The organism is Actinomadura harenae (assembly GCF_003696215.1).
Lineage (GTDB): Bacteria > Actinomycetota > Actinomycetes > Streptosporangiales > Streptosporangiaceae > Spirillospora > Spirillospora harenae.
Genome location: NZ_RFFG01000070.1, coordinates 1 through 41,254, shown reverse-complemented (window position 1 = coordinate 41,254; position 41,254 = coordinate 1). Strand labels below are relative to the sequence as shown.

Genomic DNA, 41,254 nt, shown 5'->3' with positions numbered 1-41,254 from the left:
TGGCGGCGGTGGCCGCCGAGGTGCTGGCGAACGCGGGCATCCCCGACGAGGCGGCGCGCCGGGCGTGGTCGGCGATGACGGCGTTCCAGGCGCTCGGGGACGGGCCGCGCGCGGAGAAGGCGGGCGTGCACGCGGGGCGGCTGATCCTGCGGGACGCGGGCCGCGACGCGACGGGCCCGCTGCGCGACCTGCTGGGGCAGCTCGCCCCGGGCGGGGAGGGGCACCGGCGGGTGGCGGAGATGCTGGCCGAGGCGGAGAACCGCCCGGACCGGGACCACGACGTCCTGATCACCGATCCGGAGGCGCCCGCGTGGGGGAAGCTCGCGCACGCGCTGGCGGTGGGCGCGCACCTGGCGGTCGGGAACGGCACGCCGTGGAACAGCCTCGCCGACCCGGACGGCCCGGAGGAGAACCGCGAGCTGCTCGCCCGCGACTGGAGCGTGACCGATCCGGACAGCTGGCGGGAGCAGATCGACAAGCTGCTGGACGCCGAGAACAGCGACCCGGCGATCCAGGTCGTCCTGGACTGCCGGCAGCCGTCGCCGGAGGCGTGGTCGCGGGAGATCCACCGCTGGTGCGGGGAGCGGGACATCTCCCGCGAGACGACCGAGGCGCTGGACGAGCTGTCCGGGCAGGTCCGGCGGTACGAGGAGCGGTTCCGCGCGGACGGCCTGCTGCGTCCGCACGGCCAGGTGACCAGCGTGTACGGGTACGACTTCGGCCGGGCGGTGAACATGGCCCGGTGGGGTCTCAACGCCGGGTTCTGCGACGTCGAGACCGCCCGGGACTGCGCGCTGACCGCCGGGTACCGCGCGTACCGCACCTACGACTCCTGGGAGGAGTTCTCGGCCGCCTACGTCCTCGGCCGGATGCTGCGGTTCGACGACGGCGAGTTCGGCGACTGGTACCTGCGGTCCCTGGAGGGGCACCGCATCCTGACGACCGACCCGGCCAGCCCGTGGCGGCGGATGGCCTGGGGCTAGCCGCCACCCGCCTTCCCGCCGCCCGCGGCAAACGCCGCCCGGGGCCGCTAGGACGTGTGGGACGCCGTGACGGCGTCGATCTCGTCCAGGATCGCCTTCTGGTCGACGGCGTCCAGGCAGGACGCCGTGACGCCGTTGCGGGCGAGCCCGGCGAGCTCGGCCGGGCCGAGGCCGAACACGTCGGCGGCGACGCGGTACTCGCCGGTGAGGGTGGTGTCGAACATGGGCGGGTCGTCGCTGTTGAGGGTGACGAACAGGCCCTCCTCCAGCAGCCGCGGCAGCGGGTGGGACGCGAGGTCGGGGACCTGGCCGGTGCGGACGTTGGAGGTCGGGCAGACCTCCAGGGGGATCTGCCGCTCGCGCAGGACCTCGACCAGCCTCGGGTCGGCGAGGCAGTTGATGCCGTGCCCGATGCGCTCGGCGCCGTAGTGGTCCAGGCACTCCCAGATCGTCTCGGGGCCGGTCATCTCGCCGCCGTGCGGGAGGCTGCGCAGCCCGGCGGCGCGGGCGCGGGCGAACGCGTCACGGAAGGCGTCCCGGTTCGGGGGGCGGAACTCCTCCCCGCCGCCGATGCCGAACCCGACCAGCGCGTCCGGCGCGTACCGGACGGCGTGCTCGACGGTGCCGAGGGCGCCCTCGGCGCCGTTCTCGGCGGGGATGTCGAAGATGTAGGCGAGCCGGACGCCGTGCTCGCTCTGGGCGCGGCGGGCGGCGTCGTTGAGGGCCTCGGTGATCGCGGGCATCGGCATGCCGACGCGCTGGTGGCTGAACGGCGTGACGGTCAGCTCGAAGTAGCGGACGTTCTGCGCGGACAGGTCCCGGGCCGCGCCGAGGACGAGCGTCGCGACGTCCTCGGGGGTGCGGACGAGGTCGGACACCGCCAGGTAGACGTTGGCGAAGTCGGTGAAGTTGCGGAAGGTGTAGAAGGCGTCGAGCTCGGCCTCGGTCGTCGGGACGGAGCCGTCCGGGTGCCGGTTGGCCAGTTCCAGGACGGTCGGCACCGACGCCGAGCCGACGAGGTGGACGTGCAGCTCCACCTTCGGCAGCGCGTCGATGAACGCGTGAACGGGGGTGTTCTCGGTCAGCATGTCGGCGAACGTAACAGCGCCTCGGGGGCCGGGACCATGATCTACACCGCTATCTGCCACGAACTTGTCAGAATGGTGGATGTGCGCGCTTCCCGGCTGATCTCCCTGGTCCTGCTCCTCCAGTCGCGCGGCGAGATGACCGCCGCGGACCTGGCCGCCGAGCTGGAGGTGTCCGAGCGGACCGTGTACCGCGACGTCGAGGCGCTGTCGGCCGCCGGGGTGCCGGTGTACGCGGACCGGGGCCCTGGCGGCGGGTACCGGCTCGTCGGCGGCTACCGGACGCGGCTGACCGGCCTGACCCGCGAGGAGGCGGAGGCGCTGTTCCTGGCGGGCCTGCGTGGCCCGGCCGGGGACATGGGCCTGGCGGACGCGGTCGCCACGGCCGAGCTGAAGGTCCGGGCGGCGCTCCCGCCGGTGCTCCAGGACGCGCCGCTGCGCGCGGGCCAGCGGTTCCACCTGGACGCGCCTGGCTGGTTCGGCGACCCGTCGCCGCCCGCCCCGCTGCGCGACCTGGCCCGCGCGGTCTGGACGGACGAGCGGGTCGAGATCCGGTACCGCCGCGGGCGGGAGGTCGTCCGGGAGGTCGAGCCGTACGGGCTGGTGCTGAAGAACGGCGGCTGGTACCTGGTGGCGCGGGTCGGGGACGGCCACCGCACCTACCGGGTGGACCGGATCACCGGCGTCCGGCCGCTGGGCGGGCACTTCGCCCGGGACGAGGGGTTCGACCTGGCCGGGTTCTGGCGGGAGAGCACGGCGGCGTTCCTGCGCGGGATGCTGCGGGACGAGGTGACCGTCCGGCTCAGCCCCGGCGGGCTGCGCTCCCTGAGGTTCCATCTGGGCGAGGAGGCCGCCGCGCACGCCCGCGAGGCGTCCGCGCCACCGGGCGAGGACGGCTGGGTCACGGTCGTGCTGCCCGTCGAGTCGGCGGACGTGGCGTTCTCCCAGCTGCTCGGCCTCGGCCCCGACGTCGAGGTGCTCGCGCCGGCGGGGCTGCGCGCCCGGATGGCCGAGGCCACCGGGCGCGCGGCGGACCTCTACCGGTAGTCCTCGGGGTTCCCCGGGTCCTCACCGTCACGCAGCTTGCGGATGTAGGGCCACACGTCCGGACGGCTGCCGTCCACGTCGGTGAAGCCGTACTCCTTGGCCAGGAAGCCGCTGTCGAGCGACCGGCCGTTCCAGCGCGCCCGGTCCGGGTCGGCCGCCAGGGACGCGACGCCCCGCCCGACGTAGGCCGGGGTCTCCGACACTCCGAAGGCCGGGTCCTTCTCGGCCTGGACGCGCCAGTTCTCCTCGGTCACGCCGAAGTGGTCCAGCATCGCCTCGGACCGCAGGAATCCGGGCGAGACCGAGACCGCCGTCCCGCCGAGCGGGCCGATCTCGTGCGCCTGCGCGGTCGCGAGCCGGATCACCGACCACTTCGCCAGGTCGAAGAACGGGCCGCACTCGGCCCGGTAGACCGCGTTGAAGTCGGCCGTGCCGTCGGTGAGCTCGACGACCAGGCCGCCGGGGTTGCGGGTGAGCAGCGGCAGCGCCGCGTGGCTGGTGATCAGGTGGGTGTCGACCGCGAGCCGCAGCAGGCGCAGCCCGTCGTCGAGGTTCTGCTCCCACAGCCGCTTGCCGAACTCGAAGAGGTGGTCGCCGCCCCACACGTCGTTGACCAGGACGTCCAGGCGTCCGCGTTCGGCGTCGATCCGCCGCACCAGGGCCTGGACCCGCGCGGGGTCGAGGTGGTCGACCTTGACCGCGATGCCCTCGCCGCCCGCGGCGGTGACGCGCTCGGCGGTCTCCTCGATCGTCTCCGGACGGTCCATCTCGGACCGCCCGGCGCGGGTCGACCGGCCCGTCACGTACACGGTCGCGCCCAGCGCGCCGAGCTCGGTCGCGATGCCGCGGCCCGCGCCGCGCGTCCCGCCCGCCACCAAAGCGATCTTTCCTGCCAGTGATTTCGTCGTCATGACCTCCACGCTGGCAGGAAAGACTGACAGCCTTCGTCAGGAATTGCGGGCGAGTCGCAGGGCGTTCGCCACGATCCGGTGCCCGGCCCGGCCCTGCGCGGTCAGGATCGACTCCGGGTGGAACTGGACGGCCCAGCGCCGCCGCTCCGGGTCCTCGACGGCCATGACCACGTCGCCGAGCAGCGCCGTCACCTGGAAGCCGCCCTTCACCCGGTCCGGCGTGGCGTGCAGGGAGTGGTAGCGGGCGGCGGTGAACGTGCCGGGCAGACCGTCGAACAGCTTCCCGCCGGTCACCTCCACGCCGCCGGGCTTGCCGTGCGCGGGCTCGGGCAGGAGCGCCAGCTCGCCGCCCGCGTGCTCGACCATCGCCTGGAGGCCGAGGCACACGCCGAACGCGGGCAGGCGGCGCGCGTCCAGCTCGTCCAGCAGCGCCGACATCGCGAAGTCCGCCGGACGGCCCGGACCGGGCGACAGCACCACTAGGTCGGGAGCGTGCTCGTCCAGCAGGCTCGGGGGGAAGCCGTGCCGCAGCGTCACCACGTCCGCGCCCTGCTGCCGGAAGTAGTCGGCGAGGGTGTTGACGAACGAGTCCTCGTGGTCGACGAGCAGCACCTTCATGCCCTCACCCGCCCCCTCCGGCGCGTCCCCGGCGACGTCCCCGCCAATGGGCTCGCCGGAGGGCCCGGCCTGCGCGCCCGCGCCCTCGGACGCGGCGAGCGCCCGCAGCAGCGCGCTCGCCTTGAGGTGCGTCTCGCGCTCCTCCTCGTCCGGGTCCGAGTCGTAGAGAAGGGTCGCGCCCGCCCGGACGGTCGCGACGCCGTCGCGGATCTGCGCGGTGCGCAGCGTCAGGCCGGTGTTCATCGACCCGTCGAAGCCGACGAACCCGACCGCGCCGCCGTACCAGCGGCGCGGCGCGTCCTCATGGTCCTCGATGAACTGCATCGCCCACGTCTTCGGCGCGCCCGTGACCGTCACCGCCCACATGTGGGTGAGGAACGCGTCGAGGGCGTCGAAGCCGGGGCGCAGCCGCCCCTCGATGTGGTCGACGGTGTGGATCAGCCGCGAGTACAGCTCGATCTGCCGCCGCCCGAGCACCTTCACGCTGCCCGGGACGCAGATCCGCGACTTGTCGTTGCGGTCCACGTCGGTGCACATCGTCAGCTCCGACTCGTCCTTGGCGGACGCCAGGATCGTGCGGATCTGCTCGGCGTCCTCCAGGGCGTCCCCGCCGCGCCGGATCGTCCCGGCGATCGGGCAGGTCTCGACCCGGTCGCCGCCCACCCGGACGAACATCTCCGGGGACGCGCCGACCAGGAACTCGCCGTCCCCGAGGTTGAACATGAACTCGTACGGCGCGGGGTTGGTCTCGCGGAGCCGCTCGAAGAACGCCGCCGGGTCGGTGCACCGCCCGTGCATGGCGTGGCCGGGCGTGACCTCGAACAGGTCACCGCGGACGAACTTGTCCTTGGCGTCCCGCACCATCTGCGCGTACACGCCGGGGACGGGCTGCGGCGGGAGCTCGGCGGCGCCCCGCGCCGGGGCCGGCCCCGTCAGGCGCGGAAGGCCGTCGGTGGACGCGCCGTCCACGGTGAACTCGTACGACAGCCGGTGGGACGTCTCGCGCTTGCGGTCGACGACGACCATCTCGTCGGCGAGGTGCAGGACCAGGTCGCGCTGGTCGGCCGGGCGCTCGAGGCGGGTGCGCAGCGGCTCGAACTGGAGCGACAGGTCGTAGCCGAACGCCCCGTACAGGCCGAGGTGCGGGTCGTCGCAGCGGAACAGGTCGACCACCGCGCGCAGGGCCGAGAACACGGTCGGCTGGCGGCTGCGCTGCTCCTCGGTGAAGAACGCGCCGGTCGGCGGGACGAACACCTCGACCAGGTCGCCGGTCCGCGCGCGGGTCTCGCCCGTCCCGGCCACGGCGGACGCGACGGCGGGCAGCAGCACCCGCCCGCGGTCGTTCAGGGCGCGGGCGGTGACCGTCCGGCCGCGCGCGACGAGCTCCAGACAGGGGTCGACGTAGGCCATGTGCCAGCGGCTGTAGCGGCCGGGATACTCCATGCCGGAGCTGAGCACGCCGCCGCGCCGCTCCCCCACGGCGGCGACGAGCGTGTTGAGCACGCCGGACTTGCGCGCGGAGTCGACCGGCGCGGCCACGCGGCGCACCCGTATTCCCCCGGCGGTCTCGAACTCGCTGGTCAGAGGCTTCTGCTGGACGGTCTCCACCGCGGTGGCCCCTCGTCTGATCAAGGCCCCGCACCGCCGGCACGCGAAAGGCGACCGCCGGTGAGGGGCGATCGCCTGGTCGTCGAACGTGCGAATACCGGCGCCGCCTCAGCGGCGCCACCACCACTGGCGGTGGGTGTCGGTTCGCATGCGCCGAGCGTACCCGCTGCCGCGCCGCCCCCGCCACGCCCTGCCCGATTCACCCCGGAACGCCCCGCGGGTCGGCCGCCCGGCCGGGAGTCCGGCCCGGATCCGCGCGGATCATGAACCGAACGGGGTTCTGCCCGGCCGCCGTTCCTGGCAGGATGAGCAGAAAGGGGTCACTTACCGACACTGCGCGGGAGGACCGCATGACCTCCACCGGAACCGGCCGCACCAACACCGAGTTCGAGCTGCGCGGGGTGAACCACCTGGCGCTGGTGTGCCGCGACATGAAGCGGACCGTGGACTTCTACCAGGGCGTCCTCGGCATGCCGCTGATCAAGACGATCGACCTGCCCATGGGCTGGGGCCAGCACTTCTTCTTCGACTGCGGCGGCGGGAACGCGCTGGCGTTCTTCTGGTTCCCCGACGCGCCCGAGGCGGTGCCCGGCGTGACGGCGCCCAAGGGCCTGCCCGACCGGGGCGAGCTGCTGTCGGCGGTCGGCTCGATGAATCACATCGCCTTCGACGTCCCGCCGGAGCGGATCGAGGAGTACCGGGACCGGCTGATCGCCAAGGGCGTCGACGTCGGCGTCCTGCTGAACCACGACGACAGCGAGTTCGGCGTCGCCAAGGACGTCCACGACGGCGTGTTCGTCCGCTCGATCTACTTCAAGGACCCCGACGGCGTCCTGGTCGAGTTCGCCTGCTGGCTGCGTGAGCTGGACCGCCCCGAGGACGTCCGGCACGAGCCGAGGACCGCCGCCGACCGCACCGTCTGACCCATCCCGTCCCCGCCGCCGCCCCGTCCGTCGCCGCCGCCGCCGCCCGAAGGAGAACGCCGATGCCCCGACTCCGCCAGGTCCCCCGCGCCGAACTCGAGGCCAGGGACGACAGGCTCGCCCTCTTCTTCTACGACCGGCTCTTCGGCGAGGACTCCGACCCGACCGAGGGCCGGGGGACGGCGACCGGGTCGCCCGGGGACTGGTGGACGACGTTCGCGCTCGACCAGGCGATCTTCAAGCACTGCGTCAAGGGCTTCGAGGTCTACCGGGGCGTCCGGCTGGACCCCGTCCTGCGCGAGCTGGGGCAGACGCGGGCCGGGTGGGCGCGCGGCAGCCAGTTCGTGTTCTCGCAGCACTGCAAGCAGATGCGGGCGCTCGGCGTCCCGGACGAGAAGGTCCGGGCTGTCGCCTGCTGGGAGGTCTCGGACCTGTTCGACGAGCTGGAGCGGGCGGTCCTCGCCTACGCCGACGCCCTCGTCCTCAACGGCGGCCGCGTCCACGACGAGGTGTTCGCGACCCTCAAGAAGCACCTCCCGGACGAGCAGATCCTCGAACTCACCTACGTGACCTGCCTGTACGAGATGCACGCGACGATGGCGCGGGCGCTGCGCGTCGAGTACGACGACCGGGACGACCCGATCGTCGAGGTGCCCGCGCCGGACGGCTACGGCACCCGCGACATCGCCGACGACTTCACCGGCGCCTGATCCCCGCCCCCTCCCCGAGGCACGGGCCCGCGCCCGGCCCTCGCGCATGACCGGCCGTTTCACATGCTGGAACGCTCCACGCACTCGTGCCGCGCCCGAGACCGGACCGTAATCGGACAACCAGTAGTCTTCCGGGCACCCACCCCAGGCCAGGGACCGTCTCACATAGTGGACGTCCTGGTCGGCCGCGAACGCGTCACGTGCGCGAGGAGGATCCCCTTGTCCCCGCAGGACCCACCCCCCGAACCCCCCAAGGCGAGCGCCCCCGTCCCCCGGCGCCGCTCGGACCACCACCCCCTCAACTGGCTGCTCGTCGTCCCGGTCGTCGTCCCCCTGCTGACCGTGCTGTTCAACCACGACGGGCCCCGGATCGGCGGGTTCCCGGCGTTCTACTGGATGCAGTTCGCGTTCATCCCGCTCGGCGTGCTCTGCACGGCGATCGTCTACCAGGCGGCCAAGCGCCGGAAGGGGGATGACCGGTGAAGGACCACATGACCGAGTTCGTCGTCTTCGCGGTGCTGTTCGTGCTGGTCAGCGGCATGGGCTTCGTCGCGGCGCGGTGGCGGCGGCCGCAGACCATGGACAGCCTGGACGAGTGGGGCCTCGGCGGCCGCTCGTTCGGCAGCTGGATCACCTGGTTCCTGATCGGCGGCGACCTGTACACCGCCTACACCTTCGTCGCCGTCCCGGCGCTGGTGTTCGGCGCGGGCGCGGCCGGCTTCTACGCCGTCCCGTACACGATCGTGGTGTACCCGCTGGTGTTCCTGGTCCTGATCCGGCTCTGGTCGGTGTCGCACCGGCACGGGTTCGTCACCCCGGCGGACTTCGTCCGGGCCCGGTTCGGCTCCCCCACCCTCGCGGCCGTCATCGCGGTCACCGGCATCGTCGCGACGATGCCGTACATCGCGCTGCAGCTGGTCGGCATCGAGTCGGTGCTGAAGGCGATGGGCGTGAACGGGCACTGGCCGATCCTCATCGCGTTCGCGATCCTGGCGGCCTACACCTACCAGTCGGGGCTGCGCGCCCCGGCGCTGATCGCCTTCGTCAAGGACGCGCTGATCTACATCGTGATCATCGTGGCCGTGCTGTACATCCCGTCGAAGGTCGGCGGCTGGGGCAACATCTTCGACACGGCGCAGGCCAAGTTCGCCAAGACGCCCGCGCCGAGCGACGGCGTCCTGCTGGACGGCACGAACCAGCTGAACTACGCGATGCTCGCGCTGGGCTCGGCGCTGGCGCTGTTCCTCTACCCGCACAGCATCACCGGCGTCCTGGCCAGCAAGAACCGGGACGTCATCAAGCGGAACATGGCGGCGCTGCCGGCCTACAGCTTCGTCCTCGGCCTGATCGCGCTGCTCGGCTACATGGCGATCGCGGCCGGCGTGAAGCCGCTGTCGTCCGGCGGCAAGCCGGACACCAACACGGTCGTCCCGGTGCTGTTCGACAAGATGTTCCCGGACTGGTTCGCGGGCGTGGCGTTCGCGGCGGTCGGGATCGGCGCGCTGGTCCCGGCGGCGATCATGTCGATCGCGGCGGCGAACCTGTTCACCCGCAACATCTACAAGGAGTTCTGGCGCAAGGACGCGACCGACAAGGAGGAGGCGGTCGTCTCCAAGCTGGTCTCGCTGGTCGTCAAGGTCGGCGCGGTCGTCTGCATCCTGGCGCTGGACCCGGAGTTCTCCATCGACCTCCAGCTGATCGGCGGCGTCATCATCCTGCAGACGCTCCCGTCGGTGGGCCTCGGCCTGGTGACCGGCTGGTTCCACCGGGGCGGGCTGATCGCGGGCTGGCTGGCGGGCATGGCGGCCGGCCTGTGGATGCTGTACGAGATCCCGAACGTGGCCAAGGGCAAGGCGCACTTCGGGGGCTCGGCCTACAAGCTGAGCGACCTCGGCCTGGACACCAGGATGACGGTGTACGTCGGCATCCTGGCGCTGCTGGTGAACCTCGTCGTGGCCGTCGCGGTCTCGCTGGTCCTGAAGGCCACGGGCCTGAAGGACGGCGAGGACGTCACCACGCCGGAGGACTACACCGCCGACGAGGACGACCCGAAGGTGCACGAGCCGGCGGTCGCCTCCAGCACGTGATCCCGCCGTCCCGGTCCGTCGCGTGACCGCGGAACCCGGCCCGGCCCTCGCTCCCGGGGGCCGGGCCGTCCGCGTTCCCGGGGCCGGCCGCCCTGTCCGGGATCGCCCTTCCGGGATCGGCCGTCTTCCGGGGGCGATCGTCTTCGGGGTTCAGTCGTCGAGGTGGCGGGGGTCGGCGACGGCGAGTTTGTCGCGGACCATCGCGGTCAGCGCGTCCTTGAGCTCGGCGTGGCGGTCGTCGAGCGCGCCGTCGCGGATCGCGGCGGCGAGGGCGGCGTCGTCGGGGAAGCCCAGGTCGCGGAGCCGGGCGCGGTGGCGTTCGGCCTGGCCGGGGCCGAGGTCCAGTTCACGTTCGACGATGCCGAGGACGTTGATCGCGACGAGGGCGTGGAAGCGGGTCCGGCCGGAGAGGGCGCCGAGGACGTCGCGTTCGAGGAACTCGCGGACGGCCGCGACGAGTTCGCCGGGTCCGGGGGCGTCGTGCGGCGGGGGCATCGCGTGTCTCCTCCTCCTGGGACAGAATGCGATTCTAGGAGGTGGTCGGATGAGCTTCGAGGTTCCCGCGTCGGTGCGTCCCGTCCGTGACGCCGTGCACGCCTTCATGACCGAACGGGTCGAGCCCGCCGAACCCGCGCTGGGACGCGGCGGCGACGAGGCCCGCGAGACGATGGCCCGGTTGCAGGGGGAGGCCAAGGCCGAGGGCCTGTGGGCGCTCGGGCACCCCCGGGAGCTGGGCGGGGGCGGGCTGCCGTTCCTCGACTACGTGTACGTCAACGAGGTGCAGGGACGCAGCGAGTACGGGCAGGTCGCGCTCGGCACGCTCACGCTCCAGGACTCCCTGATGCTGCACCGGCACGCCAGCGGGGCGCAGCGCGAGCGGTTCCTGAAGCCGCTGGTGCAGGGCGAGATCTGGCCGAGCTTCGCGATGACCGAGCCGGGCGTGTCCAGCTCCGACCCGACGCAGATCACCACGGCCGCGACACTGGAGGACGGCGCGTGGGTGATCCGCGGCCGCAAGTGGTTCACCACCTACGCCGACCGCGCCGCCTACACGACCGTGATGTGCCGCACCGAGCCGGACGCGCCGCCGCACCGCGCGTTCAGCATGATCCTCGTCCCGACGGACACGCCGGGGTACACGATCGTCCGCGACACCCCCGTCCTCGGCCTCGACGGCGGGCACTGCGAGGTGCTGTACGACGAGGTCCGGGTGCCGCGCGAGAACCTGCTCGGCGAGCGCGGGCACGGGTTCGTCATCGCGCAGGAGCGGCTCGGGCCGGGCCGGATCTTCCACTGCATGCGCTTCCTCGGGCAGGCGCAGCGCGCGTTCGACCTGATGTGCGAGCGGCTGAACTCCCGGACGGCGTTCGGCGGCCCCCTGGCGGACAAGCAGCTGATGCAGCAGCACGTCTTCGACTCCTACGCCGAGATCCAGTCGGCGCGGATGCTGACCCTGCACGCCGCGCACCGGATCGACCAGGGCGACCAGGCGCGGGTCGAGATCGGCGTGGTCAAGGTGGTCGCGGCGCGGATGCTGAACGCGGTCGTCGACCGCGCGATCCAGGTGCACGGGGCGCAGGGCCTCACCCCCGACACCCCGCTGGACGCGATGTACCGGCACGCCCGCGCGGGCCGCGTCTTCGACGGCCCGGACGAGGTGCACGTCACGACCACGGCGCGGCGGCTGCTGCGCGAGTACGGCGAGGGCCGCGGCTGGGAGTTCGCGCTCCGCTGACCCGGGGACGGCCTCGCCGCGGGACCGCCGGGGCGGGGTCAACCTCGTGGTGCTGTCCGGTAGCGGACGGAGGGCCGGGCCTGCGGGTTCCGGGCTGGCCGGATCAGGGCGCCCGGAGGCCGCCGGGAGACGGCAAATAGACAGGTTACTTTCCTGTTCATGTCGCAGCCAGCCCTGAGAAGACCGCCCAAGACGGCGGTGCTCGTCCCGGTCGCCGCGTTGACGGCCGCCGGGGCGGCGGTGCTCGCGCCCGCGCCCGCGTCCGCCGCCTGCCACCCGGACCCGCGCGCACTCCAGATGACGTTCCAGCCGGTCGACCACACGGTCACCGACGCCGTCTACTTCCGCGCCCGGCTCACCCTGGACGACCGCGACCGCCGGTGCGGTCTCGGGTCGTCCGGGTGGGCCATGTACTTCACCTCCGTCCGGCAGCCCGCGGCCGTGCTGTCCGGGACGCCCGGCGACATCGGCCGCAGGCAGCTCGCCGACCAGGGGCTCAGCGTCGCGCGCGCCGACAGGGCGCAGAGCGGCGACTTCTACGTCCTGAAGCCGACCGCGGCGTTCACGCCCGTCAAGCCCGGCGAGCGCCGCCAGATCGATTTCAATATGGAGCTGTGGGCCGTCCAGAAGACCGACGCCCCGGCCGGATGGAGCATCTCCTACGACGGCGGCACGCCGCACTGGATGCCCGCCAAGGCCCTGCTCGACCCGACCGACCCGAAGCAGACCAAGGCGTTCAGCGGCGACGCCCGCCCGGTGCAGGACGCCGCGCGCCGGTACGCCGACAACACCGAGACGAAGGTGCCGCTGACGCTCCAGCAGAGCATCCTGCCGCAGCCGCTGTCGGCGAAGGCGTCCGGCGGGACGGTCGCCGTCGGCGGCGGCTCGGACGTCCGCGCGCCGGGGAACCTGCGGGGCGAGGCCGCGTACCTGCGGTCCGCGCTCGGCGACGTCACCCGCGCCCAGGGCGCGCCGATCACGCTGCGCACCGACCCGAGGCTGGACGTCGACCACGACGGCAAGCCGGACGCCGAGGGCTACACGCTCACGTCCACGGCGTCCGGCGTGGAGATCGTCGGGACGGACGCGGCCGGGGTGCTGCACGGCGTCCAGACGCTGCGGCAGCTCGTCCCGGCCAAGGCGTACCGGGACGCCGCCGCCGGGCACGGGGGCGGCGCGGTCCAGGTGCCCCGCGCGGCGATCGCGGACGCGCCGCTGTTCCCGTACCGCGGCATGGCCATCGACGTCTCCCGCCACTTCGAGAGCGGGCCGACGATCGAGAAGTTCCTGGACCTGATGTCGTTCACGAAGCTGAACAAGCTGCACCTGCGCCTCACCGACGACGAGGGCTGGCGGATCCAGATCCCGGGGCTGCCGGAGCTGACCGGCTTCGGCGCGCACCGCGCGTTCGACCCGGCCGAGACCGGCGCCCTGCACGAGGGCATGGGCTCGGTGAACGACCTCGGCGGCGGCGACGGCATCGCGGGCAAGGCCCGGAACCAGACGGAGGCGAACCTCGGCCGTCCCCCGGCGTACCAGGGGTACGAGCCGGACGTGCTGAACTTCGTCGGCAAGGGCAGCGGCTCCTACTCGGTGGCCGACTTCCAGGCGATCCTGCGGTACGCCAAGGCCCGGCACATCGAGGTGATCCCCGAGTTCGACTTCCCCGCGCACGCGCGGGCGGCCGTCCAGGCGATGGAACGCCGCTACAAGGACACGGGCGACGCCACGTACCGGATGCTCGACCCGAACGACACGTCCCACCACGTCAGCGTGCAGGGCTACACCGACAACATGGCGAACCCGTGCGTGCCGGGCACCTACCGGTTCCTGACCAAGGTCGTCGGAGAGGTCAAGAAGATCTACGCGGGGGCGGGCGCGCCGCTCGGCCGCATCAGCCTCGGCGGGGACGAGCCGCCCGGCGCGCCCGACACCTGGTGGTCCGGCTCGCCCGCGTGCAAGAGCAACCCCGAGACCGCGGGCAAGGACGGCAACGCGCTCAAGAACCTGTTCTTCGGCAAGTGGAACGACATCGCGCGGACGGCCGCTCCCGAGACGTCCGGCTGGGAGGACATCACCGACCCGACCACCTCCTTCCGCCTCAAGGGCTTCACGCCGCTGCCGTGGCAGAACGTGTGGGGCTGGGGACGCGAGGACTGGGCCTACCGGTTCGCGAACGAGGGCACGCCGGTGATCCTGGCGCACGCCACGAACCTGTACATGGACCTCGCCTACAACAAGGACCCGGACGAGCCCGGCTACTACTGGGCCGAGTACGTCGACGAGAAGTCCACGTTCACCTACCAGCCGTTCGACGTGTACGCGAACGCCACCGAGGACCGCTGGGGCAACCCGATCACGCCGAATCCGGCCTGGACGAGGCTGACCCCTGAGGGACGCAGGAACATCCTCGGCATGGAGGCGCAGCTGTTCGGCGAGAACGGCATGACGCCGCAGCTGCGCGAGTACCAGGCGTTCCCGAAGCTGCTCGGCGTGGCCGAGCGGGCGTGGAACCGCGCCACCCCGACGTCCGCGCAGATGCCCGCCGCGTGGAACGTCTTCAGCAACACGCTCGGGCAGGTCACCTTCCCGCTGCTGTCGTCGTACCGTCCGGTCGGGCTGCCGGGCGCCGGGGTGAACTACCGGATCCCGCTGCCCGGCGGGAAGATCGACGGCGGGACGCTCAGCGCCAACGTCCGGGACCCGGGCCTGGCGGTCGAGTACTCCACGGACGGTGTCCGGTGGCAGGGGTACCCGGGGCCCGTCCATGTCGGCCCGTCCGCGCTCACCCGCACGCGCGCGGTGGACGGCCGGACGAGCCGGATCTCCCCCGTCGGCGTCCCGAACTGGAAGCCGGGCGACTCCTACGGGCGGGGCGCGCTGGTGTCCTACCAGGGTGAGCTGTTCCGGGCGCTGCGTCCGGGCACCGGCCAGGCGCCGGACGTCTCCCCCGCCTCCTGGCGGCTGATCCAGTAGGCCCTTCGGCCCTCGGTGGGCAAGGGCGGGTGCCCCGGCCGGTCATGGCGGCCGGGGCACTCGGTAAAGAAATCACCGGTCCCCCCTTGTGACGGGCACGTGCCGGGAAGACCGGACGTGAGCGGAGAATCACTCCATGTCACCGCATGTTTCGGGGGGAACCGTGCACATCGTGACCGCCCGCCACACCGTCGCCCGTGTTGTGATCGCCTGTTCGGCGCTCGGCGGGACGGCCCTGACCTGCGGCCCAGCCCTGGCCGACGACCTGGACGTGTCGCCGGCCGTCGCCAGGCCGGGCCAGTCGATCACCGTGTCCGGCGGCTGCCGGACCAGCGACCGGTACGTGAACATCACCGGCGCGGCGCACGGCCGGGGGGTGGTCAACGACGGCTGGTTCAGCGTCTCGGCCACGCCGACCAGGGACCGCGCGGGCCGCTACTCGATCACCGCGAAGTGCATCACGTCCAACTACTCGCAGGAGGGCGCGTTCCGGATCGGCACGCGCCACCCGGAACGGGAACGGCGGGAGGACCACCGGCCGCACGGCGGGGCGATGACCGGCGGGGGCGGGACACAGGGGCCGGACGTCCCGTGGACCGGCCTCGGCCTGACGCTGCTCGTCGGGGCGACCGGGATCGGCGCGGTCTCGCTGCTGCGGACGCGCGTCACGCGCGACCGGATCTGACCGGCCCGCGGGACGCCGCCGCATGACCGGGCGCGCCTACCTCGTCGCCGGGGGCCTGGCCGTCCTCGGCGCCGTCGCGATCGGCCACGGCGTCCGCGCGCGGCCCGAGCCCGCGCACTACCGCGATCTCGGCGGGCCGCGGGCGCTCTGGAGCATCCCGGACGGCGCCGACCTGCCCGCCGCGGCGCCCGAGCGCGTCGAGATCCCGGACGCGGGCGTCCGGGCGCCGGTGATGCCCGTCGGCCAGAACCGCGACGGGACCGTCCAGGTGCCGCCCTTCCGGGCCGCCGGGCGCGTCGGCTGGTACCGGGGCGGGCCGGTGCCGGGCGAGCGCGGCCCGGCGGTGCTGCTCGGCCACTACGACGACCGGAGCGGCCCGGCCGCCTTCTACCGGCTGCACAGGGTGCGGCCGGGCGCGGTCGTGAGGGTCCGGCGCTCCGACGGCCGGACGGCCCTGTTCACCGTGGACGCCACCGAACAAGTGCCCAAATGGGACTTTCCGGGCAGCCGGGTCTACGGGGACGTCCACTACGCCGGACTCCGCCTGGTCACCTGCGGCGGCCCCTACGACCGCGACGAGCACTCCTACCGCGACAACCTCATCGTCTACGCCCACCTCACCGGCTCCACCTGACCCGCTCCGCCTAGCCCGTTCGCCCCGGTCGGGGCTCATGCGCCGGGCAGCATCCGGAGCAGGTCCCTTTCGTTCTCCGCGACGCGGCGGCCGAGCGCGGCCAATTCCACGGAGCGCTCGGCGCCGCTCCGGTGCCGCTCGGCCTGGACGGCGCACAGGATCCCCCAGCGGGCCGTCCCGAACATCTCCCACCAGCGCAGCGCGTCCCGGTCCACGGGCCCGCCGCCCGCGCGCTCGTAGCCGGACACCAGGTCGTCGTACCCGCCGAACCCGCCGACCGGGGCCTCCGAGCCGAACCGCCACGCCCGCACGCACAGCCACCCGAGGTCCTCCAGTGGGTCGCCCAGATGCGCCAGCTCCCAGTCCAGGACGGCACGGACCCCGTCCGGCCCGACGATCAGGTTCCCGTTCCGGAAGTCGCCGTGCACCACGACCGGCGGACGCGCCGGAGGCCGGTTCCGCCCGAGCCACCGCAGCGCGAACTCCAGCGCCGGATACGGCTCGGGCAGCGCCGCGAGGATCCCCTGCCACGCGTCGAGCTGGTCGCCGCCGTCCAGGCCGGGCACGTCCCCCGCCGGGACGCGCTGGACCGCCGCGAGGATCTCCCCGCACCTGGCCGCGAGCCGGGGAAGGACGTCCGCGAGCGCCGGGTCGCGCAGGATCCGGCGCGGGATCGTCTCCCCCACGATCCGCTCCATCACGACGAACTCGACACCGAGCGGGCCGTCCGCGCCGTCCGCCGCGAGCACCTCGGGACCGGGCACGCCGGCCCGCGCCCCGGCCCGCATCAGCGCCGCCTCCCGCACGAGCGGGATGCTCGCGGACGCGCCGGGCGTCCCCAGCCGCAGGATCAGCGGGGCCACCGCCCCGTCGGCCGCGACGGCCTCGAACCCGCAGGTCACCCGGGACGCCCCGCCCCCGCCGCGGCTCAGCCCCCGCACCCGGACACCGGGCCCGAACCGTTCTTCCAGCACCTCGCCCAGGGGAACGGCCAGCCGCTCAAGGTCCATGCCGCCCATCCTGACAGAGGCCCCCGCGCGAGCAGAGGCCCCGAGATGCCCGACGGTCAGTCCTCCAGGACGCGGCCGCCGGACGCGGCGGGCAGCCCGCCGAGGATGAGGTCGGCGAGGCTGTCGACGACGACCTGCCGGGGCACCTCGTCGGTGTGGTCGAGCCACCAGTCGCCCGCCGTCTGCACCATCCCGACGACCGCGTGCCCCCACACGTAGGCGCGGACCGGGTCGTCCAGCTCGCCGTCGGCGACCATCACCTCGGCCAGCGCCCGGCCCAGCTCGCGGATCATCGTGCTCATCGCGCTGTGCGTCGCGGCGTCCTCGGCGCTGGCGCGGTGCATCAGGAACCGGTAGAGGTTCAGGTTCGCCGAGACCATCGTCAGGTACGTGTCGATCGTGGTGCGGGTGCGGTCGCGCACCGGGACGGCGCGGGAGAACTCGGCGCGGACGCCCTCGATGAGCTTGCGCGCGTGCCGTTCGGCGAGCGCCTGGTACAGGCCGCTCTTGTCGCCGAAGTGGCGGTACAGGATGGGCTTGCTGATCCCGGCCTCGGCGGCGATGGCGGCCATCGACGCCTCCGGTCCCTCGCGCTGGATCACCCGGTCGGCGGCCTCCAGCAGCGCGCGCCGCCGCCCGGGGTCGCGCCCCGTCCCCCGCCCCGAAATCCCGTCAACCCTGGTCATCGTGCGGCCACCCTACGGCACGTAGGCAACCCCCGCCCGCCCGGCGAGCCGGGAACGTGTACCCATGTCCGCGACACACGAAACATCAGGTGATCGACTCCTTGCTCTGCGTGCACCACGGCCATAGTTTCGGGGCGATCCCTCCACCGTCTGCCGAAAATCAAGAGGTGAACCGCAATGCCGGCGGAACCGTCCAGCGTCAGCGTGCTCCAGCGCGTCGAACTGTGCGACACCGACGTCACCGGGCACTACCACCACTCGACGGTGATCCGGTGGGTCGAGTCGGCCGAGCAGACGCTGCTGCACCGGCTCGGCCTGGACCACCTTCCCGTCATGCCGCGGGTCAACTACACCGCCAGCTACCGCCGCCGCCTGTGGCGGCACGAGGTGGTCGAGACCCTCCTCCGGGTCGAGCGGCTGGGCCGCACCTCCCTCAGCTACGAGTTCGAGGTGCGCAGCGGCGACGACGGCCCCTGCGTCGACGGCTCGCTCACCGTCGTCAAGGTCGCCCCCTTCACCGGCGAACCGCTGGTGTGGGAGCACGAGGAGCGCGAGCTGCTCCTCCGGTCGGGCAACCAGGAAGGCGACTTCCTGCGCCCGGGCGGCCAGCTCGTCCCCGCCGACGGCGACCCGAGCACCCTCCCGATGCCCCGTCCCGCCGGAGACCACTGGGGCATCGGCTTCGGCTGATCCCCCGCCCCCGGCGAACCCCGAGAAAGGAGCCACCCCGCAACGGCCGGTGCCCCACCAGGGAGCACCGGCCGTCCCATGTCCCGGGCCGCCGCCGGCCGGGCGTTCTCCGTTCTCAGGACTCGGGGTGGATGTGGAAGTACTCGTTGTCCTGCCACTGGAACCAGTACTGCCCGACCTGGGCGCCGGCGGAATGGCTGTTGCCGAGGATGTTCAGGTACATGCCGGTGGAGTGGTCCTCGATCCGGTAGCGGTCCGGCTCGCCGCGGTACGGGTGGCTGAGGTTGAAGTTCTGCGTGTCCTGGTACCAGTGCTCCGTCTCGGGTTCCCCGTTGGTGGCGTGGCACTGCCAGACGTTGTTGTAGCTGCCCACGGTCGAGTTCAGGCCGTTGTCCACGTCCAGGCACCAGTCGCCGAGATCGCTCAGCAGGCGGTAGTTGCGCGGGCCGGGCTCCGGTCCGAGGAAGCGGAGCTGCCAGCGCTGGTTGGTGCCGCCGTGGTCGGGGTAGACGCCCACGTGCGCGCCGTTGGACGCCGTCCCGCCGAGGACGTCCAGCACCCCGCCGTTGCTGTCGCTGCTGATCGACACGCTCGGGTAGACGTTGGACGCGGCCTGGAAGGACGAGAACCCGACCGGCCAGTGGTCGCTGCCCTGGTTCCGCAGCACCGACGCCTGCCAGTTCTCGGTGTAGACGTTGGAGACCATGTAGTCCAGCTCGCCGCCGGACTGCTGGGTCGCCTGCCCGGCGTTGTAGAGGTAGGACCCGCCGGGCCGGGCGAACGTCCCGGGCGCGCGGTTGAAGTCGCCCATCACGGCCCACTGGTAGCCGCGCGAGTTCGCCCAGTCCGCGGCGCGCCGCACGAGGGTCGCCGCGTCCCCGCCGCCGCTGGCGGACGCGTGCGCCGAGGCGAACATCGTGTTGGTGGTGTGGTTGACGACCGCGAGCATCGGCCGGTAGACGCTGTTGACGACCGCGATGTCATCGGCCCGCCAGGTCGTCGCCATGCCGAGGTTCCGCGACCCGGTGGTCAGGATGTACAGGTAGACCACGCGGCCCCGGCCGCCCTCCTGCCAGCGGTACTCGCTCAGCGCCCCCAGCCTGCGCCCGGTGAACACGGCGGCCGTGGGCGGGATGTTCGGCACCTCCTGCAACGCGACCACGTCGTGCAGGTTCATCAGGTTGTACACCCCGGCCCAGCGGTCCCGTCCGACCTGGATGTTCCAGGTCGCGGGCCGGTGCGTGTCGCCGGGGTTCTGCTGCGCGCGCGCCTTCTCCGCGACCGCGGACGCCAGGCCCAGCGCCAGGAGCACGGCGGCGAGCAGCGCGACGATCCGGCGCGGCCCCACGAGAGCTCTCACCTTCACCTCCAGTGAAACGGACACTCGAGCGGACGGGGGTCATGGTCACCGCCGAACAGGTGACCCGCCGACACCGGATTGTGGTGATTCTTCCGAGGCACGCCGGATGACTCCCGGTCTGCTCGTTGTCCGCGCGCGCCGCCTCGCCGATAGTGGAGGTCGCCGCCGGACCCCGGTGAGCCGTCCGGCGGCGGGAGGAAGCGCATGCTGATCGACCGCCACGATCTCGTCGCCCTGCTCGACCGCGCCACCGGGAAGCGGGTGACGGTCGTCTCGGCGCCCGCCGGGAGCGGGAAGACGTCCCTGCTGCGCGCGTGGGCCGGACGGCCGGGACAGGACCGCGCCATCGCCTTCGTGACGGTGCCGCCGGACCAGCACGACGCCCAGATGTTCTGGCTGGCGGTGCTCGCCGCGGTCCGCGAGGCCCTCAGTGAGGGCCACGGTAAGGGGCGAGGTGAGGGCCTCAGTGCGGGCCTCGGTGCGGGCCTCGATGCGGATCCGCCGCCGGCGGCGCCCGGCTCCGGTGGCTCCGTCCTGGTGGACGCGGTGCTGTCCGAACTCCGCGCGGGAGGGCGCCGGTTCGTCCTGGTCATCGACGACCTGCACGAGCTGAACTCCGCCGAGGCCGTCGACGGCCTCCGGTCGCTGCTGTCCCGCCTGCCCCCGGACGCGCACGTGGTCGTGGCCGGCCGCCGCGATCCGCCGCTGCGCCTGCACCGGACGCGGCTGGACGGGGAGCTGGCCGAGATCCGGCTGGCCCAGCTGCGCTTCACCGAGGCGGAGTCGCGGGAACTGGTCGCCGCCGCCGGGCTCAGCCTGCCGGACCGTGTCGTCGCCGTGCTCCACGAGCGGACCGAGGGCTGGGCGGCGGGGCTGCGGCTGGCGGTCCTGTCGCTGGCCGGCCATCCCGATCCCGAGCGGTTCGCGGCCGAGTTCTCCGGCAGCGACCGGACGGTCGCCGAGTACCTGCTGGCCGAGATGCTGGAACGGCAGCCGCCCGGCGTCCAGCGGCTGCTGCTGCGCACCTCGCTGATGGACCGGGTCAACGGCGAGCTGGCCGACCTGCTCACGGGCGCGACCGGGTCGGAACGGATCCTGCTGGAGCTGGAGGACTCCGCCGCCTTCGTCGTCTCACTCGATCCCGAACGCACCTTGTTCCGCTACCACCGGCTGTTCGGGGACCTGCTCCGCCTGGAGCTGCGCCGCACGCAGCCCGGCGAGATCCCCGCCCTGCACCGGATCGCCGCGCGCTGGTCCGCCGCGCACGCGCGGCCCGCCGACGCCGTCCGGCATCTGCAGGCGGCGGGCGACTGGCCGGACGCCGCCCGGCTGCTGTGCGACCGGGCGCTCGGCCTGACCCTGGACGGCCGCGCGGGAACCGTGACGGCGCTGCTGCGCGCCTTCCCGCCCGGGGCCGACGAGGAGTCCCCGGAACTGGCCCTGGTGAACACGATCGCCGAGCTGAACGAGTCGCGCCCGGTGGAGGCGGCGGCGCACCTGGAGGTCGGGCGGTCCCTCGCCGCCGCGAGGCCGCCGGAGCACCGCAACCGGCTCGCGCTGACGATCGCCTCCCTGGACCTGCTGCTGGCGCGGATGCGCGGCGACCTCGACGGCATCCGCGAGCAGGTGGGCGCGTTGCCCCCGGTGCTGTCCGTCCCCTCCAACGCGGACGTCGCGCTCGGCAGCGACCTGCGGGCCCTCGCCCTGCTGAACCTCGGCGTCGCCGAGGCGTGGTCGCTGCGTCCGGACGACGGGGAACGGCATCTCACCGAGGGCGCGGCGCTCGCCCGCGACATCGGCAGGCCCTACCTGGAGGTGGCCTGCCTCGCCCACCGGGGATTCACCGCCCTGAGCCGCTCACCGGCCCTGGCCCGGCGGCGGTGCGAGGAGGCGATCGCGCTGGCGTCCCGGCACGGCTGGGACGCCGAACCGGTGATCGCCCCCGCGCTCGCGACGCTCGCGGCCACGTTCGTCTGGACCGGCGAGCCCGGCCCGGCCCGGGAGTGGCTGGACCGGGCGGGGCGCGTGGTGTCGCCGGGCAGCGAACCCGGCGTCCGGCTGTTATTCCACCTGGTCACCGGGATGTTCCACGCGGCGCGCGGCGACCATGGGCGGGCCCTGGAGGAGTACGGGTCCGCGGCGTCCGTCCAGGAGGTCATGGCGGGCGAGCACGCCCTGGCGAACCTGGTGACCGGCCTGACCGCCGCCGCCCACGTCCGCCTCGGCAGGACCGACCGGGCGCGGGCGATGCTCGACGCGCTCGACGATGAGCGGGCCGGCACCCCGGAGATCCGCAACGCCAGGGCGCTCGTCCGGCTCGCCGACCACGCCCCCGAGGCCGCCCGGCGCGAGCTGGAACCCGTCCTGGACGGCACCGCTCCGTCCCGGCTCCGCCTCACGAGCGTCGAGGCCCACCTGCTGGACGCGCTCGCCTGCGAGGCCCTGGGCCATCACCACACCGCGCGCAAAGCCGTCGAGACCGCGCTCGACCTCGCCGAGCCGGACCGGCTGATCCTGCCGTTCACGCTGACGGGCGCCCGGCGGCTGCTGGAGGCGATCCCGCTCCACGAGACCGCGCACGCCACACTGATCGCCGACATCCTCGACATCCCCCGGGCCGTCCCGGCCGCGGGCTCCCCGGAACCGGGGCCCGGCCTCAGCCCGAGCGAGCTGCGCGTGCTGCGCTTCCTGCCGACCAACCTCACGCGCCTGGAGATCGCGGGTGAGCTCTCGGTGTCGCTGAACACCGTCAACACCCACATCCGCAGGATCTACGCCAAGCTCGGCGCGACCGACCGGTCGGCGGCCGTCCGGCGCGGACGGGAGCTGAGGCTTCTCTCGGCCGGCCGGTCCTGACGCGCCGAGGGGTCACCCGATTCCGGTGATGCCCGGTCACCTGTCCCCCGGGCACCATGACCCCATGGGCGACGACCCGAGCGTGTACCGGATCCGCGTCGGCGGATGCCTGGGGCCGACCTTCCTCGAGGCGTTCCCGGCGCTGACCGCGCACCAGGACGGCGACGAGACGGTGCTCACCGGCGCGCTCCCCGACTCCTCGGCCCTCTACGGCGTCCTGGCGGAGATCGAGGCCCTCGGCCTGGACCTCCTGGAAGTCCACAAGGCCCGCCCCTGACCGGCCCGTCACGCGAGGTCCCGGTTCCGGCCGCTTCGGTCTGCTAGCGTCACGCGTTTCGGACACGAAGAGAATGGCATCAAGGTGATCACCAATCCGGAAGCCGGGCGCGCGCTCCAGCAGCTCGGACGACCGCTGCGCATGATCGTGACGGGGGGCGGGACCGGCGGGCACACCTATCCCGCGCTGACCGCCGTCCGGACGCTCCAGGCCGACCTGGCGTCCGCGGGGGCGCCGCCCGCCGAGGTGCTGTGGATCGGCCAGGCCGACAGCCTGGAGATGCGGGTCGCCCAGGGGGACGGCATCGCCTTCAAGTCCGTCGCCACCGGGAAGATCCGCCGCCACGCCAACCCGCTGCGGATGCTGTCGTGGTCGAACATCAAGGACATGACCCGGGTCCCGCTCGGCGTGCTCCAGGCGTGGTCGGCCGTCGGACGGTTCCGTCCGGACGTCGTCCTCGCCACCGGCGGCTACGTGGCCGTGCCGGTGGGGACGGCGGCCAGGATGCGCCGCCGGCCGCTGGTCGTGCACGAGCAGACGGTGCGGCTGGGGCTCACCAACCGGCTGCTCGCCCGCAAGGCGACGCGCATGGCGGTGTCCTCGGACTCGACGCTCCCGCTGCTGCCCGACGCGGCGCGCGAGAGCGCCGTGGTGACCGGCAACCCCGTCCGCCCGGAGGTCCTGGCGGGCAACGCCGACAAGGGCGCCGCCCTGCTCGGCCTCGACCGGCGCTCCCCCACCGTGTACGTCACCGGCGGGGCGCAGGGATCCCAGCAGATCAACACCCTGGTCGTGGAGATCCTGCCGTGGCTGCTGAACAACGGCGCCAACGTGGTGCACCAGTGCGGCCCGGCGAACGAGGACGAGATCCGCCGCGCCACGGCGTCGCTGCCGCCCGCGGCCGCGGCCCGGTACCGCCTCGCGGGATACGTGGGGCCGGAACTCCCCGACATCCTCGCCCTCGCCGACGTGGTCATCTCCCGAAGCGGCGCCGGGACCATCGCCGAACTCACGGCCCTCGGCAAGCCGTCGGTGCTGATCCCGCTGGCCAGCTCGGCGGGCGGCGAGCAGGCCCACAACGCCGAGCACCTGGAGCAGGCGGGCGCGGCACGGGCTCTCCTCGGCGAGGTCACCGCACGGCAGCTCGCCGACGCCGTCGGCCCGATCCTGGGCGACCCCGCCCGCCGCGCCGACATGGCGCAGCGCGCACGCGCCCTGGGCCGCCCCGACGCCGCCGCCCACCTCGTCCACGTCGTCCTGACGACCGCCCTCACCTGACCCACCGGGCGGTCCCGAACCGCCGCGTGTCGTCGGCCTCTACCCGCAGTCCGAGGTGAGGGAGGCGACACGCCGGCCGTCGAGTTCGTGGAGACCGTGACTGTCGGTCTCCTGCTCGTCGCCCTGGAAGTTCGGCTGGTCGTTGAGGCGGACGATGCAGCCGAAGTCGTCCGGAAGAGGATCGAAGGCGGAGCGCGGGAAGATGGGCGGCTCGATGTCGTCGAGCTCCCGGAGCTGGAACCCGCCCTTCGTGATGTGGGCGTCCTCGTCCAGGAGGACCTTGCCGGTGCCGCCTGGACCTGCGAAGAGGCAGAAGTGGCCCTTCGGGCACTTGGCGGCGCGGGCGTCCGCGGACGAGGCCGACGCCGTGGCGGCCGCGAAGCCGAAGGCGGCCAAGGACACAACAGCGAGACGTGCGGCGCGATAACGCATGGGACTCCATTCATCGACAGAAGTATCGACCTTGAGTAGTCGAATGACCACTCAAGGTTACCCTTCCATGATTCTCGCCCCAGAGAAGGCCCCGATCCGCAGGCCGCCCCGGCCTTCCGGCACGAGTTCCTGGCGACCCTCGGTCACCTGAACCGGATCCGGTGGCCGCTCGCTCCCTCACACGACCAGGCCCACCTGCGGCTCCCGTGCCCTCAATGCGGGTGGGCCGAGAAGCGCGCCGAGCGCACCCAGTTGCTCCGCACCGGTTCCGGAGGCGCGGACCTCGCCGCAGTATGCACTGACCACGGTGACCAGCCCGGCTCCCCGGCCTCGCCCCGCCGCCGCGCATCTTCACCCCGATGGTCCTCACCGACACCGGTGCCAAGCTGTCGAAGTCCCTGATCAGAGACGGGCGGGTCGCCTCGCCGCCGGGCGCCCGGCCCTGGATGCTGGACATCACCGCCTGGGACGGCGACACCAACTCCTTCGTCGACGCCATGGTCTGGCTGGTCGGCAGGATGCTCGCCGACCCCGAACACTTCTACCGTTCCTGCACCACCGCCGAACTGGACAGACTCATGACCGCACGCCCCGAGGCCACGGCGAACGTACGCGCCCGCGAGATGAACCTCTACCGCCGCTACTTCGACCTGGTCGTCGACGGAACCAAGACGATCGAAGTCCGGGTGCAGTACCCCAACCTGCGCACCCTGAAGGCGGGCGATCACATCCGCTTCGTGTGCGGTCGCGACGACGCCCTCACCCACGTCAAACGCGTCACCAGGTACACCTCTTTCGAGGAGATGCTCGACAGCGAAGGGCCCGAGAAGGTGAACCCGACCAGCCCCCGCGACCAGCAGATCGCCGACATCCGCCGCATCTACGGCCCCGAGAAGGAAGCCCTCGGCGTCCTCGCCATCGAAATCGAACTCGTCGCCGATCCCACCCCCTGACCGCCAGCGTGTGAACGGCAAGGGCGCAGCCCCCGGCGTTCGGCCGGGGGCCGCAGTGCGTTCGGGGGCCGCAGGGAGATACGACACGACCTTCCGGCTTCGGAGCCGCCGCGGACCACCTGCCCGAGGTGCTGAAGAAGGACCGGCTCGGGCGTGCGTGAGCGGCATCAGCGGGACGTGTGTGCTTGGCAGGCCTGGCCGCGACTGCCGAGATCGGGGTGGACGGGCGGGAACGTGGACAAGGCCGCCGCGCCACGGCGGCGCTGCCGCCCGCGGCCGCGGTTCGAGCTGACTCCGGCCGCCGTCGCCGTGATCTATCCCACCCGCGGGTTGCTCGGCGGGCACGGGCTCCTCGGAGGAGGCGGGCTCGGCATGCAGAGACGGTGGGCACCCGCCCATCTCCGGAGGGACGCACAAGGCGACAGCCGTGACGCGAGGCGGTGGTCGGCAAGGCGGGCGGCCGGGACCGGGCTCGGCCGCCCGCCGGATCTCGGGGCCGGTGCTCGGCCCCTGCTCCCGGCTTCCCCGTTACGGCTTGGCGGGGAGTTCGCCGGACCTGTCCACGACGCCGCGCTGGAGGACCGCGGTGGTGGCGGTGATCATGCCCTTCTTGGCCAGCTTGGTGTCCTTCACCATGTAGCCGCGTTCGCCCAGGTAGGTCAGCGTCTTCTTGTCGAAGATCCATTCGTTGCGCTCGCCGTAGGCGACGAGGGCGACGGCGACGCCGTGCCGGCCCGCCGCGTCGACCGAGTCGGGCACCACGAGCACTCCGGGGATCTTCGCCGCGGCGCGGTAGATGGCGACGGCGAGCCTGGGCGGCAGGATCTGCTCGGACAGGAGCCGGCCGAGCTCCTGGAAGACCGCGGCGTTCCGGGCCGCCGGTTCGGCCGTCTTGCCGGACTTCGGATACGTCGCGTAGATGCCGGCCAGCAGGGCGTCCGGCTCGGTCGGCATGGCGGCGAGCTTGCGGTAGGTCAGGTCGTCCTTCTCGCCGACGAACACGATCGACCTCCCGGCCCCCTCCCGGAGCAGGCCGCGCCGACCCGGGCTCTGCGCCTTCCAGATCTCCCGTACCCGCAGCGGCTGCGGAACCCGCGGCCCTCCGTTCGTCTGGATGGTCCAGGCGACCTTGCTCTTGATGTAGACGAACTGGTCCGCGCGGACGAGCGGAACGGTCTGGTGCGCGGCGGCCAGCGAGATGCGGTCCAGCAGTGCGGTGGCGCTGCTCTCGTCGCCGGGCCTGGCGGCGGGCGAGGACGGGGTGGCGCGGCCGCCGTGCAGGCCGGTGATGAGGCCCGCCGCGACGGCCGCGGCGAGCGGGGCCGCCAGCAGCACGATCCGGCGGCGCCTGTGCCGTTTCGGGGAGGTCGCGGGCTCTTCGATCTGCAGCATCAGGTGCTCCTTGAGGAGGTGGCGTCGGCCATCGGAGAGCTCGGGGTCGCCCGGGGGCGGCAGAAGCCGCACGAGCTCGGCGAGCTCGTCGGGTTCGGGTCCGCGCCGTGGGGTGCCGTTCATGCATGCCTCTCCTTCGACCGGACCGCGTTCGCGCGGCCGTCACCCTTGAGCTGTCCACCACCGGGCGAGGGTTCCCGTTCGGCGTCGGTGAGTTCGCGCAGGCGGGTCCGGGCCCGTGACAACCGGGAACGCACCGTGCCCAGCGGAACGCCGAGCGCCGCGGCGGCCTCGGTGTAGTTCAGGCCCGCCCACACGCAGAGCGCGAACACCTCGCGTTCGGCCTTGCGCAGCCGCCCGAGCGCGGCGCGCGCGGCGGCCAGTTCCTCGGCGTCGGCGAGCCGCCCGACCACCTCGGCGGAGAAGTCCGGCACCAGATCCCGGCGGGGCACCCGTCTCAGCGCCGCCTCGTGCCGCCGCGCGGACCGGGACGCGTTGCGCAGGATGTTGGTCGCGATGCCGAACAGCCAGGGCCGCAGCGACTCGCCCTCCAGCTGGATCCTCTCTCGCACACGCCAAGCCTCGAGGAAGGTGAGCGACACGATGTCCTCGGCCGCCGCCCAGTCCCCGGTGACCCGGACCGCGTAGCGGTACACCGCGGATACGTGCTCGTCGAATAGCTCCCCGAACGCGACGGGGTCGCCTGCCCGTATTCGGGCTCGCGCTGACAGTTCCACATCCCGTCCTGTCCGGTGATCCCGCCGGGTTCCACATGACCCCGGACACACCAAAGGGCGACCAGGAGCGTCGAACGACGATGCTCCCTGGTCGCCCCGTAGCCGAAGCTCAGAACGTCAGCGGACGGGGAGGCCGGTGATGGTGCGGCCGATGGCGAGGCGCTGGATCTCGTCGGCGCCCTCGAAGATCGCAAAAATCCTCAGCACAATTCCCTGACCAGTAGAGATGCGCCACCACCTCGGCATCTCTCGTTCCACCTACGCTTCGACACGCACCCAGAACACCCGATCCCGCGCCTCGGAACCCCAGTTCAACGCCAACGCACCGAGGGTTTCGGTGCTGCCTGACTCCCGTTCCGACCCCATCCTCAGAGTCGGCAAGCGCACAGCCGGCCGCAGCACAGGCAGCGCCGGTCCAACTGCTGGGGCTGACCTCCCGCTTGCCTGGTCGGTTTTCGAGGACGGCGGTTCTGCCGCGCGCGTCTTCGCGATTCGCCGCCTGGGCCGATCACCTGAATCTCCTATGCGGTGGCTCGGACCTGGGGGTGCCGAATCTGGGCCGCACGGTGGAGCTGGAGGGTTCGTCGTCCGCGGTCTGCTCCTTGGCCGGGCGCAGGGCCGCGACCTTTGTCCGGCTCACAGATCAGGAGCGCGGCGGGGTCGTAGTCGAGGATCGAGCAGATCACGTCGAGGTCGTCCAGCCGGATCGTGGTCGGCGTCCCGGTCCACAGCACGGCCAGCCCCCGCTCGTTGAAGGCGTGGACGACGTCCCGGACGGTGCCCTCATGCGCCGCAACCAAGTGCGCAATCGCCGGACCCCTCGTGCCCGGCGCCGACGCCATAATGATCAACGCCTTTCCGGACACGAATCAACTCGTGCCTGCCCACCGGACGCCACCCGGCGTGCCACCTACCCGGTGAAGGTATGTGGTCAGCGCACTAGACGCCGGAGCCGACGCCTACACCAGATCCGTCCGCCCCCCACAACACCACCCGCGAATACGCACAGGCATGGCGAACCTGGGAAGAGTTCTGCGGCTTCGTCGAGCTCCCCACCGAGCCCGCCACCCGCGGCATGCTCATCGGCTACGTCCGCTGGGCCTGGACGCGGGGCCTCGCCCCCTCCACCATCGACACCCGGCTCGGCGGCATCGCCACCACCCTCGCCGACCGAGGCCACCCCATCGACCGCGCCGCCACCGCCGAGGCCCGCAAGGTCCTCAAGGCCGAACAGCGGCGGGCTGCCGAGGCCGGGGAGCTGAACCGCGGACGCGGGCAAGCCCCCGCGATCACCCTGCCGCAACTTCGCGCGTGTCGGAGGCATGTCCAGACAGCCTCGCAGGGCTACGCGACCGCGCTCTGCTGCTCGTCGGCTTCGGGATGGCGGCACGGCGCCATGAGCTCTCTGGGCTGCGGGCTGCCGACGTCACCCGGCACCCCGAGGGCCTCCAAGTCCGCACGCGGTTCGGAAAGAAGGGCGGCCGGACCGTCACCATCAACCCGGGCAGGCACGAGCTCACCGACCCGCTCCGCGCCTGGGCGGAATGGCGAACCGCCGTCCCGGGCAACCCCACCGACCCCGCGCTCCAGCGCGTGGACCGATGGGGTTGCCTTCGAGGTGGGATGACCGACCACGCCGTCAACGAGCGGGTGACGGTCTGCGCCGAGCGTGCTGACCTGGAAGGCCTCACGGGGCACAGTCTGCGTGCGGGGCTGGCAACGGTGTCCCGGCGTGCGGGGAAGCCGTTGGAGGTCATCGCTGACCAGGGTGGGTGGACGAGGAACTCGGCGGCCTTGATGGGCTACATCCGCAGCGTGGACCAGTGGGTCGACAACGCCACTGCCGACATCGGGCTGTGATGCCTCCCTGACATCGGCTAATAGAAGCTCGGAGGCACGTACTTCTCCCGGGGGTCGGGCACTTCTCGCCGCAGAACCCAGGGGGCGAAGCCTTCCCGCTCGCAATGGATGGTCAGGCGGATAGGCGTTCCGAGGTAGTCCTTGTCCCAACGTTCGGCTGCGCCCGATTCGGTCCACCAGCTTGGCTCTGAGGTCTCATGCACGGGCGCTTCCCAGCGCTCACCGATCGTCAGTGGAACCGGAATGCTGCTACGCCCCCGCTCGTCCGCTACGCCGCTGTTTGGGCGGAGCAGGAACGGTCCCCAGATCTGCCTGTCGATCTCTTCCTGGCTGCGTTGCTCGTTGGGTTGGATAGCGGAGCGGTCTTGGTCGTCGCGGATGGTGACCTGGAACCGGTCCAGGTGATCGAGGACGTCCGGCCCCTCCAGCTCCACTACGAGCTTCCAAACCACGCCTCCCGGATCCTTACGGAAGTAGACCTTCACCTGCGGGAACATCTCGCGATGCTCGCGCCGTTCCTCGATGTCGGAGAGATTCTTCGTGGCGTCGGCCGATGCGTCGGCACTCTCAGTTGCCCGGCGCGCCACGCGCAGAGCGGCGCCGGCCACGCCAAGCGAGGCAACTGAAGATGCAGCTTGAACGATGTCTGTGATGCTCACGAGGCCAGCGTGATGGACGGCGTGCCTCCCGATCGGCGCTTCTTCAGAACCGCCGCGGCCGGTCATGGCCAGCGCGCGACAACGCCCCTGTACTAACAGGGGGGCGGAGTGCAGGGGCGTTGCAGGCGCGGGAGTCACGGCGTGCGTTTCGTGCGCCTCCTGGCCAATGCTGGCGAGTCCTCTCGGAGGTGGGCACCGCGCACCGAGCCATCGGCGTTGGGGACCACCTGGTTGTGGAGCGGGGACTCCAGCTTGATCGCCCTCGCTTCGGCTTCCAGCGCCTCTTTGCGAGTGGGGTAGTGGTGGAGTTCCGTGCGGGCGACGGCCTGCCACCAAGGTTTGTTGGCGTGATCGCCCCAGCGTTCCTCCGGCCGGTTCGCCGCTCCGACGTACAGCAGGTTCCCCTCCTCGTCATACAAGCGGTAGACGAAAGTGCCTTCATAGGCCCGTGGCACTGCTGCCCCTTCCACCTCTGGCGCTGCTTCTTGGCCTACGGGATCTTCAGTTCGCCGAGGCCCTCTTGCGCTACTCATCCTCCGTGCGGGCTCCGGTGGCCTCAACCGCTTCACCACGGGTTGAGAGTTCGGGCGGCACGGGCACGCTTGCGATGCCCACTGCTCCAGCATGGTGGGCGACCGATCATGGCCAGTTCGACCAGGCTAGTCCCCTGGGCAGCCGTGTCGAGACCAAGGAGTCCCAGGTCAGACGTATGATCGGGGCCGTGGATCTACTCGAACACCTGATCGATGCCAAGGCTCGATTCTTGGAGGCCGAAGCCCGCCTCACCGCGCTAGCCGCCACACTGCCCCGCGCGATCGACATCGCCAACGGCGAGGCCGAGCTGAGCCCCGAGCAGCGCGCCGCGTGGGACGAGCCCACCAAGGAGCAGCAGCACCTCGCGGCCGAGATCCAGACGGACCCGTGGTGGGCCGACGTGGACCAGGCTGAGGGCCGGTTGGAGTTGACACGCCAGGCGCGCGTGCGGGCCGAGCAGCAATTCGCCGACCGGGAGAAGGTGAAGTAGAGGCAGCCCTGCACGTAGCTGATGCCGGGCGTCAAGTGTTTTCGCCCTACTGAAAAGGGTTTCCCCTCGTCTCCACAGCCGTCCATGCTCCCCGTACCTGCCGGGTCGACCGACCCGGATCGAGCGAACGGGGAGTGAAAGATGCGCTCACGACACAAGCGAGCCGCAGGGACTGCCGCAATCCTGGCCGGCGCGAGCCTGCTGGCAGGGATCGCCAGCGTCCCCGCCGCCAGCGCGACGCAGAGCCGCACCGCCACCGTGCACACGAACGCCCGAAAGACGAGCACGGCACCCAGGACGGTCGGCCTCAAGAGTCGACCGCAGGTCACGGCTAGTGGCATCAGCGGAAAGTGGATCTACAGTTACAAGTCTCCGCGGGCGACCAGCAGAGTCCAGTCCTACCGCATGGTTGAGCTGTGCTTCAACGTGACGGGCAACCACCTCTACCAGGGCTACACGCTCTCGTTCAAGCGCAGGGGAGTAGGCGGCACGTTTCCACACACTGTGACCTTGTGGAGCAAGCGGTATTGGGGACCGAAGCATAAGACCTGCACGGGCTGGAAGCCGGGTCACCACGACCGGGTGTGGGCCGAGATCGCCCCCATCAAGTTCCCGCTGGCGAACGCGAAGGCGCAGGTCTGGATCTACAACCCCTGATCTCGTCGCCCGAACCGCCCGTCGACCTGGTGCCAGCGGGCGGTTCGCTGTCTAGGCTCGGACGCCCACACGCCCCGCGAACGCGCGCAGGCCGGGCAGCGATCCGCGGTCCGCCCTCAATAGGTCCTGGACCATGCGTCGGACGGGCGGTCGGTACCGAACCTCGTCCGGGGCAACTCGTTCGACGCTGCGGAGCGTCCGATAGCAGTCCTCCATGCGCCCCCATTGGTGGTAGGCGCTCGCGACGTCCACGCCCAGCCGCCCCCGGCGCTCCCGCGTGGGAAGTGGCACCCCTTGGAGCGCACGAGCGTGCTCAATCGCGGCGCCGCTATCTCCCAAGACCTGGGCGATGCTGACCTGGTAGCCCGTCACATTCGACGGGCCGAACGCCGTATGGCGCAGGTTCGCGTCGTGGCCGAGCCGCCTGGCGATGCGGGCGGCCTCCCCGATGTACTCGTGCGCGGTGTGGCGCTGCTCATCAACCGCTGCCGTGTACGCCGCGACCTGCAGCAGGTTGCCGTACACCGACAACTGCTCGTCGGAAGCGTGTCCGTCGGGCTCGATGCTGCGGGCGGCGTCCAGCACCATGTCGCGCGCCTGGGTTCGTCGGCCAGTCCTGCGCAGCACGACGGCCTGAGCGCGCCGGGCGTCGGCGACGGCAAGCGGATCGCCGCTGATCATCGCGGCCTGGAACGCGCGGTCGGCTGCCGTCCAGGACGCGAGGTCGTCGCTGCGTTTGATCATGAGCGCGGCGGTTGTGAGGTAGGCATCGGCGAGGAGCCCGTTGGCCTGGGCGAGGTCGCCGATGTTGGCGTGGTCGCGGGTGGCCGTGGCCGCTGCGAGCAGGTGAGGCAACGCCTGCCCAAGTTCGCCATATTGCGCGGCTTCGAACTTGGTACGGGCCAGCTCGACCGAGTCGCGCAGCGTTGCCAGAGAGACCGGCTCTCCAGACGTGACGCCGCTGAACAGGATGCGGTCGAGACTGCCGGGGGTTGCGGCGGAGGCTCTGCGGGGCAGCCCGAGGGCGGCCGCCCCGGCCATGCTGGCGCTCACGGCCAGCAGTTCGCGTCGTCGCACCGGGTCCTCCTCGGCCTCGGCTGTACCGGGCACCACAGTAGGCCCCGAAGGTCTCCGGATGTCCTTCCCCGCGTCGGCAGGTTCTTCACTCGCGGGAAGCAGTCCGAAGACGGCAGGCGACACGTGCAGCGCTGTCGCGAATGTCCGCAGGAGTCCGACGTCGGTCAGCGGCGCGTGATCGCGCTCAAGCCGGGACAGCCGGGAGCCGGAGTAGCCGCAGCGCCGGCCGAGCTCGGCGAGAGTCAGCCCTTCGGCCTGTCGGAGGATCCGCACGACCCTCCCGTACTGCTGGTGCGCGATCGCTTCCCGGAGGGTGGGCGTTGCCCACACCGGATCACGAGGATCCACCACACCACCACCTGCTCAAAGGCGTAAGAGGGCGCGGACCGAACGTAACCCCGGCTGGCTGATCCACTCCATCCCGTTTGCGGATTCCGCAAACCATGTGCGGACCCCGCACACGGCACTCCACGCAGCCGGGGATTCGCGGCGAACTGGGTGGCGTACCGGCCCGCATCAGTCGGGCCGACCAACCCAGCGAGGTGAGCCGTGACCACCGCCACGCCGCACACGACGGGATACCACTCCCAGTTCCCCCACGACCCCCGCATCGCCGACTACCTCCGGGCGCAGCGCATCATCGGCCCCGACGAAACCCCCCGCGACATGGTCGACCGGATCGTCGCTGTCCTCGCCGCCGCCGAACGTGACCTCACCGGCCCCCGCACCGCCGCCCGGTTCAGCACCGACCTCGGCACTGCCCTCGACCAGCGCAAGATCGTGTTCTCCACCCCGATCATGACGAACGCCGGTCGTCACCCCGACCGGCCCCTCGCGGCGTGCGCCGTTCCGCCCGTCGACCTTCGCGGTGACCTCGCCCACGTCAAGCACATCGTCGACAGCTACCACCAGGCCGGGATGGGCACCGGGTTCAACCTCGACGACCTCGATGACCCGGTCACGGTGCTGCGGTACCTCAACGGTGTCGCTGTCGCCGGCGCCGACTCCGGCGCCGAGGACCGACCGGTGGGGAACATGGCGTTGCTCGCGCTCGCCCACCCCCGCGCCGGCGAGTTCATCGACTGCAAGGTCGGCGCGGACGGACGCGGCGAGCGGTGGAAGTTCAACATCTCCCTCACCGTCACCGACGAGCAGATGCGCGCCGCCGCGGCCGGCACGGGCCGCGCGGCGGAGCTGCTGCATGCGGCTGCCGAGGCCGCGCACGCCTGCGCCGATCCCGGCCTGGTGTTCGCCGACCGGATGGCCGCGGGCAACCCCACACCGAACATCGGTCCGCTGGTGTCGACCGCCCCCTGCGCCGAGGTCGGCCTCGCCGCCGGAGAGACCTGCCAGTTCGGCTACCTCAACCTCGCCGCGTTCCACCGGCCGAACCGGTCCGCCGTCCCGGTCGACCTGGACGCGCTCGCCGCCACGACGCGGACGCTCGTCCGGGCCCTGGACAACGCGATCGAAGCGAGCCTGTCCCGCTACCCGCACGCCGCATCCGCACGGATCATGCGCGCCAAGCGGAAGATCGGCGTGGGGATCTGCGGGCTCGCTGACCTGCTGCTCGCCGCAGGCATCCCCTACGGGAGCGCGCAGGCGCGGCGGCTCGCACAGGAGGTCATCGGGTACGTCAACTACATCTCCAAGCACGCCTCGGCCGAGCTCGCGCGCGAGCGGGGCGCATGCCTGGCGCTGCTCGGACAGCAGTCCCGGTACGCCGACCCCGGATTCCTCGGCCGGTTCGCCCGCCTCGACCTGACGTCCGCGCCGCCGGACGTGTGGACCCGCCTGGCGCGTTCCGTCGCCGACACCGGCCTGCTGCGCAACACCTCGACCGTCGCGCTACCTCCGACCGGCCGCAGCTCACCCATCATCGAGGCATCCACGGGAATCGAGCCGCTGTTCCGCCTCACCACCCCGCTCGGACGTGCCCACCCGGCCGTCCTGGACTCCCTCGCCGCCCACCCCGAGGCACAGGACCACGTCGCGCACACCGGGCACCTGCCCGACCGCTACCCGCTACCCAGCGACCTGCGGGCGCTCTTGGCCACTGCCACACAGATCCCGGCCGCTCAGCACCTCGCCATGGCCGCCGCCGTCCAGGCGTGCGTCGACGAGGCTGTCTCCAAGACCGTCAACCTTCCGGCCACCGCCACGCCCGCCGAAGTGCACGACATCTTCGTGAACGCCTGGGAGGCGGGCTGCAAGGGCGCTACCGTCTACCGCGACACCTCCCGAACGCTCCAGCCGAAGGCGCTCTGACCAGCGAAGAGGAGAATTATGAGCGGCGACCAGTACACCTTCGACACCCGTCATGACCGGTACCCGGTCGCCGCTCACGCCATCCTCACCGACCCGGCCGGTCGCGTCCTGCTCGCACGCCGCGCCGGATCCGGCTACGCCGACGGCCAGCTCGCGTTCCCCGCCGGACACGTCGACCTCGGCGAAACCCCGATTGACTGCCTCGTCCGCGAGATCCGTGAAGAGCTCGGCATCGAGCTGGACCCCGCTTCGATCACCCCCGCGGGCACCATGTTCCGACTCTCCCAGGAACCGCGCGTCGACCTGTTCTTCACCATCCGCGCGTGGGATGGGATGCCGCGGATCTGCGAGCCGCACAAGTGCGCCGAGCTCGTCTGGGTGACTCCGGACGAACTCCCGGGTGATGCGCTCGACTTCGTCGGGCGGGCCCTCGCCAACCGGAGCGCTGGCCGCCCGTACGACGAGTTCGGGTGGGCAACCACCAGCGTGTGACCCGCAACAGCGCAGGCCCCCGGCGATCAACCGGGGGCCTGCAGCATTCTCGGGTCACCAGCGCTCCGCCAGGACGAGGGCGAGTCCGGCTAACGCCCCGGCGAGCTGGACGAGGCCGGTCAAGAGCTGCGTGCACTGGTCGATGGTCATGCGTCCAGCATCACGGGCGCGGGACTCCGGGACCAGCGCGCCCGCGAACTGTGGATAACTTGGCGTCCCCGCAGGTCAGCGCATATTTTGACGGCATGATGCGTTGGGAGGGGCCGCGAGCCTGGGCGTTCGACATTCGTGAACTCGGCGGACGGCAGATCATCCACCTGTCCCAGCACGACGCGATCGTCGCGGACCTCGCTGATGTCCAGCAGCTTGAGGCGGCGCTCGAAGGACAGGGCCTCAGCCTCGGCGAATTCGCGGAGCGCCCGGCGGCGGAGGGCTGCTGAGTAGAGGCCCTGGCCTCGCCGCTAACTCCACTCGATCAGGACCGGCCGTTCAGCTTCGTCCCTGTCTGCGCCGCCGCCAATGGTGACGTTGGTTCAGAGCCGTACCCGCCTCTGCTCGGAGGTGGGCGCACCATCGTGGCCCAAATCTCTGAGCAGGCATTTCGTGAATGCAGAGGGCCCTTGCTTCGGACGCCTGTCCGGCATATGCAGCCCTTGACTCGCCAGCCTCTCCAAGACCTCGCGTGTGCGCGGACGGGTAGCCCGGTCGCCCGGTTGACCTGACTCATGAGCTTTCTCGATCAAACCAGGCCAGCGAAGGTTAAAGATTGCTTTACCTGTCACTCACTTGGCCCTTAACTGCGGCTCGAACTACCTTCCACAGCGGAGATCAACTCCACCGCCTTCCCGCCGGGCGCTCCCTCTTCATGAGGAGAATGATGAATCCGCGCACGTTGACCCGCACGCTCCCCTTGGCGCTCATCGCGAGCACGGCCATCCTCACAGGAACCAGCACCGCCTTCGCGGCAACTCCCACCCCGGGCACCCCCGACAGCATCCAGACCGAAATCAACGACCAACTCCGCGCCCATCCCGGCGGCGTGCAGACCGGCCCCAATGAGATCACCTACAAGAACGGCAAGGTGATCCTCAGCATTCCGAGCAACCCCACCGTGGTCGACACCTGCGCTTCCGGCGCATATTGCTTCTTCGACGGTCCCGACTTCACCGGTCGCATGCTCACCTTCCGCGACTGCGGCGGCTGGCAGTACCTCACTGACTACGGGTTCGGCAACAAGACCTCCTCGTGGACCAACCTGTCCAAAAACACCGTCAAGGTATACGACGAGGATGTTTCCCCGCGCGCCCAGCTCTGGACGATGGCCCCCGGTGCCGCCGCAGCGAACGTCGGAAGCGCCGCATACAACAAGGCCGATTCCTTCCTGACCTACTGCCCCTAGTTCGCCAGACGGCACCCGTAGACCTCACACCAGGGCAGGATCATGAAGGAAACAACCAGACGGCTGGCCAGAGGAATCGCCGCCGGTGCGGCTGCCATAGCCATGGTCACCTCGACCGCCACCGGCGCATTGGCCACAACGACGCCCCCCACCCCCTCACCGAAAGCCCCTCCGGCCAGAACGCAAGTTCCCGAGGAACTCAAGGCGGGAGTCCAGAAGAACTGGCGACCCCAGCCCAAGCCGGACCAGACGCAGAGTTGCAGCACGGTCAAGGAGCGGGCCACGAAGGCCAGCAAGACCGCAGGCCCTAAGGCGGGCCTCATCAGCTGCGCTGACTTCATCACGTCGCCCAGGGACATCAAGTCCAACATCGCGGTCGGGCTAGATCCCGACGATGGAACCGACCCCCTCCCAGCGGGGTGCGGCGCTCTCGGATCCAAAATCGTCTCCCGAGTAGTCGACTGCCAGACGGGATGGGTCGTCTACGAACTCTGGACCCGTCCAAAGCCGGAGGAGCCTCCGAAGCTCGTCGGAACCGCCACAGTCCAAGTCGACAGCTTCGACCAACTCGGCTGGAAGGCCCCACACTTCAACCGCACGGTCAAGGTCAAAATGACCGAGGCTACCGGGCTGGCGACGACCGGACTCACGGCCACCGTGAACGTTCGCTGCTCTGGCTCCAAATGCGCCGACGATTACGCTTCCGGTGGGTCATTCCAGCAGGAGCTACTCCTCGGTCAGCCCTGGACCGGCTTCGCCCAGTTCAACTCGTCGCCCATCGCAAGCGACAGCAAGAGCGACGCCCTGTTCCACTTCATGACCACCTCCATCTCACTCCACCATCCCCTGACCGACAACCCGCCGTACGTCAGCGAGCACGATTCCGAGTCGATCCGCTGCGACAAGCGACTCCCCACCGCGGACCCGAACACTCCCAATGACGCCGGCGGCTGCGTCTTCCATGACTTCTGGCCCTTCTACACTCTGTCCAAGACGACCGGCACAGCCACCAAGACTGCAGCGCACATCGAAAGGGCACAAATCGCCACCGCCAATCACTGGGGCCTGTACACCGGCGGAGCAAAAGACAAAGCTCTGAACCGACTTGCTGATGAAACACTGGCGAACAAGAACCGCACCGAAGCCTGCAAAGCGGCACCGAATCCGCGCCCGACAGGAATGGACTGCGACGAATACCCCTTCGCCGCCACCTACCAGGGTGCCGCCTTGGAAGGTTACGGCGACTCCCACTGGGAGTTGATCGATTTCAGAGACAATCGAGCGGAGGGGGCATACCGTAAGAATTGGTATGCGGAGAACCGAATGCTCGATGGGGATGCGTTCTGGGTCAAGATCGTCCCATAGACTCACCGCTACCCAATGATCGGGAGGTCCTTGACGTGCCAGAGCCAGTGACCACGGCCCTTAGCGTAAGTGACGGGCAGTTCTACCTGGTCGACCCCTCGACCAGGGTGCCGCTCCTCTACTCGGCCGGCAGCAACGGGCTCGTCGGCATCCTCGGAGACGGAGCCGCGTGCATCTGCACCGGGACCCTCGACGGCTTCGTCCAGGTCGCGGTGGCACCCCGTCAAGGACCTCCCCCCTCGCTCCTCCCTGGTTGGGACGAGGTAGTCGATATCGCTTTCCACGCTCCCAGCGGGCGGTTCGGGGTGCATGGCGGGGCGATCGAAGGGCCCCAGCTGCCCAACCTGGCGGACGCTGACCCAGGTCCCTACCGCGTTCGCGTTCACGCACGGGGCCGTGACGCTGGCCTCGGGGTCGAAACAGTCCGCTCCGCCAGCGATATCGTGGAGGAGTACCTCATCGTCGCTTGGCCCGGCAACGGAGATCCTGAGGTCGTACATCAAACACGCGATGCAGCAGGTGATCATCTGCGTGCCCTGCCGCCGGATCCGACCGGCATGCCGCCCCTGATGGACACCGGAGGGGCACAGGCCGACCCCATGGGGCGAAAGCGCCCATAGTCAGTCTGGCCGACGCGAACAGCTCCATCTTGTATCAAGGTGGAGCTGTTCGTGCATCATCTCCAGCTTCACGCAGAGCGGCAGAGGCAACGGCGGGCCACAGGCAGGTGAGGACGCGGGCGCCTGGAATCTTGACGACCTACATCAGTGGGTGGTGGGCTCCGGCTTGCCACACCCGGCGCCGAGATACTGCCGCTCGTAGGTGCCGCGCAGGCGCCCGCCCTCACCGCCGACGAGCTGGCGGTTGGGGAAGGTCAGCTTGATGTCCTGCCGATCGTGTCCAGCGGTGACGACCTCCACGTCCGCGTGAAAAGCGTCGGGTACGAGCGTCACATCGTCCGGGTAGCTGACCCGGATCCGGTAGTGCAGGATCCGGCCGCCGGGCGCCTTCAGGCACCGCTTGGCCCCGGCCTCCAGGTGCTGAAAGACGCCGCGATTGACGCTGGCCCACTGCGGAACGAGGTCATATCTCCTGTCCACGCCATGGAGCGTGGCCGCGATCAAATGCCCGCCGTCGTAGCCCGTCGTGCCAGACATGTGGCCCACCTTGCCCTGGCAGGACCCGCGCACGGCCTCGCTATGGGTTACGTCGGCGGCCTCGGCGTGCTCAGGGCGGCCCTGAGCGTCGGTCCGGTACGTCGCGCCGTCCGCGCGGTAGGTCGCGTTGGGCTTGAGGTGCTCGGCGCACGGAGCAGCATCGATGGGGCCCTGTCCCGCAGGGCCGCGCCCTGAGCGTGCTGGCGAGGCCGTGACCGCGGACGCAGCCGTGGCGGTCATCGGGGATGCCAGCGCTGCGGTGAGAGCGGCGGTGGCGAGCAGGGCGCGGGCAGGACGGCGAGCCACGGGACCTCCTGGGCGGGGGAAGAGGCCGCCCGGAACGGCGGCGACCACAGGAGATCACGGTCGCGATCACTGAGTCACTGACTGTGATCGCGATAGGGGTGTTGCGTCAGCGACACATGAGGCTGCTGCGGCGAGCCACGAGCGAAACACGAGAGCACTCAGCCTCCTGGAGGAGACGGGTGGTTGTGATCGCGAGAAGCAGGGACGTCTGCGCGTGGCTTGAGCGACGGTTGCACGTCTGTGGGGGCGGTGACGTCGACGAGACACAGCAGCGTGGGGCCTGTCCCGACCAGTCTCGGCTCGTGTGTGTCCGCCACCTCGGAGGGCGTCAATCTCGCGATGAACATGGCCCTACCCCATCGCCGCACCGGCCTCCCGACGCGGCCCTTCCCGGGCACCTTCCAGCGGTCTCACCGAGTGTCGAGATTGGCCCGGTTCTGGCTTTTCGTGCCTGCACAGGCTCAACCATCGCGCCTTCAAGCGTCCTCGCATAGATGATCAACAAGACCCGCACGTTGTGCACGCTGGGCAGGCTTTTATCCCAATTACAGTGCTGGTCGCGAGCGGCACGGACCGCTGGGTGTTGTGGTGCTCACCCCCGGAGGGCAGAGGTGCCCGCGCCGCGAATGCGCCGTTCGGGAAGTCGAAGGATCCGGCCCGACCAAAGAGAGAAGGCAACATGAGGGTTTTCTGGAAGGCCGGAGGTGTCTTGTCTGGCGCGCTGGCAGCAGTGGTGGCCTGGGGGACCGCCGCGTCCGCCGAGTCGGCCGATATCGGCACCAAATTGGCCGAAATCGGCACCGAAGTGTTCGTAATGGGCTACGGCGAACCATGGAAGGACTGCGTCCAGACCGTGACGCTAAGGGTTGTCCCGTAACGGTCGGGTGCTGTGCGCGATGATCTTGGTGTGGAGCGGGTGTTCTGTGCGGATGACCAGGTGTGGGTGCCGACGTTCACGGGGTTGTCGGTTCGGCGGTTCCGTCGTCTGGTGAGGATCGTTGCAGCCCGGGGTGGTGAGCAGACCGGGACCGGTCGCCGGTGGGGTCTGCCGCTGGCCGATCGGGTGTTGCTGATCGCGGTGTACTACCGGACGAACCTGACGGTGCGGCAGGTCGCGTTGCTGTTCGGGGTCTCCAAGTCGGCCGCGCACCGGATCGTCGATCACCTGGCGCCGTTGCTGGCCTTGGAGCCGGCCGCTCGGCGGCACGGTCCCGACACGGTGCTGATCGTGGACGGCACACTGGTCCCGACCCACGACCGGACCATCACCGCCTCCAGTAAGAACTACCGGTTCTCGGTGAACATGCAGGTCGTGAT

The 41,254-nt window shown here is 71.2% G+C and carries 40 protein-coding genes; 25 read left to right on the top strand and 15 right to left on the bottom strand.

The genetic code is table 11. The features are described from left to right. Positions 1-983, top strand: a 983-nt coding sequence (locus EBO15_RS30175) for a DUF1266 domain-containing protein (protein ID WP_147481719.1), incomplete at its 5' end; no start/stop codon positions are given. A 47-nt stretch (positions 984-1,030) separates the two neighbouring features. Here the strand turns inward: EBO15_RS30175 and add are convergent. Next, entirely contained in the window at positions 1,031-2,071 is a 1,041-nt protein-coding gene (gene add, locus EBO15_RS30170; RefSeq protein WP_122197857.1) for an adenosine deaminase, read from the bottom strand. A gap of 72 nt (positions 2,072-2,143) precedes the next feature. Here add and EBO15_RS30165 point away from each other — a divergent pair, with 72 nt between their 5' ends. After that, on the top strand, positions 2,144-3,115 hold the full coding sequence (locus tag EBO15_RS30165; RefSeq protein ID WP_325051945.1) for a helix-turn-helix transcriptional regulator: 972 nt from the start codon (positions 2,144-2,146) through the stop codon (positions 3,113-3,115). On the opposite strand, the gene EBO15_RS30160 is transcribed toward EBO15_RS30165, so the two are convergent. Together EBO15_RS30160 and EBO15_RS30155 are read right to left on the bottom strand one after the other, a co-directional pair. Next, positions 3,106-4,026, bottom strand: a complete 921-nt coding sequence (locus EBO15_RS30160; protein ID WP_122197863.1) for an SDR family oxidoreductase — start codon at positions 4,024-4,026, stop codon at positions 3,106-3,108. The two genes, EBO15_RS30165 and EBO15_RS30160, sit on opposite strands and share 10 nt — an antisense overlap. 36 nt (positions 4,027-4,062) lie before the next feature. After that, the gene (locus EBO15_RS30155) at positions 4,063-6,276 is read right to left on the bottom strand and encodes an anthranilate synthase component I (protein ID WP_233616530.1); all 2,214 of its coding nucleotides are present in this window, start codon (positions 6,274-6,276) and stop codon (positions 4,063-4,065) included. A gap of 326 nt (positions 6,277-6,602) precedes the next feature. Between EBO15_RS30155 and EBO15_RS30150 the strand changes: the two genes are divergently transcribed. From EBO15_RS30150 to mctP, 4 genes are all read left to right on the top strand, one after another. After that, positions 6,603-7,175 (top strand): VOC family protein, encoded by a 573-nt coding sequence (locus EBO15_RS30150; RefSeq protein WP_122197854.1) that lies wholly within the window; start codon positions 6,603-6,605, stop codon positions 7,173-7,175. A gap of 62 nt (positions 7,176-7,237) precedes the next feature. Continuing rightward, complete coding sequence (locus EBO15_RS30145; RefSeq protein WP_122197853.1) at positions 7,238-7,885, top strand: carboxymuconolactone decarboxylase family protein; 648 nt, start codon at positions 7,238-7,240, stop codon at positions 7,883-7,885. A gap of 219 nt (positions 7,886-8,104) precedes the next feature. Then, complete coding sequence (locus EBO15_RS46300) at positions 8,105-8,368, top strand: DUF3311 domain-containing protein (RefSeq protein WP_233616529.1); 264 nt, start codon at positions 8,105-8,107, stop codon at positions 8,366-8,368. 8 nt (positions 8,369-8,376) lie between these two features. Beyond that, positions 8,377-9,972: a monocarboxylate uptake permease MctP gene (gene mctP, locus EBO15_RS30135; RefSeq protein ID WP_122197862.1), complete on the top strand. Its 1,596-nt coding sequence runs from the start codon at positions 8,377-8,379 to the stop codon at positions 9,970-9,972. Positions 9,973-10,122: 150 nt separating this feature from the next. Here mctP and EBO15_RS30130 read toward each other — a convergent pair whose 3' ends face one another. Further along, a complete protein-coding gene (locus EBO15_RS30130; RefSeq protein WP_122197851.1) occupies positions 10,123-10,467 on the bottom strand; it encodes a DUF6285 domain-containing protein in 345 nt (114 codons plus the stop codon). A 49-nt stretch (positions 10,468-10,516) separates the two neighbouring features. Here EBO15_RS30130 and EBO15_RS30125 point away from each other — a divergent pair, with 49 nt between their 5' ends. The 4 genes from EBO15_RS30125 (at position 10,517) to EBO15_RS30110 (ending at position 16,002) form a co-directional block, all read left to right on the top strand. Next, complete coding sequence (locus EBO15_RS30125) at positions 10,517-11,707, top strand: acyl-CoA dehydrogenase family protein (protein ID WP_122197850.1); 1,191 nt, start codon at positions 10,517-10,519, stop codon at positions 11,705-11,707. A gap of 159 nt (positions 11,708-11,866) precedes the next feature. Next, on the top strand, positions 11,867-14,683 hold the full coding sequence (locus EBO15_RS30120; protein WP_122197849.1) for a family 20 glycosylhydrolase: 2,817 nt from the start codon (positions 11,867-11,869) through the stop codon (positions 14,681-14,683). A gap of 172 nt (positions 14,684-14,855) precedes the next feature. Further along, positions 14,856-15,368 carry a hypothetical protein gene (locus EBO15_RS30115; RefSeq protein WP_147481718.1) on the top strand — a complete coding sequence of 171 codons (513 nt, stop codon included), beginning with the start codon at positions 14,856-14,858 and terminating at the stop codon, positions 15,366-15,368. 22 nt (positions 15,369-15,390) lie between these two features. Further along, the gene (locus EBO15_RS30110) at positions 15,391-16,002 is read left to right on the top strand and encodes a class F sortase (protein WP_122197847.1); all 612 of its coding nucleotides are present in this window, start codon (positions 15,391-15,393) and stop codon (positions 16,000-16,002) included. A gap of 35 nt (positions 16,003-16,037) precedes the next feature. Here the strand turns inward: EBO15_RS30110 and EBO15_RS30105 are convergent, their stop codons facing one another. Together EBO15_RS30105 and EBO15_RS30100 are read right to left on the bottom strand one after the other, a co-directional pair. Then, positions 16,038-17,012 carry a phosphotransferase family protein gene (locus EBO15_RS30105; protein WP_122197846.1) on the bottom strand — a complete coding sequence of 325 codons (975 nt, stop codon included), beginning with the start codon at positions 17,010-17,012 and terminating at the stop codon, positions 16,038-16,040. A gap of 56 nt (positions 17,013-17,068) precedes the next feature. After that, a complete protein-coding gene (locus EBO15_RS30100) occupies positions 17,069-17,698 on the bottom strand; it encodes a TetR family transcriptional regulator (RefSeq protein ID WP_122197845.1) in 630 nt (209 codons plus the stop codon). Between the two features lie 177 nt (positions 17,699-17,875). Here EBO15_RS30100 and EBO15_RS30095 point away from each other — a divergent pair, with 177 nt between their 5' ends. Next, positions 17,876-18,388: an acyl-CoA thioesterase gene (locus tag EBO15_RS30095; protein WP_122197844.1), complete on the top strand. Its 513-nt coding sequence runs from the start codon at positions 17,876-17,878 to the stop codon at positions 18,386-18,388. 115 nt (positions 18,389-18,503) lie between these two features. On the opposite strand, the gene EBO15_RS30090 is transcribed toward EBO15_RS30095, so the two are convergent. After that, positions 18,504-19,748, bottom strand: coding sequence for an RICIN domain-containing protein (locus EBO15_RS30090; protein WP_147481717.1), 1,245 nt, complete (start codon positions 19,746-19,748; stop codon positions 18,504-18,506). Positions 19,749-19,952: 204 nt separating this feature from the next. Between EBO15_RS30090 and EBO15_RS30085 the strand changes: the two genes are divergently transcribed. The 3 genes from EBO15_RS30085 to EBO15_RS30075 all read left to right on the top strand — a co-directional run bounded on the left by EBO15_RS30085 (position 19,953) and on the right by EBO15_RS30075 (position 24,159). Continuing rightward, complete coding sequence (locus EBO15_RS30085; protein ID WP_122197842.1) at positions 19,953-22,604, top strand: AAA family ATPase; 2,652 nt, start codon at positions 19,953-19,955, stop codon at positions 22,602-22,604. A gap of 64 nt (positions 22,605-22,668) precedes the next feature. Further along, on the top strand, positions 22,669-22,881 hold the full coding sequence (locus tag EBO15_RS30080; protein ID WP_122197841.1) for a hypothetical protein: 213 nt from the start codon (positions 22,669-22,671) through the stop codon (positions 22,879-22,881). Positions 22,882-23,022: 141 nt separating this feature from the next. Then, positions 23,023-24,159 (top strand): UDP-N-acetylglucosamine--N-acetylmuramyl-(pentapeptide) pyrophosphoryl-undecaprenol N-acetylglucosamine transferase, encoded by a 1,137-nt coding sequence (locus tag EBO15_RS30075; protein WP_122197861.1) that lies wholly within the window; start codon positions 23,023-23,025, stop codon positions 24,157-24,159. Positions 24,160-24,198: 39 nt separating this feature from the next. On the opposite strand, the gene EBO15_RS30070 is transcribed toward EBO15_RS30075, so the two are convergent. Beyond that, positions 24,199-24,591 carry a peptidase inhibitor family I36 protein gene (locus EBO15_RS30070; protein ID WP_122197840.1) on the bottom strand — a complete coding sequence of 131 codons (393 nt, stop codon included), beginning with the start codon at positions 24,589-24,591 and terminating at the stop codon, positions 24,199-24,201. Positions 24,592-24,950: 359 nt separating this feature from the next. Between EBO15_RS30070 and EBO15_RS46295 the strand changes: the two genes are divergently transcribed. Next, entirely contained in the window at positions 24,951-25,544 is a 594-nt protein-coding gene (locus EBO15_RS46295) for an ASCH domain-containing protein (RefSeq protein WP_233616528.1), read from the top strand. A 528-nt stretch (positions 25,545-26,072) separates the two neighbouring features. Here EBO15_RS46295 and EBO15_RS30060 read toward each other — a convergent pair. The 3 genes from EBO15_RS30060 to EBO15_RS45480 form a co-directional block, all read right to left on the bottom strand. Next, on the bottom strand, positions 26,073-27,059 hold the full coding sequence (locus EBO15_RS30060) for a CU044_5270 family protein (protein WP_122197839.1): 987 nt from the start codon (positions 27,057-27,059) through the stop codon (positions 26,073-26,075). Further along, positions 27,056-27,673, bottom strand: coding sequence for an RNA polymerase sigma factor (locus tag EBO15_RS30055; protein WP_122197838.1), 618 nt, complete (start codon positions 27,671-27,673; stop codon positions 27,056-27,058). The genes EBO15_RS30060 and EBO15_RS30055 overlap by 4 nt, the downstream gene beginning before the upstream one ends. A gap of 521 nt (positions 27,674-28,194) precedes the next feature. Further along, a complete protein-coding gene (locus tag EBO15_RS45480; RefSeq protein ID WP_199744898.1) occupies positions 28,195-28,473 on the bottom strand; it encodes a helix-turn-helix domain-containing protein in 279 nt (92 codons plus the stop codon). A gap of 511 nt (positions 28,474-28,984) precedes the next feature. On the opposite strand from EBO15_RS45480, the gene EBO15_RS44530 reads away from it, so the two are divergent. Next, positions 28,985-29,533, top strand: coding sequence for a tyrosine-type recombinase/integrase (locus EBO15_RS44530; RefSeq protein ID WP_158628393.1), 549 nt, complete (start codon positions 28,985-28,987; stop codon positions 29,531-29,533). A 17-nt stretch (positions 29,534-29,550) separates the two neighbouring features. On the opposite strand, the gene EBO15_RS30040 is transcribed toward EBO15_RS44530, so the two are convergent. Together EBO15_RS30040 and EBO15_RS44525 are read right to left on the bottom strand one after the other, a co-directional pair. After that, the gene (locus tag EBO15_RS30040; protein WP_147481716.1) at positions 29,551-30,192 is read right to left on the bottom strand and encodes a hypothetical protein; all 642 of its coding nucleotides are present in this window, start codon (positions 30,190-30,192) and stop codon (positions 29,551-29,553) included. Positions 30,193-30,326: 134 nt separating this feature from the next. Beyond that, entirely contained in the window at positions 30,327-30,611 is a 285-nt protein-coding gene (locus EBO15_RS44525) for a GIY-YIG nuclease family protein (protein ID WP_158628392.1), read from the bottom strand. 302 nt (positions 30,612-30,913) lie between these two features. Between EBO15_RS44525 and EBO15_RS30030 the strand changes: the two genes are divergently transcribed. Continuing rightward, the gene (locus EBO15_RS30030) at positions 30,914-31,216 is read left to right on the top strand and encodes a hypothetical protein (RefSeq protein ID WP_147481715.1); all 303 of its coding nucleotides are present in this window, start codon (positions 30,914-30,916) and stop codon (positions 31,214-31,216) included. A gap of 141 nt (positions 31,217-31,357) precedes the next feature. After that, complete coding sequence (locus tag EBO15_RS30025) at positions 31,358-31,873, top strand: hypothetical protein (protein ID WP_122197833.1); 516 nt, start codon at positions 31,358-31,360, stop codon at positions 31,871-31,873. A gap of 51 nt (positions 31,874-31,924) precedes the next feature. Here the strand turns inward: EBO15_RS30025 and EBO15_RS30020 are convergent, their stop codons facing one another. Next, the gene (locus EBO15_RS30020; RefSeq protein ID WP_158628391.1) at positions 31,925-33,298 is read right to left on the bottom strand and encodes a helix-turn-helix domain-containing protein; all 1,374 of its coding nucleotides are present in this window, start codon (positions 33,296-33,298) and stop codon (positions 31,925-31,927) included. Positions 33,299-33,499: 201 nt separating this feature from the next. Between EBO15_RS30020 and EBO15_RS30015 the strand changes: the two genes are divergently transcribed. The 5 genes from EBO15_RS30015 to EBO15_RS29995 all read left to right on the top strand — a co-directional run bounded on the left by EBO15_RS30015 (position 33,500) and on the right by EBO15_RS29995 (position 38,474). After that, positions 33,500-35,218: a hypothetical protein gene (locus tag EBO15_RS30015; RefSeq protein ID WP_199744897.1), complete on the top strand. Its 1,719-nt coding sequence runs from the start codon at positions 33,500-33,502 to the stop codon at positions 35,216-35,218. Positions 35,219-35,236: 18 nt separating this feature from the next. After that, positions 35,237-35,710, top strand: coding sequence for an NUDIX hydrolase (locus EBO15_RS30010; RefSeq protein WP_122197831.1), 474 nt, complete (start codon positions 35,237-35,239; stop codon positions 35,708-35,710). A gap of 245 nt (positions 35,711-35,955) precedes the next feature. After that, complete coding sequence (locus EBO15_RS30005) at positions 35,956-36,150, top strand: hypothetical protein (protein ID WP_147481714.1); 195 nt, start codon at positions 35,956-35,958, stop codon at positions 36,148-36,150. Positions 36,151-36,584: 434 nt separating this feature from the next. Next, positions 36,585-37,109: a peptidase inhibitor family I36 protein gene (locus tag EBO15_RS30000; RefSeq protein WP_158628390.1), complete on the top strand. Its 525-nt coding sequence runs from the start codon at positions 36,585-36,587 to the stop codon at positions 37,107-37,109. Between the two features lie 42 nt (positions 37,110-37,151). After that, positions 37,152-38,474, top strand: a complete 1,323-nt coding sequence (locus EBO15_RS29995; RefSeq protein WP_122197828.1) for a NucA/NucB deoxyribonuclease domain-containing protein — start codon at positions 37,152-37,154, stop codon at positions 38,472-38,474. Positions 38,475-39,238: 764 nt separating this feature from the next. On the opposite strand, the gene EBO15_RS29985 is transcribed toward EBO15_RS29995, so the two are convergent. Next, positions 39,239-39,937 (bottom strand): DNA/RNA non-specific endonuclease, encoded by a 699-nt coding sequence (locus EBO15_RS29985; RefSeq protein WP_122197826.1) that lies wholly within the window; start codon positions 39,935-39,937, stop codon positions 39,239-39,241. 679 nt (positions 39,938-40,616) lie between these two features. Here EBO15_RS29985 and EBO15_RS29980 point away from each other — a divergent pair. Both EBO15_RS29980 and EBO15_RS43780 read left to right on the top strand, forming a co-directional pair. Next, positions 40,617-40,814: a hypothetical protein gene (locus EBO15_RS29980; RefSeq protein WP_122197825.1), complete on the top strand. Its 198-nt coding sequence runs from the start codon at positions 40,617-40,619 to the stop codon at positions 40,812-40,814. Between the two features lie 30 nt (positions 40,815-40,844). Beyond that, on the top strand, positions 40,845-41,254 hold a 410-nt coding region (locus tag EBO15_RS43780; RefSeq protein ID WP_199744896.1), incomplete at its 3' end, for a transposase family protein.

Excerpts from the sequence above, each read along its gene's own strand:
- EBO15_RS30130 (WP_122197851.1), bottom strand. The coding sequence starts at position 10,467 with ATGCCCCCGCCGCACGACGCCCCCGGACCCGGCGAACTCGTCGCGGCC.
- EBO15_RS46295 (WP_233616528.1), top strand. The coding sequence starts at position 24,951 with ATGGTCCTCACCGACACCGGTGCCAAGCTGTCGAAGTCCCTGATCAGA.
- EBO15_RS30150 (WP_122197854.1), top strand. The coding sequence starts at position 6,603 with ATGACCTCCACCGGAACCGGCCGCACCAACACCGAGTTCGAGCTGCGC.
- EBO15_RS30005 (WP_147481714.1), top strand. The coding sequence starts at position 35,956 with ATGATGCGTTGGGAGGGGCCGCGAGCCTGGGCGTTCGACATTCGTGAA.
- EBO15_RS30165 (WP_325051945.1), top strand. The coding sequence starts at position 2,144 with ATGGTGGATGTGCGCGCTTCCCGGCTGATCTCCCTGGTCCTGCTCCTC.
- mctP (WP_122197862.1), top strand. The coding sequence starts at position 8,377 with ATGACCGAGTTCGTCGTCTTCGCGGTGCTGTTCGTGCTGGTCAGCGGC.
- EBO15_RS30025 (WP_122197833.1), top strand. The coding sequence starts at position 31,358 with ATGCGCTCACGACACAAGCGAGCCGCAGGGACTGCCGCAATCCTGGCC.
- add (WP_122197857.1), bottom strand. The coding sequence starts at position 2,071 with ATGCTGACCGAGAACACCCCCGTTCACGCGTTCATCGACGCGCTGCCG.
- EBO15_RS30095 (WP_122197844.1), top strand. The coding sequence starts at position 17,876 with ATGCCGGCGGAACCGTCCAGCGTCAGCGTGCTCCAGCGCGTCGAACTG.
- EBO15_RS30110 (WP_122197847.1), top strand. The coding sequence starts at position 15,391 with ATGACCGGGCGCGCCTACCTCGTCGCCGGGGGCCTGGCCGTCCTCGGC.
- EBO15_RS30000 (WP_158628390.1), top strand. The coding sequence starts at position 36,585 with ATGATGAATCCGCGCACGTTGACCCGCACGCTCCCCTTGGCGCTCATC.
- EBO15_RS30010 (WP_122197831.1), top strand. The coding sequence starts at position 35,237 with ATGAGCGGCGACCAGTACACCTTCGACACCCGTCATGACCGGTACCCG.
- EBO15_RS30125 (WP_122197850.1), top strand. The coding sequence starts at position 10,517 with ATGAGCTTCGAGGTTCCCGCGTCGGTGCGTCCCGTCCGTGACGCCGTG.
- EBO15_RS30145 (WP_122197853.1), top strand. The coding sequence starts at position 7,238 with ATGCCCCGACTCCGCCAGGTCCCCCGCGCCGAACTCGAGGCCAGGGAC.
- EBO15_RS30060 (WP_122197839.1), bottom strand. The coding sequence starts at position 27,059 with ATGAACGGCACCCCACGGCGCGGACCCGAACCCGACGAGCTCGCCGAG.
- EBO15_RS29980 (WP_122197825.1), top strand. The coding sequence starts at position 40,617 with ATGAGGGTTTTCTGGAAGGCCGGAGGTGTCTTGTCTGGCGCGCTGGCA.
- EBO15_RS30120 (WP_122197849.1), top strand. The coding sequence starts at position 11,867 with ATGTCGCAGCCAGCCCTGAGAAGACCGCCCAAGACGGCGGTGCTCGTC.
- EBO15_RS30080 (WP_122197841.1), top strand. The coding sequence starts at position 22,669 with ATGGGCGACGACCCGAGCGTGTACCGGATCCGCGTCGGCGGATGCCTG.
- EBO15_RS30075 (WP_122197861.1), top strand. The coding sequence starts at position 23,023 with ATGATCGTGACGGGGGGCGGGACCGGCGGGCACACCTATCCCGCGCTG.
- EBO15_RS30160 (WP_122197863.1), bottom strand. The coding sequence starts at position 4,026 with ATGACGACGAAATCACTGGCAGGAAAGATCGCTTTGGTGGCGGGCGGG.
- EBO15_RS29995 (WP_122197828.1), top strand. The coding sequence starts at position 37,152 with ATGAAGGAAACAACCAGACGGCTGGCCAGAGGAATCGCCGCCGGTGCG.
- EBO15_RS30100 (WP_122197845.1), bottom strand. The coding sequence starts at position 17,698 with ATGACCAGGGTTGACGGGATTTCGGGGCGGGGGACGGGGCGCGACCCC.
- EBO15_RS30105 (WP_122197846.1), bottom strand. The coding sequence starts at position 17,012 with ATGGACCTTGAGCGGCTGGCCGTTCCCCTGGGCGAGGTGCTGGAAGAA.
- EBO15_RS30085 (WP_122197842.1), top strand. The coding sequence starts at position 19,953 with ATGCTGATCGACCGCCACGATCTCGTCGCCCTGCTCGACCGCGCCACC.
- EBO15_RS30070 (WP_122197840.1), bottom strand. The coding sequence starts at position 24,591 with ATGCGTTATCGCGCCGCACGTCTCGCTGTTGTGTCCTTGGCCGCCTTC.